Origin of the sequence: Pseudomonas sp. FeS53a (assembly GCF_000931385.1) — a bacterium.
In the GTDB taxonomy this organism is placed as follows: Bacteria; Pseudomonadota; Gammaproteobacteria; order Pseudomonadales; family Pseudomonadaceae; genus Metapseudomonas; species Metapseudomonas otitidis.
On record NZ_JYFT01000036.1, the window covers coordinates 908 to 56,123 of the forward strand.

Sequence of the window (55,216 nt, forward strand, 5' to 3'; positions counted from 1 at the left end):
CCGACGGAAGCTGACCAAGCAGGGCGATCCGGAAATCCGCCGGCTGCTCTATACGGCAGCAATGGCAGCCAGCCGCACCGTCGCCTGGAAAGACTGCTACCAGGGTTACCTGCAACGCGGCCTGAAGAGAACCGAAGCGCTGGTCATCCTGGCGCGCAAGCTGGCTAGGATCGCCTTTGCCGTGATGAGAAGTCAGAAGCCATATCGACCTCGCGTCGCTACGGCGGATTGACATGGAATCTCCCACAGAGGCGTGGTTCGTAGGATGGGTAGAGCGGAGCGAAACCCATGCGGTCCGGAGCACGCCGATGACGGGTTTCGTACCTCGCGGAACGCCGCCCGACCCAGCCTGCGTGGAGCACATTTCCCCACACGGGGCTGCCTCGTCCAGGATGAAAAAGCCCCGCGTTCGCGGGGCTTCGTTCATCCAGCGGTGGCTCAGCGCTTCTGCGGTGCCGGCTGCTGCTGGGTGATGCAGTGGATGTTGCCGCCGCCGAGGAGGATCTCGCGGCCGGGCACCATCACCACGTCGTGCTGCGGGAACAGGCGCTTGAGGATCGCTTCGGCCTCGGCGTCCTTCGGGTCGTCGAACTTCGGCGCGACGATGCCGCCGTTGACGATCAGGAAGTTGACGTAGGAGCCCGCCAGGCGGATCGACGGGTCGCGCTCCTGGGTGCCTTCCACCAGGTCGACGCCGGCGCACTCTTCCTCGGTGGCGTGGATCGGGCCGGGGATCGGCATCTTGTGCACCACCAGCTGGCGGCCCTTGGCGTCGCGGGCCTGCTCCAGCACCTTCATTGCGGCCTGGCAGCGCGGGTAGTTGGGGTTGGCCGGGTCGTCGGTCCAGGCCAGCAGCACTTCGCCCGGGCGCACGTAGCAGCAGAAGTTATCCACATGGCCGTCGGTCTCGTCGTTATAGAGGCCATCCGGCAGCCAGACGATGGTGTCCACCGCCAGGTGGTCGCGCAGCACCGCTTCGATCTCCTCGCGGTTCAGGTGCGGGTTGCGGTTGCGGTTGAGCAGGCATTCCTCGGTGGTGATCAGGGTGCCTTCGCCATCGACGTGGATGGAGCCGCCTTCCAGCACGAAGCCTTCGGTGCGGTAGCGGGCGCAGCCTTCGATCTCGAGAATCTTGCGGGCCACCTGGTCGTCACGCTGCCAGGGGAAGTAGAGGCCGCCGTCGAAGCCGCCCCAGGCGTTGAACGCCCAGTCCACGCCGCGCACTTCGCCCTGGTCGTCGATGACGAAGGTGGGGCCGGTGTCACGCACCCAGGCGTCGTCGGTGGTGATCTCCACCACGCGGATGTTGGCGTCGTCCAGGCGCGCGCGTGCGTTCTCGTACTGGGCGGCGGAGGCGCACACGGTCACCGGCTCGAAGCGGGCGATGGCCTTGGCCACGGCGGTGAAGGCGGCCTGGGCGGGCTTGCCGCCGAGGCGCCAGTTGTCCGGGCGCTCGGGCCAGACCATCCAGGTGCGGGTGTGGGGCGCCCACTCGGCGGGCATGTGGAAGCCATCGGCGCGGGGCGTGCGGATCGGGGTGCTCATGGGGCGGTCCTTGGTGGAGGGCGCAGGCCGTTGATGAGGCCGGCCTGCGGCGCCGGGTCGGTCATTCGGAGAGGGTTTCGCCGTCGAGGGTCGCGATCGGCCAGTACAGGTTAGGACGGCGGTCGCGGAACACGCCCCAGGCGGTGCGTACCTTCTCCAGTTCGTCGAGGTCGAAGCGGTGGATAAGGATACCTTCTTCGACCTCGTCGAGTTCAGCCACCTTGCGGCCGAACTGATCGGCAATGAAGGAGGAGCCGTAGAAGGTGATGTCGTAGCCGTCCTGCTCTTCGCGGCCGATGCGATTGGAGGCGATCAGCGGCATGACGTTGGCGCCGGCATGGCCCTGCTGCACGCGCTGCCAGTGGTCGCGGGAGGTGATGGTGGCGTCGTGGGGTTCGCTGCCGATGGCGGTGGGGTAGAACAGCAGCTCCGCGCCCATCAGCGCCATGCTGCGGGCGCATTCGGGGAACCACTGGTCCCAGCAGATGCCGACGCCGATGCGGGCGTAGGCGGTGTCCCAGACCTTGAAGCCGGTGTCGCCGGGGTTGAAGTAGTACTTCTCGTGGTAGCCGGGGCCGTCCGGGATGTGGCTCTTGCGGTAGACGCCGAGGTTGCTGCCGTCGGCGTCGAGGATGGCGATGCTGTTGAAGCGGGCACGGCCGGCGCGTTCGAAGAAGCTGATGGGCAGCACCACCTTGAGTTCGGCGGCGAGCCGGCTGAAGTGGGCGATGGCGGCGTTCTCCTCCACCGGGGTGGCCAGCTGGGCGTAGTCGGCGTTGGGCTTCTGGCAGAAGTAGGGCGTCTCGAACAGTTCCTGGATCAGGATGATCTGCGCGCCCTGGGCGGCGGCCTGGCGCACCAGCTTCTCGGCATTGGCGATATTCGCGGCACGATCCCAGGAGCAGGCCATCTGGGTGGCGGCGACGGTAACGATGCGGGACATGGAACACCTCGTCGAACGGTTGCGGACCGGTGCCGGATATTCATCGGCATTCCGGGGGATTCCGTGCGATCGGTCGCGGTCCAGTCGCGCGGATGGCACCGTTATATTCGATAAAAATCCGTTTTGAAAGGGATTTTTAGCGTTCGCTCAGCGTGAAGAGGCTTCTAGCTCGATAACTATCGGCTTTTCAGGCGTCCTGGATGGCGTCGCGCTTGGGCAGGCAGTGCGGCAGGTAGAGCCCCAGGTAGGCGTCGAACACGCGCATGCCTTCCTCGGCCAGGCGTGGGGTGATGTGGCCGTGCTGCTGCACGGAACGCGCGTAGACGCGGTCGCCCAGCTCCATGGCCAGGGAGAAGACGTTCAGGTCCTCGGGCAGGGCGGGCAGCGGGAAGTGGCGTTCGAACACGGCGTGCATCAGGTGGCCCAGCTCGATGTCCAGCTGGCGGTCGGCCTGGGTCACTTCGGTGAGCCCGTGCTGGGCGAGGATCAGCTGGCGGGCGGCGGCGTCGGCGTCGTAGATCGCCAGCATGCGCTCCTCGACGATCCGCGACAGGTCGCGCCAGCTGCGCAGCGCGGCGTGGTCCACCGGTTGCTGCAGGCTGGCGCGGAAGGCGGCGTGGACGTCGGCGGTCAGCGCTTCGAGGATCGCCGGGACGCTGGAGAAGAAGTGGTAGACGGAGGAGGGCGGCATCTCCGCCCGCTCGGCGACGCTGTAGATCGACAGGTTTGCCACGCCCTGTTCGGCGAGCAGGCCCCGGGCGGCGTCGAGGATGGCGGCGATGCGCAACTGGCTGCTGGCGCGGGGCTTGCGGGCGGTGGCAGGGCGGGACATCGGCGGCTCCTCGGCGGTGAGGCGCTATTGGACGCCAGCCGCCGGGGCCGGGGCAAGGGGCTCAGTCCGCCGGGGCGGGCTCGACCTTCAGCAGCACGCCATCCTGGCCGACCACGCGGACGTGGCTGCCGGCCGGCAGGTCCGGGCCGACCACCAGCCACACCGAGTCGCCGGCGCGGATCTTGCCGCGCCCGCCCTCGATGGCCTGCAACAGGGTGAACTGCCGGCCCAGCAGCTCCTGGCCGCGGCGGTTCAGGCCCGGCTGGTCGGAGGCGCGCACGGCCACCTGCTGGCGCCGCCACCAGTAGGCGGCGGTGGCCACGGCGAGCAGGCCGAAGAGCACGAACTGTGCCTGCCAGGGCAGGTCCGGCACGAAGAACACCAGGGCACCGACCCCGGCGGCGGCCAGGCCGATCCACAGCAGGTAGCCGCCGGCGCCGAAGACTTCGAGGATCAGCAGCAGGGTGCCGAGGGCCAGCCAGTCCCAGAAGGCGAGGTTCTGCAGGTACGCCAGCATGCTCAGCCCTTCTTGTCGCCGAAGGTGGCCTTGACGATCTCGCCGATGCCGCCGACCGAGCCGATCACCTGGCTGGCTTCCAGCGGCATGAGGATCACCTTGCTGTTGTTGGCGCTGGCCAGGTTGCCGAGGGCTTCGACGTACTTCTGGGCGACGAAGTAGTTCACCGCCTGGACGTTGCCGGTGGCGATGGCGTTGGACACCACGCGGGTGGCCTCGGCTTCGGCGGCGGCGGCCCGTTCGCGGGCTTCGGCTTCGAGGAAGGCGGCGGCGCGCTGGCCTTCGGCGCGGAGGATCTCGGCCTGCTTCTGGCCTTCGGCGGTGAGGATGGCAGCGGAGCGGGAACCTTCCGCTTCGAGGATCTGCGCGCGCTTCAGGCGCTCGGCCTTCATCTGGCTGGCCATGGCTTCCACCAGGTCGTTGGGCGGGCTGATGTCCTTGATCTCGATGCGGGTGACCTTCACGCCCCAGGGGGCGGTGGCTTCATCCACGGTGTGCAGCAGGCGTTCGTTGATGGCGTCGCGCTGGCTGAGCATGGCGTCCAGCTCCATGGAGCCGAGCACGGTGCGGATGTTGGTCATCACCAGATTGCGGATGGCGTGTTCGAGGTTGTTCACCTCATAGGCGGCCTGGGCGGTGTTGACCACCTGGAAGAAGCACACGGCGTCGATCTGCACCATGGCGTTGTCGGCGCTGATGGCTTCCTGCGGGGGGATGTCCAGCACGCTTTCCATGACGTTGACCCGGCGGCCGATGCGGTCCACCACCGGGACGATGATGTTCAGGCCGGGCTTGAGGGTGGTGGTGTAGCGGCCGAAGCGCTCGACGGTCCACTCGAAGCCCTGGGGCACGATCTTGAACCCCATGAAGACGATGGCCACCGCGAGGGCGACGAAGAGGATGACGACGGTACTGATGCCCATGCTGTACTCCTTGGCAGTGCGTCGGGCGGGGCGTTGCGCCCCGTGGTCCAGGTCGGTTGGCCCGGCACCTTTGCACAGCTCAGTGTGGCCTGCAAATACGCGGGGCGCCGCCGAGTCCCGTGGTTATTTCTGTTCGCTCTGGGGGGTGACGCGCAGCACTTCCTCCACCGTGGTCTGGCCGGCGGCGATCTTCTGCGCGCCGGACAGGCGCAGGCTGCGCATGCCGTCCTTGAAGGCTTGGCGGCGCAGGGCGACGAGGTCGGTGTCGGCGGTGATCAGGCTTTTCACGCCGTCGCTCAGCAGCATGATCTCGTAGACCCCGGCACGGCCGCGGTAGCCGGTGTCGCGGCATTCCAGACAGCCCACGGCGCGGTGCGCGCCGGTGGGCAGCGGGGCGCTCCAGGGGCGGGTGAGGTTCTGCCAGTCCTCTTCCTCCAGCTCCATGGGTGCCTTGCAGTGTGGGCACAGGGTGCGCACCAGGCGCTGGGCCATGACCCCGAGCAGGGTGGCGCGCAGCAGGTAGTAGGGCACGCCCAGTTCCAGCAGGCGGGTGATGGCACTGGGGGCGTCGTTGGTGTGCAGGGTGGAGAGCACCAGGTGGCCGGTGAGGGCGGCCTGGATGGCCATCTCGGCGGTCTCCAGGTCGCGGATCTCGCCGACCATGATGATGTCCGGGTCCTGGCGCATCAGCGCGCGCACGCCGCTGGCGAAGCTGAGGTCGATGTTGTGCTGCACCTGCATCTGGTTGAAGGCGCCTTCGATCATCTCGATGGGGTCTTCGATGGTGCAGACGTTCACCTCGCTGGTGGCCAGCTGCTTGAGCGTGGTGTAGAGCGTGGTGGTCTTGCCCGAACCGGTGGGGCCGGTGACCAGGATGATGCCGTTGGGCTGGTGGGTCATGCTCTGCCAGCGCTTCAGGTCGTCCTGGGAGAAGCCCAGCTGGTCGAAGCTCTTGAGCAGCACCTCGGGGTCGAAGATCCGCATCACCATCTTCTCGCCGAAGGCGGTGGGCAGGGTCGACAGGCGCAGCTCCACCTCGCCGCCGTCCGGGGTCTTGGTCTTGACCCGGCCGTCCTGGGGCTTGCGCTTCTCGGCCACGTTCATCCGCCCGAGGCTCTTCAGGCGGCTGACGATGGCCATCGTGACCTGGGGCGGGAACTGGTAGACGTTGTGCAGCACGCCGTCGATGCGGAAGCGCACGGTACCCTGCTCGCGGCGCGGCTCGATGTGGATGTCGCTGGCGCGCTGCTGGTAGGCGTACTGGAACAGCCAGTCGACGATGTTGACGATGTGGGCGTCGTTGGCGTCCGGCTCCTGGTCGCTGGCGCCGAGCTTGAGCAGCTGCTCGAAGTTGCCCACGCCGCTGATCTTCTGGTCCACGGCGGTGGCGCCGCTGACCGATTTGGCCAGGCGGTAGAACTCGGTGGTGAAGCGTTGCAGGTCGGCGGGGTTGGCCACCACGCGCCGGATGGGGCGCTTGAGCACGTGGGTGAGGTTGCTCTCCCAGCTGTGCACGAAGGGCTGGGCGCTGGCGATGGTGACGCTCTCGCTGTCCACCGCCACGGCGAGGATCTTGTGGCGCTGGGCGAAGGCGTAGGACATCAGCGGGGTGACGGCGGCGACGTCGATCTTCAGCGGGTCGATGCGCAGGTAGGGCTGGCCGCAATAGTCGGCCAGCCACTGGGTGAGGGTCTCCAGCTCCAGCTTGCGGCCGGGGCGCTTGAGGTCGTCCACCTGCTGGCTGGCGAGGAACTCCAGCGGGTGCTGCTGGTTGTTCACCGCGCTGCGGCGGATGGCCAGGCATTGCTCGGCGGTGTCCTGGGCGATCCGGCCCTGGTTCACCAGCTCCCGGAGCAGGTCATTGAGATCCAGCCAGCGATCCTGGGCGGCCGATGCGAAAGCCGACATGCGTTCTCCTTGGTCGTGCAGTCCCGACGGGAAAGCGTAGTCAATGCGCCTTCCCCGCAGGGTGCCAAGGATGCCCGAAACCACCCTCCCAGGGCCAAGCTGTTTGCGTGACCCGGTCGGCAGCCTGACCGATCAGCCAGTAACCTGCAGCTCCACGCCGAGGATGCCGACCTGGCTGCGCAGGCGCCGGGCGATGACCTCGGCGCGGTGCAGCGGCAGGTCGGTGAGGACCACGTCGATGCGCAGGTCGTCGTCCAGGTGGCGGGCCTCTACCCGCAGCGGCAGCACCTGCAACTGGGCGAAATGACCGAGCAGGCGCAGCAGCAGGTCCGGCTCGGCGGCGGCGTGCACGGCGAAGCGCAGCGGGCGAGGGGCCTCGTCGGGCTTCCAGGGGTCGCTGCGCGTCCCTTCGGTGGACGGGGTTGCGGGCAGCGGCTGGCAGGCGGCGGATTCGCGTTCGAACATGGCGGGGGCTCCGGTTGGGATGGGCACAGTTTCCCAGCCGAAGCGGCAAAATATCTGCCTATCTCGCGGGCTTATCCGGCTTTTTGCACATAGAATTTCCCCGTATTGCCTGATGAGGGGAAAAACATGCCTTTGGAGCTGGACGCCTACGACCGCCGCATCCTCGACCTGTTGCAGGAAGACGCCGGGCTTTCCACCGCCGAGATCGCCGAGCGCGTCGGGTTGTCCCAGTCGCCGTGCTGGCGACGCATCCAGCGGCTCAAGGAGGAGGGGGTGATCCGTCGCCAGGTCACCCTGCTGGACCGGCGCAAGATCGGCCTCAACGCGCAGATCTTCGCCCAGGTGAAGCTCAACGCCCACGGCCGCTCCAACCTCACCGAATTCGCCGAGGCCATGCGCGGCTTCCCGGAAGTGCTGGAGTGCCATGTGCTGATGGGGGCGGTGGATTTCATGCTGCGCATCGTCACCCGGGACATCGAGGCCTATGAGCGCTTCTTCTTCGAGAAGCTGTCCATGGTGCCGGGCATCCAGGAGGTGAACTCCATCGTCGCCCTGTCGGAGATCAAGTCCACCACCTGCTTGCCGGTGGAGGGGTAGTGCTGGAACCTTCATGGGCACCCTTGTAGGGGCGACTTCAGTCGCCAAGCGGGCCGTAGGTCCGCCCCTTGAGGTCACGACGGGACCGCTGCGCGGCCCTTTCGCGAATGAATTCGCTCCTACCGGGCGGGCCCACGGTGCTCGACGGGACGGGACTGCTGCGCAGTCCTTGGGCGAATGAATTCGCCCCTACGGGAGCCGCCCATGAGCCGGCGTGCGTAGGGCGGACCGCGCTTCATCGGTCCACCTGGCGTGTAGCCCGGGCTTCAGCCCGGGAGCGGGGCGGACCATCCCCGGGCTGAAGCCCGGGCTACTGGATGTAAACCCCGCAGGCACAAAAAAGGCCGGCAGAGGCCGGCCTTTCTCGTTGTGCAGCGGGTCAGGCGTTGAGGCCGGTGGCCTCGTCGGCGCCGATGTGCACGTTCATGCACTGCACGGCGGCGCCGGCGGCGCCCTTGCCGAGGTTGTCCAGGCGGGCGACCAGGTTCAGGCGGTCGGCGGAGCCGAAGACGAAGAGGTCGACGCGGTTGGTGTCGTTGCAGCCCTGGACGTCGAAGAAGCCGCCGTCGAGGTTGCCTTCGTCACCGGCTGGCATCACCCGCACGAACTGCTCGCCGGCGTAGTGCTGGCGGTAGATCTCGGCGATCTCGGCGGCGCTGGCCTTGCGTGCCAGGCGCTCGGTGTAGAGCGGCACGGTCACGGCCAGGCCCTTGAGGAAGGGGCCGACGATGGGGTTGAACACCGGTGCCTGGGCCAGGCGAGCCTGGACGCGCATTTCCGGCAGGTGCTTGTGCTCCAGGCCCAGGGCGTAGGGGCGCGGGCTCATCAGCTTGGCGTCATTGCCGGCTTCGTACTGGGCGATCATGCCCTTGCCGCCGCCACTGTAGCCGGTGAGGGAGAAGGCCGAGAGCGGGTAGTCGGCGGGCAGCAGGCCGGCGTCGATCAGCGGGCGCACGGCGAGGATGAAGGCGCTGGCGTGGCAGCCGGGGACGGCGATGCGCTTGCTGGTGCGGATCTTCTCGCGCTGGCCGGCGGCCAGTTCCGGCAGGCCGTAGGCCCAGCTGTCGTCGGTACGGAAGGCGGTGCTGGCGTCGATGATGCAGGTGTTCGGGTTGGTCACCAGGGACACCGCCTCGCGGGAGGCGACGTCGGGCAGGCAGAGGAAGGCGACGTCGGCGGCGTTGAGGAAGCGCGCACGTTCGGCCGGGTCCTTGCGCTTGTCATCGGCGATGCGCAGCAGCTCCACGTCGGAACGGCCGGACAGGTAGTCGAGCAACCGGAGGCCGGTGGTGCCTTCCTGACCATCTACGAACACTTTGAAAACCATGGCGGACTCACTCGGTAAAGACGAAGGAACCCCAGCCGGGGCTGATGGGGCGTGCATTGTAACCAGGCCCGCAGGTCACGGCGATGGGCGTTCCTCGGCGGCCTTGCGGGCGGCGCCCGGGGGCGTCAGGCCCATGGAGACATAGACGCTGGTGAGGGCGTCGACGCCCATGTCGGCGGGACGCACCCAGTCCACCGGGACGTAGAGCAGCCCGCCGCCCACCGGGATCGGCGCGGTGGGCACGAGGATGGCGCAGTAGGCGCGGCCTTCCAGCTCGATGGGCTCGGAGCTGGGCTGCAGTGCCAGCACGGCGGCGCCGTCGCCGCCGAAGAAGCACCACACCGGCTGCATGGTGGTGATGTCGGCGTTCTTGTCCTTGTCGAGCATGCCGACGAAGCGGTCGGCGACGTTGTAGACGTTGCCGATCAGCGGGGTGCGGCGCAGGGTCTGGTCGAACAGCCAGGCCAGCGGCCGGCGCAGGCCCAGCTGCACGGCGAGGCCCAGGGGGTAGAGGCTGCCCAGCAGCACCAGGGTGCCGACGAACCAGGCCAGGACCGGATTGCTGGCGAACGGCTGGCCGAGGGCGGCGAGCAGTTGGCCGATGAGGGTGGAGGGGCCCACCAGGCGGTTCAGCAGGCTGACGATCCAGGCCAGCAGCGCCAGGGTCAGGACCAGCGGCAGCAAGGCCAGCAGGCCGGTGAACCAGGTGGTGATCAGGGAGCGGAGGCTGTGCTTGAACATGCGGGGGCTCCAGGCCCGCCACCCGGGGTGGCGGGCCGGCGTGTCACTTCAGCAGGTGTTTCCAGCCCTTCAGGGTCAGCAGGTGCTGGGCTTGGGCGCTGCGGGCTTCACGGCTGGCGTCGTCCAGGGGCTGGGCGGCCAGTTCGGCGAGCTTGCTCAGTTCGCCGAAGCAGCGGTCCACCTCGGGTACTTCCACCAGCACGCCACGGGCCAGGCGCAGCCAGACCAGCAGGCGCTCGATGCGCGGCAGCTGCTCGGCCAGGTCTTCCGGCTGGCGGCGGTAGCGGTCCAGTTGCAGGGCGACGGCTTCCTCGGCCAGCAGGCGCGGCAGCCAGCGGCCGATGGCTGCCTGGCCCTGGCGCTCGCCGCGGGCGTTGCGGCCCTGGGTCCAGCTGCGGCCCAGCAGCCAGCGCGAGGCTTTCAGGGAGAACAGGCCCCAGCGGGTGCCGGCCAGTTCCTCGGCGAATCGCGCCGGGGCGGCCTGGCGCACGCTTTCGTCGTCCTGGCCGGCGTTGACCACCGGGCGCCAGTCGCCGATCAGCGCATCCAGCGCCTGGCGCAGCTCATGGCTGGTGGGGCGCGGAGCGGCCTGGCCGAGGCTGCCCAGCAGGGCGCGCAGGTCGACCAGTTGCTGCAGCCAGTCGGCCAGCAGCTTCCAGTGGCCGTTGAAGCGGTACTGCTCGGCCAGGCGCTGGCTGTTGCCCAGCAGGGTCCAGCCGAGGGCGGGGATGGTGTCGTCCAGCGGCTGTTCGAAGGTGAGTTCGGGGGCGGGCAGGCTGACGCTGTAGCTCTGGGCGTCATACAGGCGGTAGCCGCGCTCGGCCTTGCTGATGTCGCAGGGCATCAGCGGCAGGTCGGCGGCCAGGGCCTCGGCCAGCTCCAGCAGGGCCTCGGGCTCGCCCTGGCGCAGCTCCAGTTCCAGCTCGCAGATTTCTTCCGCCTGGTCGCCGGCGATGACCTTGCCCAGGTCCAGGGCGGCTTCGATCACCACCTTGGCCTTGCCACGGCCCCAGGCCACTTCGGCGCGCTGGCGCACGAAGTCGGTGGTGAACAGCGGGGCCAGGGTCTTCTTGTCCAGCTCGGCAAGGCTGGCGGGCCAGCACTCGTCGCTGAGCTTCTTGGTGTCCAGCTTGGCCTTGGGCAGGTACCAGTCCCACTCGTTGCGCTCGGACAGCCCGGCCACGCTCTGGCCACGGGTCTTCAGGGTCTGGATGAACTGGTCGCCGTCGCGGCGCATGCGCAGCGCCACGCGGGCCTGGGCCAGGTCGCGGGCGGGGGTGTCGTAGTACTGGTTGAACAGTTCGCGGGTCTCCCAGCCACCCTTGATGCGCTTCTTCAGCAGCGGGTGGTCGCGGAGGGCGTCGAGGGTCTCGCGGCTGGCGCGGAGCTTGATTTCGGTTTCTTTCTGCATGGCCGGACTTTCTGGTGCAGCGCGGGATGGCTGTCGAGGGCGTGAAGTCTACAGCAGCGCGGCGGGGCCTGCCGGGTGGTTTCGCCAGCGGTGACGCCTGCCTATGATGGGCGCTCGTCGGTGGAGAACCCCCATGCGCCTTCCAGACCTGAAGACCCAGTTCGCTGCGTTGATCGCCGCGCCCTCGGTCAGTTGCACCCAGCCCCATTGGGACCAGTCCAACCTGCCGGTCATCGAGCTGCTGGCCGCCTGGCTGGGCGAGCTGGGCTTCACCTGCGAGATCCAGACCGTGGCGCCGGGCAAGGCCAACCTGCTGGCCACCCTGGGCAGCGGCCCCGGCGGACTGGTGCTGGCCGGGCACAGCGACACCGTGCCCTTCGACGCGGCGCTGTGGCAGACCGACCCGCTCGCCCTCACCGAGGTGGGCGATCGCTGGTACGGCCTGGGCAGCTGCGACATGAAGGGCTTCTTCCCGCTGGTGATCGAAGCGGTGCGCGGGCTGGATGGGCAGGTGCCACGCCAGCCGCTGATCGTTCTCGCCACCTGCGACGAGGAAAGCTCCATGTCCGGCGCCCGCGCCCTGGCAGCGGCCGGTCGGCCCCTGGCGCGGGCGGCGGTGATCGGCGAGCCCACCGGGTTGAAGCCGATCCGCCTGCACAAGGGCGTGATGATGGAGCGCATCGACATCCTCGGGCAGAGCGGCCACTCTTCCGACCCGGCGTTGGGCCGCAACGCCCTGGAGGCCATGCACGAGGGCATCGGCGAGCTGCTGGCGCTGCGCCGCGAATGGCAGGCGCGCTTCCACAACCCGCTGTTCAACGTGGCGGGGCCGACCCTCAACCTGGGCTGCATCCACGGCGGCGACAACCCCAATCGCATCTGCGGCCAGTGCAGCCTGGAGTTCGACCTGCGGCCCTTGCCGGGCATGGAGCCCGAGGTGCTGCGCGAGGCCATCGGCCAGCGCCTGCGCCCGGTGGCCGAGCGCCACGGCGTGTCCCTGGACTACCGGCCGCTCTACCCGGCGGTGCCGCCGTTCGAGGAGCCGGCCGACAGCGAGCTGGTGCAACTCGCCGAACGTCTAACCGGGCATGCCGCAGAAGCGGTGGCCTTTGGCACCGAAGCACCGTATCTTCAGCACCTCGGCTGCCAGACCCTGGTGCTGGGCCCTGGCGACATCGCCTGCGCACACCAGCCCGACGAGCACCTCGAACTGTCACGGATCGCACCTACGGTGGCGCTGTTGCGTCAGTTGATCCGTCATTACTGCATCACCCCAACCCAACCAGGGCACCTCTGAAAACGTAGGCGAGGCCGTCAGCGCAAGGCAAAAACAGGCGAAAAAGCGCAGTTTACGTACGGTAAATGAGCATTTTGAGCCGGTTTTTAACGCCGCGATGACAACGCAGGTAGTTTTCAGAGGTGCCCGCCAGATGACTCCCCAGGAGGGCTTCCGCTGATGTTGCTGCGACGACGATAAACGCAACGCCACCTGCTCCGTTTCCGGAGTAGCACCGTTCATTTCGCCCCCGTCACAGGCATTCGGAATCCCATGCACGACTACGTCAACTGGCTGCGCCATGCTTCGCCCTACATCAATGCCCACCGGGACTGCACCTTCGTGGTGATGCTGCCCGGCGAGGGGGTTGCCCACCCGAATTTCGGCAACATCGTCCACGACCTGGTGCTGTTGCACAGCCTGGGCGTGCGCCTGGTGCTGGTGCACGGTTCGCGCCCGCAGATCGAGGCGCGCCTGGCCGCGCGCGGGCTGACCCCGCACTTCCACCGCGACCTGCGCATCACCGACGGCCCCACCCTGGAATGCGTGATCGACGCCGTGGGCCAGCTGCGCATCGCCATCGAGGCGCGGCTGTCCATGGACATCGCCGCCTCGCCGATGCAGGGCTCGCGGCTGCGGGTCACCGGCGGCAACTTCGTCACCGCGCGGCCCATCGGCGTCGTCGACGGGGTCGACTACCACCACACCGGCGAGGTGCGCCGGGTCGACCGCAAGGGCATCGGCCGCCAGCTGGACGAGCGCTCCATCGTGCTGCTCTCGCCGCTGGGCTATTCCCCCACCGGGGAGATCTTCAACCTGGCCTGCGAGGACGTGGCGACCCGTGCCGCCATCGACCTGGGCGCGGACAAGCTGGTGCTGTTCGGCGCCGAACGCGGGCTGATCGACGAACACGGCCGGCTGGTGCGTGAGCTGCGCCCGCAGCAGGTACCGCAGCACCTGGCGCGGCTGGGCAACGGCTACCAGGCCGAGTTGCTGGACGCGGCCGCCCAGGCCTGCCGCAGCGGGGTCAAGCGCAGCCACCTGGTGAGCTACGCCGAGGACGGTTCGCTGCTCACCGAGCTGTTCACCCGTGACGGTGGCGGCACCCTGGTGGACCAGGAGCAGTTCGAGTCCCTGCGCGAGGCCACCATCGACGACGTGGGCGGGCTGATCGAGCTGATCACTCCGCTGGAGGAGCAGGGCATCCTGGTGCGTCGCTCGCGAGAAGTGCTGGAGCGGGAGATCGGCCAGTTCAGCATCGTCGAGCGCGACGGCCACATCATCGCCTGCGCGGCGCTCTACCCGATCGCCGAGTCCGAGGCGGGGGAGCTGGCGTGCCTGGCGGTGAACCCGGAGTACCGCCATGGCGGTCGCGGGGACGAGCTGCTGGAGCGCATCGAGGAACGGGCCCGGGCCCTGGGCCTGAAGACCCTGTTCGTCCTCACCACCCGTACCGCCCACTGGTTCCGCGAGCGCGGCTTCCAGCCCAGCGGCGTGGAGCGCCTGCCGGCGGCGCGGGCCTCGCTGTACAACTACCAGCGCAACTCCAAGATCTTCGAGAAGGCGCTGTAACGACACGGACTGCGCATCTGGGGTGCGCAGCCCGGTGTGGGGCGGGGATCAGAAACGGTCGCGGATCACGGCTTCGTCGAAGGCCAGCTTGCCGATGCGCGGCTTGGCTTCGACGGCTTGCTTGCCGACGGCGACCATCAGGCCGATGACGTGGTTCTCCGGCAGGTTGATCAGCTTGGCCACGGCGTCGAAGTCGAAACCGTCCATGGGGCAGCTGTCCAGGCCACGGCCGCGCGCGGCCAGCATCAGGGTCTGGGCCACCAGGCCGCAGCTGCGCATGGTTTCGTCACGCTGCACCTGGGGCTTGCCGCGGTAGTAGTTGTCGATGGCGCCGGCCATGAATTCCTGCACCGGTTGCGGCGCGTCGGCCCAGACGCGGGCGGCGTCCTGTTCCCAGGCGTCGAGGCGGGCGCAGATCACCACCAGCATCGAGGCTTCGGTCACCTGGGCCTGGTTCCACGCTACTTCGCGGATCTGCTGGCGCAGGGCGGGGTCGCTGACTTCCACCAGGCGCACGTGCTGCAGGTTGAAGGCGGTGGGGGCGAGCAGGGCCAGCTTCAGCAGTTCGTCCTTCTCTTCGCGGCTCAGGCTGTGCTGGGTGTCGTAGCCCTTGATGGCGCGGCGGGTACGGATGGCTTCGTCGATGTGCATGGTCGGCTCCTGGTCAGGCGCAACGGTGGAAAGGGTGCGCCATCCTAAGCAGGCCGGTGAACGCCGACCAGTGAGGAATGGCGATAAAACACATCGAATTCATCACCTCCGGGTATCGGCCAGTTGCTGGCGCACCTCGGCGTAGGGGTAGGCCTCCAGGGCGCCGAAGGCGGGCAGGCTGCGGGCCTTGAGGCGGGTGAACACCGGGGTGGCGATGCCGCAGAGCAGGCGGGTCAGGCAGTCGACGCTGGGGGCGCGGCCTTTGGCCTCGCGGTAGCGCTCGATGAAGGCCTGGCAGCGGCCTTCCAGATCCTGCCCGGCGAGGGGCGCCAGCGGTGCCGGCGGCGGCAGCACCGCCACCCGGCCGGCGCACACGGAGCAGTGGCCGCAGGCGGCCGGGGCGGCCTGGTCGCCGAAGTAGCGGGCCAGCCGGGCGCTGAGGCAGGTGTCGCTGGCGAACAGCGCGAGCATGGCCTGGATGCGGGCGATCTCGCTGTCCTCCTGCTGGCGGAAGTAGCGGTGGAGCTCATCGGCCAGGGCCTCGGCGTCGAAGTCGGGCTGGCGCAGGGCGTAGACCTCGGTCATCTGCTTGCTCTCCAGCTCGATCCAGCCGCGCTCCTGGAAGAAGTCCAGGGCCTTCACGACCCGCGCACGCTCGGCGGCGTGCTCGCGGTAGAGCCGGTCGAAGTCCACGGTGCACCAGGTGCGCGCGCGGGTGGAGGTGTCCACCAGGGCCTGGACGAACTGCCGGCGCTCGCCCTCGAAGTGCGCCAGCAGCGCCTCGGGCTCGATCAGGTACTTGAAGCGGTATTCGGCGAAGTAGGCGAACAGCGGGGCGATCAGGCCGCGCAGCTCCAGCTGCACCAGCAGGGTCTTCAGCGGCAGCGGGCGGATGTTGCTCTGCTCGGAGAGGGCGCCGGCCATCAGCTCCCAGCGCCCGTCGGGGCCGGTGGCGCTGTGCAGTTCCTGCAGCACCTCGGCGATGCCGTCGCGCTCGGGGGTGTCGCCGTAGACGAAGTTCTCCAGCACGTTGAGGCCGTCGCGGTTGGCCAGCACCAGGCATTCCGAGGGTTGGCCGTCGCGGCCGGCGCGGCCGATCTCCTGGCTGTAGTTCTCCACCGACTTGGGCAGGTCGTAGTGCACCACCAGGCGGATGTCGGCCTTGTCGATGCCCATGCCGAAGGCGATGGTGGCGACCATCAGGTTCACCTCGCCGTTCATGAAGCGCCGCTGCAGGCCTTCGCGCACGCTGTGGTCGAGGCCGGCGTGGTAGGCGCAGGCGTCGATGCCCTGGCGGGTGAGGTGGGTGGCCAGCTCTTCGGCGCTCTTCTGCTGGGTGACGTAGACAATGCCGGGCTTGCCGGGCCGGGCCCGCAGCCAGTCCACCAGGTAGCGGCGGCGCTGCTCGCCGGCCACGGGCTCCACCTGCAGGTGCAGGTTGGGCCGGTAGAAGCCGGTGGTGACCACGTCGGCGGAGTCGATGGCGAACTTGCGCTGCATGTCGGCGATCACCGCCGGGGTGGCCGTGGCGGTGAGCAGCAGCACCTGGGGGATGCCGAACTCGCGCTGGTAGTCCGGCAGTTTGAGGTAGTCGGGGCGGAAGTTGTGGCCCCACTCGGAGATGCAGTGGGCCTCGTCCACCACCAGCAGGGAGATCGGCACCTGCTGGATGAAGTGGCGGAAGCGTTCGTTCTTCAGCCGCTCCACCGAGATCATCAGGATCTTCAGTTCGCCGCTGCGGGCGCGGGCCATGACCTCGGCAGCCTCTTCGCGGCTCTGGGCCGAGTCGATGCTGGCGGCGGCGATGCCGTGGGCGTGGAGGAAGGCCAACTGGTCCTGCATCAGCGCCAGCAGCGGCGACACCACCAGGGTCAGGTGCGGCAGGTGCAGCGCGGGCAGTTGGTAGCAGAGGGACTTGCCGGAGCCGGTGGGGAAGATCGCCGCGGCCGAGCGGCCGGCCAGCACGGCGCTGACGGCGGCTTCCTGGCCGGGGCGGAAGCGGTCGTAGCCGAAGACGCGGGCGAGGGTGGCGAGGGGCATGGCGTCACTCCGTGAGAGGGCTGGGGATGATGGACTATCTGTGGGGGGGCGTTGGGCCGAGGGGGCAACCCGCTGGTACCCGCCCTGTGGCCACGGCCAGGCTGGTTATCGCGTTTTGCGGATGTCTTCTGTTTCGCCCCGCCGGGCGAGTCACTTTTCTCAATCGTCGGAATGCCGCCCACAGAAAAGTAACCAAAAGGGCTCGTCCCTGCATCCGGGTCCCGCTTCGCGGGACTTCCCTCGCTACGTCGCCGCTACGGGGGCCGGCGCGATGGGCCATCCCTGGCCTGGCGCGCCTCTCGCGGCATCCATGCCGCTCGTCCCCCTGCGTAACGACTGCGCTCGGCCTCCTGAAGGGGCAGGTTCCCCGCGCCACCATCCTGGTCAGGTTTGGCTCCGGAGCGCGCTTCTATGCTGTGTAGATCGGGCAAGTCTATAGGGACACGAAAAATGAAAAAGCCGCCCGTAGGCGGCTTCTTCGTACAACGGGTCCCTTACAGCTTGGGACCGGCGTTGCGGATGGCGTCGGAGACGTCGAACTTCTTGAAGTTCTCGACGAATTTCTCGGCCAGGGCCTTGGCGGCTGCGTCGTAGGCGGCTTTGTCAGCCCAGGTGTTGCGCGGGTTGAGCAGCTCGGTCTCGACGCCTGGAACGGCCTTCGGCACGTCCAGGTTGATGATGTCCAGGTGCTCGGTCTCGGCACCGACCAGCGCGCCGCTCTGGATGGCTGCGATCACGCCACGGGTGGTGGGGATGCTGAAGCGCTTGCCGACGCCGTAGCCACCGCCGGTCCAGCCGGTGTTGACCAGGTACACCTTGGAACCGAAGCCCTGGATGCGCTTGATCAGCAGTTCGGCGTACTCACCGGCCGGGCGCGGGAAGAAGGGGGCGCCGAAGCAGGTGGAGAAGGTGGACTTGATGCCGCCGCCGGAACCCATTTCGGTGGAGCCGACCAGGGCGGTGTAGCCGGACAGGAAGTGGTAGGCCGCCTGTTCGTTGTTGAGGATGGAGACGGGCGGCAGTACGCCGGTCAGGTCGCAGGTCAGGAAGATGACCGCGTTCGGCTCGCCGGCACGGTTGGCTTCGACGCGCTTCTCCACCAGGTGCAGCGGGTAGGCGGCACGGGTGTTCTGGGTCAGGCTGTCGTCGCTGTAGTCGGGCAGGCGGGTTTCCGGGTTGAGCACGACGTTTTCCAGCACGGCGCCGAACTGGATGGCTTTCCAGATCACCGGCTCGTTCTTCTCGGACAGGTCGATGCACTTGGCGTAGCAGCCGCCTTCGACGTTGAACACGGTGCCCACGCCCCAGCCGTGCTCGTCGTCACCGATCAGGTAACGGCTCGGGTCGGCGGAGAGGGTGGTCTTGCCGGTGCCGGACAGGCCGAAGAACAGGGTGGTGTCGCCGTCTTCGCCGACGTTGGCGGCGCAGTGCATCGGCAGCACGTCTTTCTCCGGCAGCAGGAAGTTCTGCACGGAGAACATGGCTTTCTTCATCTCACCGGCGTAGCGCATGCCGGCGATCAGGACTTTCTGCTGGGCGAAGTTGAGGATCACGCAACCGTCGGAGTTGGTGCCGTCACGCTCGGGCTCGCAGACGAAGTTCGGGGCGTTGATGATCTGCCATTCCTGGCGGCCCTGCGGGTTGTACTGCTCGGGGTTGATGAACAGGCAGCGGCCGAACAGGTTGTGCCAGGCGGTCTCGGTGGTCATCTTGACGGCCAGGTAGTGCGCGGGGTCGGCACCGACGTGCACGTGGGAGACGAAACGCTCGCGTTCGGTCACATAGGCTTCGACACGGGCCCACAGTGCATCGAACTTGTCCGCCGGGAAGGGACGGTTGATGGCGCCCCAGGCGATCTTGGCGTCGGTGCTCGGCTCCTGAACGATGAAGCGGTCAGCCGGAGAACGGCCGGTGCGATGGCCGGTCTGCACGACCAGCGAACCGTTGGCGGCCAGTTCACCTTCGCCACGGCGGATGGCTTCTTCGACCAGTTGCGCGGCGCTGATGTCGGTGTACACGGCTTTATTGGCTTGCGTCATGTGGTTCCCCGTCGGCCAGAGGCCGAGTCCTCCAATGCGAAATGTAGTGAGCCTTGCGACCCGCTACAGCGAAAAAAGTGCGCCGGATTATGCCAGAGGAAACCGGGCGATTGCGAGATGACTGGATGTAAGGCACGTCCTGCCTGGGTTCCAGGCGAAATCAGGGGGTGCTGGAGGGGTTCTCCGTGACCACTCATCGGGGGCCGAAAGGCCGCTACAAGACTTGAATCGCACCCGCCGGTCACGTTCCGGACCGCAGCCGCTGAAGCGACGATGCAGCGGGGGCCCCGGCGACATATCCACAGGGGCGCCCTCGCTACAAATGGGTAGCAGCCTTACGAATTCCGCCGAACGGTACTCAGTGGCGGGTTTCCGACGGTGCGCGGCTGCCCCCACCGGCGAACAGCTGGGCCACGTCGGCGGCGTCGAAGCGGTAGCGCTGGTTGCAGAACTGGCAGTCGATCACCACGGCGCCGCCCTGTTCCTCCACCAGGGCCTCGGCGTCGGCCTGGCCGAGGCTGACCAGGGCATTGGCCGAGCGCTCCCGCGAGCAGCTGCAGTGGAAGCGCAGCGGGCGGGGGTCGAACAGGCGCACGGTCTCTTCGTGGAACAGGCGGTGCAGCACGGTTTCGTTGTCCAGGCCCAGCAGTTCCTCGGCGGTGAGGGTGTCGGCCAGGGTGGTCAGGTGCTGCCAGCTGGCGGCACGGGCTTCCGGGTCCTTCAGGCGGTCGGCGGGCAGGGCCTGCAGCAGCAGGCCACGGGCGTTGCGGCCGTCGGCGTTGAGCCAGAAGCGGGTCGGCAGCTGTTCGGAGTTGGCGAAGTAGGTGGACAGGCACTCGGCCAGGTTGGCGCCTTCGAGGGTGACGATGCCCTGGTAGCGCTGGCCCTGACGGGGGTCGACGGTGAGGGTCAGCACGCCTTCGGGCATCAGCTGCCGCAGGTCGGCGTCGGCGCCGATCTGCTCGGCGTGGTAGCGGGCGATGCCGCGGATCTCGCGCTCGCTGGAGCACTCCACCATCAGCAGCGGTACGGCCCCGCTGGAGCGCGCCTGCAGCACCAGCAGGCCGTCGAACTTCAGGGTGCCCACCAGCAGCGCGGCGGCGGCGAGCATCTCGCCCAGCAGCTGGGCCACCGGTTCCGGGTAGGGGTGCTTAGCCAGGACGTGGGTGTAGCTCTCGCCCAGGGAGACCATTTCACCGCGTACGTCGGTGTCGTCGAAGATAAAACGCTGGGAATTGTCGGAAATAGGCATGGGGGCAACCACAAGAGGGTGACAGATCGGTGACAGCGCACTATAAAGCGCGCCATTCCGCTGCCCGCGATAGATGAGGATGGGAATTTTATGGAGAAACCAATGCGCGTCCAAGCCTCCTGGCGATGGCCGGCCCTGCTCGGGCTGCACCTGCTGGCGGCCCTGGTACTGGCCAGCTGGCTGTGGCCGACCACCCGTGAACTCTGGGACCTGGCCGACGATGCCGCCTACCGGGCGCTGAACGGCTCCCTCGAAGGCCGTCCGGTATGGATGGCGCTCTGGGCCTTCGCCAGCACCCGCCTGTTCGACATCCTCGCTGGCGGCCTGATGCTGGCGCTGCTGATCCGCCAGGACTGGACCTTCCGTCGCCACGAGCTGCGCCCGGCGCTGTTCACCTTCATCGCCCTGCTGGCCATGCTGCTGGTGGTGCGCTCGCTGTTCACCAAGATCGGCGTGCACTTCGGCTGGCAGCACGCGAGCCCTTCGGTGGTGCTCGGTGGTATCCAGCTGAGCGACCAGTTCCCGCTGCTGGAAAGCGTGTTCGAGGTGAAGGACCGTTCCAGCCGCAGCTTCCCGGGGGACCACGCTTCGGTGCTGATGCTCTGGGGCCTGTTCATGGCGATCTTCGCCCGTGGCTGGAAGCGCGTGACCGTGCTGGCCATCGCCACGGTGTTGATGCTGCCGCGTCTGGTGGCGGGTGCTCACTGGCTGACGGACGATGTGGTCGGTGGCCTGGTGATCACCCTGGTGGTCATCGCCTGGGGCTTCTGCACCCCGGCCGGCAGCCACCTGGCGCACCTGCTGCAGTGGCTGGCCAGCCCGGCGCTGCGCCTGGGCGGCTACATCCCGCTGGTGAACCGCCTGGCGCTGCTGGATACCAAGCGCCTGCGCTGACCTACTCGGCGGCGCCGCGCAGGGAATGGATCTGCCGGCGCTGCTTCTTGGTGGGCCGTCCGTCGGTCTGCACCCCCAGGGCCCCGGCCTTGCGCAGGGCGGCCGCTTCTTCACGGCGGGCGATGCTGTCCGCCGTCTCTTCGTACAGCGCCTGGGCCTCGGGCGCGCCCCGGCGCACCACCGACAGAGCACGAACCACCACGGTACGTTCGTCGAAGCCGGTGCGGATCACGTACTCATCGCCGACCCGTGGCTCCTTGCCCGGCTTGCAGCGCTCGCCCCGGTGATGGACCTTGCCGCCCTCGATGGCCTCCTTGGCCAGGGCGCGGGTCTTGTAGAAGCGTGCGGCCCAGAGCCACTTGTCCAGGCGCACCTTGTCGTCGTCTTTCTCGCGCATCGTTGCTTTCCCTCCGGGGCACCCTGCGGGCGCCCGCACATCGTCGGCCGGTGGCGGATGCAGTTGTCACACGGCCCATCTAGAATGCCGGCAACTCTACCGGAATCCCCGCCGTGAAGACCTTCGATCACCTCTCCGTGGTCGGCCTGCGTGAATGGATCGCCCTGCCGGAGCTCGGCATGGTCGGTCTGCGAGCGAAGGTCGACACCGGCGCGAGCACCTCCAGCCTGCACGCCAGCGACATCGTGCCCTTCGAGCGCGATGGCGAGCGCTGGGTGCGCTTCACCGCGCACCTGGGCACCCTGGTGCAGCGGCGCCACCGCTGCGAGGCGCGGCTGGTCTCGGTGCGCACGATCAAGAGTTCCAACGGCCAGGCCCAGAGCCGCTACGTCATCAGCACCACCGTGGTGCTGGGCGATCGCGCCTGGCCCATCGAGTTCACCCTCGCCTGCCGCAAGGCCATGCGCTACCGCGTGCTCATCGGCTCCAAGGCCCTGGTGGACGGGCAACTGGTGGTCAACCCCGCCCTCAGCTACGTACAGGACAAGCCGACCCTGCCGGCGTTCGATTCTCTCCCAGGTGCCCAATGAAGATTGCCGTGCTGTCGCGCAACCCGCGTCTGTATTCGACCCGTCGTCTGGTGGAGGCCGGCCAGCAGCGCGGTCACGAGATGGTGGTCATCGACACCCTGCGGGCCTACATGAACATCGCCAGCCACAAGCCGCAGATCCACTACCGCGGCCGTGCCCTGGAGGGCTTCGACGCGGTGATCCCGCGCATCGGCGCCTCGGTCACCTTCTACGGCTGCGCGGTGTTGCGCCAGTTCGAGATGATGGGGGTCTACCCGCTCAACGAGTCCGTCGCCATCTCCCGCTCGCGGGACAAGCTGCGCTCCCTGCAACTGCTCTCGCGCAAGGGCATCGGCCTGCCGGTGACCGGCTTCGCCCACTCGCCGGACGACATCCCCGACCTGATCCGCATGGTCAACGGCGCCCCGCTGGTGATCAAGGTGCTGGAAGGCACCCAGGGCATCGGCGTGGTGCTGTGCGAGACGGAGAAGGCCGCCGAGTCGGTGATCGAGGCCTTCATGGGGTTGAAGCAGAACATCATGGTGCAGGAGTACATCCGCGAAGCCGGCGGCGCCGACATCCGCTGCTTCGTGGTGGGCGACAAGGTGATCGCCGCGATGATGCGCCAGGCCAAGCCCGGCGAGTTCCGCTCCAACCTGCACCGGGGCGGCACCGCCAGCCTGATCAAGATCACCCCCGAGGAACGCATGACCGCGATCCGCGCGGCCAAGGTCATGGGCCTGTCGGTGGCCGGGGTGGACATCCTGCGCTCCAACCACGGCCCGCTGGTGATGGAGGTGAACTCCTCGCCGGGCCTGGAGGGCATCGAGACCACCACCGGCAAGGACGTCGCCGGCATCATCATCGAGCACCTGGAAAAGCACGCCGGCCCCAACCTCACCCGTACCAAGGGCAAGGGCTGAGGCCCGTCCAGCCGTTCCTCAGGCCGAGTCGGCCAGGGCGCGCTCGCGGCGCTGCAGCCAGGCCAGGAAGGCCGGCCCGTCCAGCGGCTCGCTGATATGGAAGCCCTGGCCCAGGGCACAGCCCAGCCGGCGCAGGGACTGGTACTGGGCGTCCGCCTCGATGCCTTCGGCCACGCATTCCAGGCCCAGGTTGCGGCCGATGGCGAGGATGGTCTCCACCAGTGCCGCGTCGCTGCCCTCTTGCTCCAGCCCCTCGACGAAGCTGCGGTCGATCTTCAGCCGGTCCAGCGGCAGGCGCTTGAGGTAGATCAGCGAGGAGTAGCCGGTGCCGAAGTCGTCGATGGCGAAGCGCACCCCCAGCTGCTTCAGCTCCAGCATGGCGGCGATGCAGCGTTCCACGTCCTCCATCAGGCTGCCCTCGGTGATCTCCAGCTCCAGCGCATGGGCCGGTACGCCGTGACGTTGCAGGCAGTCGCGGACCCGCTCGACGAAGTCCGGCTGGCGCAGGTCGCGGGGGCTGATGTTGATCGCCAGCACCAGGGCGGGCCGGTGCGGCAGCCACTGGGCGAGGTTGGCGCAGGCCTGGTCCAGCACCCAGTTGCCCAGTTCGAGGATCAGCCCGGTCTCTTCCGCCAGGGGGATGAACTGCGCCGGTGATACCACGCCGCGGCTGGGCGTGCGCCAGCGCAGCAGCGCCTCGGCGCCCACCACCTGGCCGCCGGCCAGCTCCAGCTGCGGCTGGAATTCAAGGAACAGCTGGCCCCGCGCCAGGGCCTGGCGCAGGTCGCTCTGCAGTTGCAGGCGCTGGTCGATGGCGGCCTGCATGGCCGGGGCGAAGAAGTGCAGCGCATTGCGCCCGCCCTGCTTGGCCCGGTACATGGCGGTGTCGGCCTGCTTGAGCACGTCGGCGGCGCCCTGGCCGTCGAAGGGATGCAGGGCGATGCCGATGCTGGCGCTGACCGCCAGCTCGTGCTCGCCGACGCGGTAGCTGCCACGCAGGCTCTGCAGCAGCTTGGCGCCCACTTCGGCGGCGTGGTCGGCCGCCCCGTCGGCCTCCGGTGCCAGGGCCTCCAGCAGCACCACGAACTCGTCGCCGCCCAGCCGCGCCAGGGTGTCCTCGGCGCGCAGGCATCCGGCCAGGCGAGCGGTGACCTCCCGCAGCAGGGCGTCGCCCACCGGGTGGCCTAGGCTGTCGTTGACGGTCTTGAAGTGGTCCAGGTCGATGAACAGCAACGCACCGAAGCGGCCGTCGCGGACCTCGCGGGCCATGGCGTGCTGCAGACGGTCCAGCAGCAGGCGGCGGTTGGGCAGGCCGGTGAGTTCGTCGCTGTAGGCCAGGCGCTCGATCTCGCGCTGGTAGCGCTGGCGCTCGGAGATGTCGGTGATGCTCAGGCGGATCAGCTGCCGGTCGCGGCCCGGCAGGCGCACCAGACGCACCTCGCAGGGGCGCACGCGCCCGGCGAAGTCGCGCATCAGCCACTCGAACAGCGGCGTCTCGCCGGCCAGGGCGGCGCGGGCGTGGGCGCGGCCGACCTCCTGGGAGCTGCGCCCGTCGGCCTGGTAGGGCGGGCTGAAGCTGTCGGGCATGCGCCCGAGCAACTGCTCGCGGGGCAGGCCGTAGAGCCGCGCGGCGTTCTCGTTGGCATCGGTGATGCCGCGTTCCAGGTCGAACACCAGGATGGCCTCGGGGGCGTGTTCCACCAGCACGCGGTAGCGGTCCTCGGCCTCGCGCCGGGCGCTGACGTCCTCCACCAGGATCAGCAGGGCGTACAGCCGGCCCTCGGCATCGCGCACGCCACGGACGTTGACGCGGGTGTCCACCGCGCTGCCGTCCGGGCGCAGGAAGCGCTTGTCCAGTTCGTAGCCGTCGCGCAGGCCCTGGCGCAGCTCCACCAGCAGCTCGCTTTCCTGGGGGCGGTCGTCCGGGTGGGTGATGCTCATCCAGTCGTGGCCCTGCAGCTGCTCGCGGGAGCGCCCGAGGATGCTGCACAGCTTGAAGTTCACTTCCTGCCAGCCCTGTTCCGGCGAGCACAGGGCCATGCCCATCAGCGGGGCTTCGAAGAACAGGTGCAGGTGCTCGTCGCGCTCGCGCTGGCGGCGTTCGGTGCGCTTCTGCTCGGTGAGGTCCTGCACCGCACCGTAGATGCGCATCACCTGGTCGCCGTCGCTCTCGGCCAGGCCCTTGAAGCGCAGGGTGCGCGGGATGCCCTTGGCGCTGGTGATGCGCAGCTCCAGGTCGAAGGGGGTGCCGGTCTCCTGCACCCGCTGCAGGGTGGCTTCGGCCTGCTGGCGGCTGGCGGCGTCGAAGAACTCCAGCACCCGTTCGAAGCTGGGGGCGCCGTCGGCGGGGTCGAGGTCGAAGATGCGGAAGGTGCCCTCGCTCCAGAACAGCGTGCGTGCCGGCAGCTGCAGCACCCAGCCGCCGAGGTCGGCGATGGCTTCGGTCTGGCTCAGCAGGTGGGTCTGGCGCAGCAGTTCCTCGCGGCGCATGGCCAGCTCTTCGGACAGCAGCTCGCGGGTGCTGACGTCGTGCTGCAGGGCGACGAAGTGGCTGATGCCCTCGCCGTCGCGCATCGGTGCCAGGGTCACCTCGTTCCAGAACAGGCTGCCGTCCTTGCGGTAGTTGCGCAGGATCACCTGGGTCGGCTCGCCTTTCTCGATGGCGGCGCGCAGGTGCCGCAGGGCGGGCTGGTTGCGGTCGTGCCCGACGAGGAAGCGGCAGTTGCGGCCGAGGGCGTCCTCGCGGCGGTAGCCGGTGATGCGCTCGAAGGCGCTGTTGCAGTAGATCAGCGGGAAGTCGGGGTCACGGGCATCGGCGATGGTGACGCCCAGCGGAGTCGCCTCCATGGCCAGGTTGGTCATGGCCAGCTCGCGCTGCATCTCGGCGCGGCGCCGCAGGTTCAGGCGCAGGTCGCTGAGGCTGCGGCCCACCAGCAGGGCGGAGACCATCAGCAGCAACACGCTGAACTGCAGCTCGATGCGCCGCGTTTCCAGCCACTGGCTGGCGTCGCCGAGCTCGCGCAGGGCCGGCAGCGCCAGCACGCTGATGGTCGTGACCACCGCGCCCCAGAGTGCGCCGCTGAAGCCCCAGCCGAGGGCCAGGCCGAGGATCGCCAGGCCGATCACCGGCAGGGTCATGGGCAGCGGCATAACCGCCATCAGCAGCGGCAATGCCACCGCCGGCAGCAGCAGGACGGGCCAGGGCGGCAGGCGGCGGATGGCCTCCGGCAGCGGCTCGTAGACGCCGAGCGCCCAGCCGTTGCGGCGCAGCCAGGGGGTGCCGTAGACCAGCAGCGGCAGGCTCAGCACCAGGGTGGTGAGGCTGTCGCCCATCCACATCTGCAGGCTGGCCAGCAGCCAGGCCTGGCGGGTGATGACGCCGGTGGCCAGCAGGCTGGCCTGGACGCCGAGGCTGACCAGGGTCACCGGCACCAGCACGCCCAGCAGCATGAAGCGCAGCAGGCTGGCGAAGTCCGGCAGGCCGGCCTCGGCCTGGTGCCGGCGCAACAGCAGCCAGGCGACGCCGATGGAGAGGGTTTCGGGCAGGGCGTAAAACGGTGCCAGGTGCCAGTCCAGCCCCCACAGCGGGATGCTCGCCACGGCGTTGAGGTAGACGCTGGCCAGTACCCGGGGGCCCCACCAGAGGGTCAGCACCAGGCCGAGGGCGAATGGCAGGTACCAGAGCGCGACACCGCCCGAAATCTGGGTGCCCAGCGACATCCAGGTGGCCAGGTGCAGCAGGGGCAAGGGCACCCACCAGGTCCATCGGGGCGCAAGGGCGTGGGCGTCGGGCATGGGGGCCTCTTGTCGACGCAGGGCTGGGCAGGGTTCAGGGCGCCTAGAGTACGTGGATCAGGGCAAAGTGACACTATCGAAATGAGCGCCGTTGCGGCGCGTCGACAGAAGGCAGGAGGGCCCCGGGCCGGCCAGGCGACCCGGGGTTTGCAGGCGCGATGGACTCAGGCCGCGTCGCGCGGCAGCAGCAGCCCCAGGGGCAGGCAGACGCGGGCTTCCAGGCCGCCGCCGGAGCGGTTGCGCAGCTCAACGCTGCCGCCGTGCTGGGCGGCGATGCGCTTGACGATGGCCAACCCCAGGCCGGTGCCCTTGCCACCCCGGGCGCGGTCGCCGCGGATGAAGGGGTTGAAGATGTCGCCCAGCTCGGCCGGGTCGATGCCCTGGCCGCGGTCCAGCACGCTCAGCACCACGTAGGGCGCGGCGTGGTCGCCGGCCACGTAGGCCGCCACTTCCACACCGTTGTTGCCGTAGCGCAGGGCGTTCTCGATGAGGTTGGCGAGCAGGCGCTTCATCGACACCCGGCGCAGCGGCACCGGCGGCACCGGCTCCAGGCACAGGCGCACCTGTTCCTCCTGCTGGTTGTAGGGCGCCACCACCTCGCGCACCAGTTCGCCCAGGTCCATTTCCTCCACGCGTTCGTCGCGGCCATCGCGGATGAAGGCGAGGAACTGGTCGAGGATGGCGTCCATGTCCTCGATGTCGCGGACCATGTCCTCGGTCAGCTCCGAGTCGGCGCTCATCAGCTCCAGGGACAGCCGCAGGCGGGTCAGCGGCGTGCGCAGGTCATGGGAGACGCCGGCCAGCATCAGCTCGCGCTCGCGGGCGGCCTGCTCGACGTCTTCGGCCATCTGGTTGAAGGCGCGGTACACCTCGGTCATCTCGCTGGGCGTGTCGCTCACCGGCAGGCGCACGCTGCGGCCCTGGCCGAGGTGGCGGGCGGCGAACACCAGGCGCTTGAGCGGGGCGTTGAGCTGGCGCACGAAGATCCAGGCGGCGGCGGTGGACAGCAGGCCGATGCCGAGGAACCAGCCGAGCACGCTCCAGATGCGCTGGCCGCGCAGCGGGTGCGGGTAGAGCGGGATGCGCACCCAGTCCGGGCCGAGGCTGGGAGCATGGACCCAGAGCGCCGGCGGGCTCTTGGCGCGCAGGCGGACTTCGGTCTGCGGGCCCAGTTCGGTCTGCATCTGCCGTTCGAAGATCTCGCTGTAGGGCCAGTGCTGTTCCGTCTGTGGCACGTCCTCCTGGCTCACCCGGGCCAGGCCGGCGGCGCGGGCCAGCTGGTCGCGCTCGCCCTCGCTGGCGGCCCAGTAGGCGCGCAGGGTCAGCGCCGCGCCGTGGCTGTACTGGCGGTCCACCAGCACGTCCTCGTTCATCATCAGGTACACCAGGGTCAGCGCCTTGGAGAACAGCACGACGATGAGCACCAGCCAGAGGGTGCGGGAGAAGAAGCTCTGCGGGAACCAGTAGGGCGCTTTCATGGGCGGGCGGGTGCCGGGGGCGGACGTGCCGCGCGGAGGGCGCGCGGCGGGAAGGTTCACTTGTTGCCGTCCGGCACGAAGACGTAGCCGACGCCCCAGACGGTCTGGATGTAGCGCGGCTTGGACGGGTCGGGTTCGATCAGCCGGCGCAGGCGCGAGATCTGCACGTCGATGGAGCGCTCCAGGGCGTCCCACTCGCGGCCACGGGCCAGGTTCATCAGCTTGTCGCGGGTCAGCGGTTCGCGGGCGTGCTGGACCAGGGCCTTGAGCACGGCGAATTCGCCGGTGGTGAGCATGTGCACGTCATCGCCGCGCTTGAGCTCGCGGGTGGCCAGGGACAGCTCGTACTCGCCGAAGCTGACCACCTCGTCCTCGCTGGACGGCGCGCCCGGCACCTGGGGCGCCTGGCGGCGCAGCACGGCCTTGACCCGGGCCAGCAGCTCGCGCGGGTTGAAGGGCTTGGCCAGGTAGTCGTCGGCGCCCAGCTCCAGGCCCTGGATGCGGCTGGATTCGTCGCCTTTGGCGGTGAGCATGATGATCGGCACCTGGTTGTTCGAGGCGCGCAGGCGGCGGCAGGCGGAGAGGCCGTCCTCGCCGGGCAGCATCAGGTCCAGCACCAGCAGGTGGAAGAGCTCGCGGGCCAGCAGGCGGTCCATCTGCTCGACGTTTTCCACCGCGCGCACGCGGTAGCCCTGTTCCTCGAAGAAGCGTTCGAGCAGACGGCGCAGGCGCGCGTCGTCGTCGACGATCAGGATCTTTTCACCCTCGGCGTTGGGGATGCTGCTCATGGTCACTCCAGATTCTTCGGCGCGGCATTATCGCTCAGGCCACCGGTGCGGCGGCCCGTCCATTGTTAGCAGATTTTTCCCCCAACGGTTCCCTGGCCGGCGCGGGCCGGTGTTTATAATGCGCCGCTCTTTTGCCCGGCCGGGCCCTTGCCGGCCGGTTCTTCCGTTGCTTACAGGTGTGTTTTTTCTCAATGGACAGCATCAACAACCGTATCGCTGAAGAGCTGGGTGTACGCCCGCAGCAAGTCGCCGCCGCCGTTGCCCTGCTAGACGAGGGCTCCACCGTGCCCTTCATCGCCCGTTACCGGAAGGAAGTCACCGGCAGCCTGGACGACACCCAGCTGCGCACCCTGGAAGAGCGCCTGCGCTACCTGCGCGAGATGGAGGACCGCCGTGGCGCGATCCTCGCCAGCATCGAGGAGCAGGGCAAGCTGACTCCGGAACTGGCCCGCGAGATCAAGCTGGCCGACACCAAGACCCGCCTCGAAGACCTCTACCTCCCCTACAAGCAGAAGCGCCGCACCAAGGGCCAGATCGCCCTGGAAGCCGGCCTGGGCGAGCTGGCCGATGCGCTGTTCGCCGACCCGAGCCTGGCCCCGGAGGCCGAAGCCGCGCGCTTCATCGATGCCGAGAAGGGCTTCGCCGACACCAAGGCCGTGCTGGAAGGCGCCAAGTACATCCTCATGGAGCGCTTCGCCGAGGACGCCACCCTGCTGGCCAGCCTGCGCAGCTACCTCAAGGACAACGCCACCCTGTCCGCCCGCCTGGTGGCCGGCAAGGAGCAGGAAGGCGCCAAGTTCAGCGACTACTTCGAGCACGACGAAGCCCTCAAGGGCGTGCCGTCCCACCGTGCCCTGGCGATCTTCCGCGGGCGCAACGAGGGCGTGCTGAGCATCGCCCTGAAGGTGGGCGAGGAACTGCCGGGCACCCTGCACCCCTGCGAGGTGATGATCGGCGAGCGCTTCGGCGTGAAGGACCAGGGCCGCGCCGCCGACAAGTGGCTGGGCGAGGTGGTGCGCTGGACCTGGAAGGTCAAGCTCTACACCCACCTGGAGACCGACCTGCTGGGCGAGCTGCGCGAAGCCGCCGAGACCGAGGCGATCAACGTCTTCGCCCGCAACCTGCATGACCTGCTGCTGGCCGCCCCGGCCGGGCCGCGCTGCACCCTGGGCCTGGACCCGGGCCTGCGCACCGGCTGCAAGGTGGCCGTGGTGGATGCCACTGGCAAGCTGCTGGACACCGCCACCGTCTACCCCCACGTGCCCCACAACAAGTGGGACGAGACCCTGGCCACCCTCGGCAAGCTCTGCGCCAAGCACGGCGTCGAGCTGATCGCCATCGGCAACGGCACCGCCAGCCGCGAGACCGACAAGCTGGCCGGCGAGCTGGTGCGCAAGCTGCCGGGCCTGAAGCTCACCAAGATCATGGTCAGCGAGGCCGGCGCCTCGGTGTACTCCGCCTCGGAACTGGCGGCCAAGGAATTCCCCGAGCTGGACGTGTCCCTGCGTGGCGCCGTCTCCATCGCCCGCCGCCTGCAGGACCCGCTGGCCGAGCTGGTGAAGATCGACCCGAAATCCATCGGCGTCGGCCAGTACCAGCACGACGTCTCCCAGCTGCAGCTGGCGCGCAGCCTGGACGCCGTGGTCGAGGACTGCGTGAACGCCGTCGGCGTGGACGTGAACACCGCTTCCGCCGCCCTGCTGGCGCGCATCTCCGGCCTCAACAGCACCCTGGCGCAGAACATCGTCACCTACCGCGATGCCAACGGCGCGTTCAAGACCCGCGACGAACTGAAGAAGGTCAGCCGCCTCGGCGAGAAGACCTTCGAGCAGGCCGCCGGCTTCCTCCGCGTGATGAACGGCGACAACCCGCTGGACGCCTCGGGCGTGCACCCGGAGACCTACCCGCTGGTGCAGCGCATCGCCGCCGATACCGGCCGCGACATCCGCACCCTGATCGGCGACTCGGGCTTCCTCAAGCGCCTGGACCCGGCCAAGTTCACCGACGAGACCTTCGGCCTGCCCACCGTCACCGACATCCTCAAGGAACTGGACAAGCCCGGCCGCGACCCGCGTCCCGAGTTCAAGACCGCCGAGTTCCAGGACGGCGTCGAGAGCCTCAAGGACCTCAAGCCCGGCATGGTGCTGGAAGGCGTGGTGACCAACGTCACCAACTTCGGTGCCTTCGTCGACATCGGCGTCCACCAGGACGGCCTGGTGCACATCTCCGCGCTGTCGGAGAAGTTCGTCAAGGACCCGTACGAGGTGGTCAAGGCCGGCGACATCGTCAAGGTCAAGGTCATGGAGGTGGACATCCCGCGCAACCGCGTCGGCCTGTCCATGCGCATGAGCGACACCCCCGGCGAGAAGGTCGAGGGCCCGCGCGGCGGCGGTCGTCCGCAGGGCGGCCAGCGCCCTGATCGCGGTGCCCCGCGCCAGCAGCAGGCGGCCCCGGCGAACAACGCCATGGCCTCGCTGTTCGCCAACGCCAAGCAGATCAAGAAGAAGTAAGGCCATGGCACTCGATGACCCGCAGACCGCCAGCGCCTTCAGCCGGCTGCTCGGCATCGAAGCGGTGAGCCTCGGCGACGGTGTCGCCGAGGCCCGCCTGCCCATGGGCGAGCACCTGCGCAACCGGGGCCAGGTGATGCACGGCGGGGCGATCTTCACCCTGCTGGACATCGCCATGGGCCTGGCCTGCACCAGCGTCCACGGCTTCGACCGACGCAGCGCCACCATCGAATGCAAGATCAACTACATCCGCCCCGTGGCCGACGGCGAGATCACCTGCCGGGCCCGCGTGCTGCACGCCGGCTCGCGCACCCTGGTGGTCGAGGCCGACGTGCTCCAGGGCGACAAGCTGGTCGCCAAGGGACAAGGCACCTTCGCCCAGCTGTAAGCGCCAGGACGGCGACGCTCTATTCTGGACGAAGCGACAACGCAGTCATGTCCGCCCCTTGTAGACCGATCAGTCCACCCTCATATTGGGGCGACTGTCCACTGGGACCCACAGGATTCCAAATTGAGCGACCTTCTCTCCCGCCGCCTGGCGCTGCTTGGCGAGCGAGCCAACCTGTCCCTGCTGACCCAGTGCCTGCACGGCATCGAGCGTGAATGCCTGCGCGTCGACCCGCGTGGCCAGCTGGCCCTGACCGACCACCCGGTGGCCCTGGGTTCGGCCCTGACCCACGGGCAGATCACCACCGACTACTCCGAGTCGCTGCTCGAATTCATCACCCCCACCGAGCACGACCCCGCCGCCACCCTCGACGACCTCGACCGCATCCACCGCTTCACCTACCAGAAGCTGGACGGCGAATACCTGTGGAGCGCCTCCATGCCCGGCCGCCTGCCGAGCGAGGAGGCCATCCCCATCGCCCACTACGGCACCTCGCCCATCGGCCGGCTGAAGTACGTCTACCGGCGTGGCCTGGCCGTGCGCTATGGCAAGACCATGCAGTGCATCGCCGGCATCCACTACAACTTCTCCCTGCCCGAGGCGTTGTGGCCGCTGCTCAAGGCGGCCGAGGGCGATACCCAGAGCGAGCGCGACTACCAGTCGGCGCGCTACATCGCCATGATCCGCAACTTCCGCCGCTACAGCTGGCTGCTGATGTACCTGTTCGGCGCCGCCCCGGCGCTGGACGAGAACTTCCTGCGCGGCCGTCCCCACGACCTCGACCGCCTCGATGCCGACACCCTCTACCTGCCCTGGGCCACCAGCCTGCGCATGAGCGACCTGGGCTACCAGAACAACGCCCAGGCCGGCCTGACGCCCTGCTACAACAGCCTCGACAGCTACCTGTCGAGCCTGCGCCAGGCCGTTTCCACGCCGTACCCGCCCTATGCCGAGATCGGCACCAAGCAGAACGGCGAGTGGGTGCAGCTGAACACCAACGTCATCCAGATCGAGAACGAGTACTACTCCTCGATCCGCCCCAAGCGCGTCACCTACACCGGCGAACGCCCGATCCAGGCCCTGATGGCCCGTGGCGTGCAGTACGTCGAAGTGCGCTGCCTGGACATCAACCCCTTCCTGCCGCTGGGCATCGACCTCACCGAGTCGCGCTTCCTCGACGCCTTCCTGCTCTACTGCGCCCTGGCCGACAGCCCGCCGATGGCCGGCGACGAGTGCCGCGCCTGCACCGACAACTTCCAGCGGGTGGTCAAGGAAGGCCGCCGTCCGGGCCTGCGCCTGCAGCGCCCTGACGGCGAGATCGGCCTGGTGGAGTGGGCCGGCGAACTGCTGGACCGCATCGCCCAGACCGCCGCGCTGCTGGACCGCGCCCAGGGCGGCGAAGCCCACGCCCAGGCCCTGGCCGAACAGCGTCGCAAGGTCGAGGACCCGTCCCTGACGCCGTCGGCCCAGGTGCTGGCGGAGCTGCGCGAACGGGGTGAGAGCTTCAGCCAGTTCGCCCTGCGCCAGAGCGAGGCCCATGCCCGCGCGTTCCGCGAGCGCCCGCTGGACGCTGCCGACGTGGAGCGCTTCGAAGCCATGGCCCGCTCGTCGCTGGAGGAGCAGGCACGCCTGGAAGCCGAGCCCGAGGGGGACTTCGACACCTTCGTCGCCGCCTACCAGGCCAGCATCCTCGGGCTGCTGAGCAACTGAGGCAAACGGAGCGAGCGCCGCGTCACAAAACCGACAAGCTGGGGCTCCAGGTGGGACAAGTGGCCATCCATGCCGGAAAGCCGACGGCTAGCATGGTGCCTGAACCCTTCTGCGAGCCTGCGTCATGGCGCCGCCCGATCACGATCAAGAGCCCGCTCCGCCGCTGTGGAGCCTGGAAGACCTGAACAAGGCCTACCAGCAGGGCTACATGGCCGGTCTCACCGGCCAGCCCATCGACCCGCAACCCTACGCGGCGGACGTCCTCGCAGCGGCCTGGGAGGCCGGCTGGGACGACGGCCATGACCAGTACGAACTGCAGCGCCCGCCGCGCATCGCCTGAGTCACTCCTCGAACGCCGCGTCCAGCGGCACCCGGTAGCCGATGGCCAGCCGGTTGGTCTCGTTGGCCATCGCCACCACCGCCTGCAGCTCGCCGAACATCGCCTCGCTCATGCCCGCCTTGCGCGCCGCCGCCGTGTGCGAGCCCACGCAGTAGCCGCAGTTGTTGGTCACGCTCACCGCGATGTAGATCAGTTCCTTGGTCAGCGGGTCCAGCTCGCCGTCCGCCACCATCACCTCCTTCAGGCTTTCCCAGGTACGGCGCAGGGTCTGCGGGTGACGGGCGAGGGCCTTCCAGAAGTTGTTCACCTGGTCCACCTGGCGGGTGGCCATGATGTCGTCGTAGACCGCACGGACTTCAGGCGAGGCATTTGCATATTCGATCAAGTGCTTAGACGACATGGTGTTTCTCCTTTTAGGTTATTAGGCAGCGCAGTATAGGCAGCCGCCCGTACCGTCATACCACCCAGGAGCATGGTCATGTCGAAACACCGTCTGGGCCGTCTGGCCCTCACCCTTCCCCTGTTGCTGCCGTTGCTGGCCCAGGCCGCCCAACCCGGGCTCTGGGACACCTACGCCACGCTGAAGAGCAAGACCTGGGTCGACCTGACCCACCCCTACGACGAACAGGTCCCGCACTGGAAGGGCTTCGACAACGCCCAGCGCAAGACCCTCTACACCGTCGACAAGGACGGCTTCCAGGTGGACCTCTACACCCACGTCGGCCAATGGGGCACCCACGTCGACCCGCCCGTGCACTTCCACAAGGGCCTGCGCAGCATCGACCAGATCGACGTGAAGGAGCAGTTGCTGCCCCTGGTGGTGCTGGACATCCACCAGCAGGCGGCGAAGAACCCCGACTACGTGCTGACCCTGGCCGACGTGAAGGCCTGGGAGGCCAAGCACGGCCCGGTGCCCGAAGGCGCCTTCGTCGCCCTGCGCAGCGACTGGTCCAAGCGCTGGCCGAGCCAGGAGAAGATCCAGAACGCCGACGCCCAGGGCGTGGCCCACTACCCCGGCTGGAGCAAGGAGGCCCTGGTGTACCTCTACGAGACCCGCAAGATCACCGCCTCCGGCCACGAGACCACCGACACCGACCCGGGCATCGCCACCAGCAAGGACGACTACTCCCTGGAGTCCTACATCCTCGGCAAGGACCACTACCAGATCGAGCTGCTCGCCAACCTCGACCAGGTGCCCGAGGCCGGCGCCCTGGCCGTGGTCAGCTTCCCGAAGATAGCCCGTGGCACCGGCTTCCCCGCCCGCGTCTTCGCCATCCTGCCCTGACCTGCATCCCACCCGGCCCGGCCGCTCAGGCCTGGCCGACCCCCATCAACTGCTCCACCAGCCAGCCCAGCGCCGCGTCGGAGTCGCGCTGGGCCAGGCTCACCAGGTCCAGGTGGAACGGCCCCAGGGCGAAGGGCAGGGGGTGCACGGCGAGCGGCAGCAACCGCGCGAAGTGCGCCGCCAGCCGCGCCGGCAGCACCACCGTGAGGTCGGTGCCGGCCACGATGTGGGCCGCCTGCAGGTAGTTCGGCGTGGTGTAGACGATGTCCCGCGCCAGGCCCTGTTCCCCCAGCCACTGGTCCACCATGCCTTTGGTCTGGCCCCCATGCACCCACAGGTGGCGTAGCCTCAGGAAGGTCGCCAGGTCCGGCGCCTGTTGCAGCTGCGGGTGATCGCGGCGGGCCACGAGGCGCAGGCTCTCGCTCATCCAGCGCCGTGCCCGGAAGCGCGCCGGGATGCGCTCGAAGCGCCCCAGCACCAGGTCCAGCTCGCCCTGGTCCAGCGCCTCGGCCGGCAGGCTCGGGGTCAGGTGGCGGATGGCGATGCGTAGCCCCGGCGCCTCCAGGGCCAGCTGCTGCAGCAGCCGGGGCATGGCGATCAGCTCCACGTAGTCGGTTACCGCGATGGTGAAGCGCTGCTGGCTGCGTGCCGGGTCGAAGCCCTCGCCGGTCACCAGGCTCTGCTCGATCTGGCGCAGCGCCGCGCGGATCGGCATCTCCAGCGCCAGGGCCCGTGCCGTGGGCTGCATGCCCCGGCCCACGCGGGTCAGCAGCGGGTCGCCGAGCAGCTCCCGCAGGCGGTTCAGGGCGTTGCTCACCGCCGGCTGGCTCAGCGCCAGGCGCTCCGCCGCGCGGGACACGCTGCGTTCGCGCAGCAGGGCATCGAGCACCCGCAGCAGGTTCAGGTCGAAGTTGGAAATATTCACGACGGGAATGCGGCCTATCACAAGACTAAATTTCAAAAATAGTACCGGCTTCCTTACTGTGTTCCACGGCTTTCACGCTCCCCACCCCCAGAACAACAAGAGGACGAGGCAATGACCCGCACCCCCTACGACATCCAGCACGCCGCCGTGATCGGCGCCGGCACCATGGGCCGCGGCATCGTCATGAGCCTGGCCAGCGCCGGCATTCCCGTGTGCTGGCTGGACAGCAACCCGCAGATGCTCGAACAGGGATTGGGCGTGGTGGCCGACACCTACGCCCACAACGTGCGCCAGGGCCGCATCGACGAAGCCGAGGCCGCCGCCCGCCGCGCGCGCATCCAGCCGGTGCAGGGCTATGCCGACCTGGCCGAGGTGGACCTGGTGATCGAAGCGGTCTACGAGAACCTCGACCTCAAGCAGCAGATCTTCCGCGAGCTGGATGCCCGGCTGAAACCCTCGGCCATCCTCGCCAGCAACACCTCGGCGCTGGACATCGATGCCATCGCCGCCGTCACCGCCCGTCCCGAGCAGGTCCTCGGCCTGCACTTCTTCAGCCCGGCGCACATCATGAAGCTGCTGGAGATCGTGCGCGGCGCCAGGACCGCCCAGCCGGTGCTGGACGCTGCCCTGGACCTGGGCAAGCGCATGGGCAAGGTCAGCGTCGTCGCCGGCAACTGCGACGGCTTCATCGGCAACCGCATGCTCCACACCTACGTCCGCGAGGCGCGGATGATGCTGCTGGAAGGTGCCTTCCCCCACCAGGTGGACGCCGCCCTGCAGGCCTTCGGCTTCGCCATGGGCCCGTTCCGCATGTACGACGTGGTCGGCATCGACCTCGAATGGCGCGCCCGCGAGCTGTCCGGCAAGGGCCAGGACGACCCGGCGGTGCAGGTGGACAACCGCCTCTGCGCCCTTGGCCGCTTCGGCCAGAAGTCGCGCATGGGCTACTACCGCTACGCCGAAGGCAGCCGCCAGGCCGAGCATGACCCGGAAGTGGACGCCCTGGTGCTGGCCGTCTCCGAGCAGCTCGGCTTCCAGCGCCGGGCCATCGGGCAGGAGGAAATCCTCGAGCGCTGCCTGCTGGCCCTGGTCAACGAAGGCGCGAAGATCCTCGAAGAGGGCATCGCCGCCTCCAGCGCCGACATCGACACCGTCTACCTCAACGGCTACGGCTTCCCTGCCGACAAGGGCGGCCCCATGAGCTGGGCCGACGGCCAGGGCCTGGAGGCCCTGCGCGAGCGCCTGGAATACCTCGCCGGCCGCCACGGCCTGCACTGGCAACCCGCCGCCCTGATCCAGCGCCTGGCCGCCGAAGGCCGGGGCTTCGCCGACTACCGCCTGGAGGCCTGAAATGAGCTACACCGCCCCCCTGCGCGACATGCGCTTCGTGCTCCATGAACTGTTCGACGCCGCCGGCCACTGCGAACGGCTGGGCAATGGCCTGGACCGCGAGCTGATCGACGGCGTGCTGGAAGAAGGCGCGCGCTACACCGGCGAAGTCATCGCCCCGCTCAACCGCGCCAGCGACGAAGAGGGCGTGACCCTCGAAGGCGGCGTCGTCACCACCCCCACGGGCTTCCGCGAGGCCTACCAGCAGTACTGCGACAACGGCTGGGCCAGCATGACCGGCCCGGTGGAGCACGGCGGCCAGGGCTTCCCGCAGCTGGTGGCCGCCAGCTTCCACGAGATGCTGATGGCCGCCAGCCTGTCCTTCCGCGTCTATTCCGGCCTTACCGAAGGCGCGGTGCTGGCGCTGCACACACACGGCAGCGAGGCCCTCAAGCGCGACTACCTGGGCAAGATGGTCAGCGGCGTGTGGACCGGCACCATGTGCCTCACCGAGCCCCAGGCCGGCACCGACCTGGCCCTGCTGCGCACCCGCGCCGAGCCCCGGGCCGACGGCAGCTACGCGGTCAGCGGCAGCAAGATCTTCATCAGCGGTGGCGAGCAGGACTTCTCCGAGAACATCGTCCACCTGGTGCTGGCGCGCCTGCCCGATGCCCCCGCCGGGGTGAAGGGCATCTCGCTGCTGCTGGTGCCCAAGTTCATCGCCAACCCCGACGGTACCCCGGGGGCGCGCAACGCCCTGTCCTGCGGGGCCATCGAGCACAAGATGGGCATCAAGGGCGCCGCCACCTGCGTGATGAACTTCGACGGCGCCACCGGCTGGCTGGTGGGCGAGGCCAACCAGGGCCTGGCCTGCATGTTCACCATGATGAACGACGCCCGTTTCCAGGTCGGCCTGCAGGGCCTGGGCATCGCCGAACGCGCCTTCCAGGGCGCGCTGGCCTATGCCCGCGAGCGCCTGCAATCCCGCGCGCTGACCGGCCCGGCCGAGCCGGGCAAGGCGGCCGACCCGATCATCGTGCACCCCGATGTGCGGCGCATGTTGCTGACCCAGAAGACCCTCACCGAAGGCAGCCGCATGCTGGCCGCCTACTGCGCACGCCAGCTGGACCTGGAACACGCCGCCCCGGACGCCGACGTGCGCCGCGCCGCCAGCCGTCGTGCTGCGCTGCTGATCCCCATCGTCAAGGCCTTCCTCACCGACATGGGCCAGGAGGTCGCCAGCCTCGGCGTGCAGGTCTACGGCGGCCACGGCTACATCCGCGAGTGGGGCATGGAGCAGCTGATGCGTGACAGCCGCATCACCCAGATCTACGAAGGCACCAACGGCATCCAGGCCCTCGACCTGATCCGCCGCAAGCTGATGGGCGACGGCGGCGCCGAACTGTTCGCACTGGTGGACGAACTCACCGCCCAGGCCGACGCCCTGCTGGGCGATACCGAGCTGGCCGAAGCGGCGGGCGCCGTGCTGGCGCGCCTGCACGAATGGCGCGACCTCACCGCCACGGTGCTCGACCGCGCCCGGCACGACCCCCAGGAGATCGGCGCCTGCTCGGTGGACTACCTTCAGTACGCCGCCTACGTGCTGCTCGCCGCGCTCTGGCTGCAGGCCGCCGGCCGTGCCCGCCAGGCCCTGGCCAGCGGCACCGGCGAAGCCGACTTCTACCAGGCCAAGCTGCACAGCGCGCGCTTCTACCTGCGCCGCGTGCTGCCACGGGCCAGCGGCCACCGCGAGGCGCTGCTCGGCGGCGCCGACTGCCTGATGGCGTTGCCGGAGGCGCACTTCGCCTTCTGAGCCCGGGCCACACAACAACAAGAGGACGCCCCATGCAGCCCTTCAGCTTTGCCACCACTGCGCAGATCCTCTGCGAATCCGGCTCCGCCACCCGCCTCGCCGAACTGTGCCGCGAACGCGAGGCCCGGCGCGTACTGGTCATCACCGACCCGGGCATCACCCGCCTGGGCATGCTCGACCCGATCCTCCCGGGCTTCGCCGCCGCCGGCCTGGCGGTGGAGGTGTTCGACCAGGTGCAGGCGGACCCGCCGGAGGCGGTGGTGCTGCAGGCGGTGGACCAGGCGAAGGCCCTGCGCGCCGAACTGGTGATCGGCTTCGGTGGTGGCAGCTCCATGGACGTGGCCAAGCTGGTGGCGCTGCTGGCCCACCCGGCGTGCGGGCAGGGGCTCCAGGACCTCTACGGCGTCGGCAACGCCCGGGGCCGGCGCCTGCCGCTGATCCAGGTGCCGACCACCGCCGGCACCGGCTCGGAAGTCACCCCCATCGCCATCGTCACTACCGGCGAGACCACCAAGCTGGGCGTGGTGTCGCCGCTGCTGCTGCCCGACCTGGCGCTGCTGGACGCCGACCTCACCCTCGGCCTGCCCGCTGCCGTCACCGCCGCCACCGGCATCGACGCCATGGTCCACGCCATCGAGGCCTACACCAGCCGGCACAAGAAGAACCCGCTGTCCGACCTGCTCGCCCGCGAGGCCCTGCGCCTGCTCTGCGCCCACCTCGACGAGGCGGTGCACAACGGCCGCAACCGCGAGGCGCGCCAGGCCATGCTGTTGGGCGCCTGCCTGGCCGGGCAGGCCTTCGCCAATGCCCCGGTGGCGGCGGTGCACGCCCTGGCCTATCCCCTGGGCGGGCACTACCACATCCCCCACGGGCTCTCGAATGCGCTGGTGCTGCCCCACGTGCTGGGCTTCAACGCCGAGGTGGCCGCGCCGCTCTATGCCGAACTGGCGCCGCTGGTGCTGGGCCGCAAGCTGCAACCGGGCAGCGCGCTGCACCTCACCGAGCAACTCATCGTCGAACTGGCCGATTGCAGCGAGCGCAGCGGCCTGCCCACGCGCCTGCGCGATGCCGGCGTGGCCGAGGCGATGCTGCCGCAGCTGGCGAAGGACGCCATGTTGCAACAGCGCCTGCTGGTGAATAATCCGCGCGATGTCAGCGAGCGCGATGCGCTGGCGATCTACCAAGCCGCCTATTGAGACGAAGCGTCATGAACCAACCCCAGCACCTGCGCAGCGACTACCGCCACTTCCAGCCGATCACCACCCGCTGGCACGACAACGACGTGTATGGCCACGTGAACAACGTCGTCTACTACGGCTTCTTCGACACGGCGGTGAACACCTACCTGATCGAAGCGGGCGGGCTGGACATCCACGACGGCGACGTCGTCGGCTTCGTGGTCAGCTCCGCCTGCGACTACTTCGCCTCCATCGCCTTCCCCGAGCGCATCGAGGTGGGCCTGCGGGTCGGCAAGCTGGGCAACAGCTCGGTGCAGTACGAACTGGCCATCTTCAAGGCCGGTGAAGACGACGCCTGCGCCGCCGGCCGCTTCGTCCACGTCTTCGTTGATCGCGCCAGCAACCGCCCGGTGCCGATCCCCGAGCGCCTGCGCGCGGCCCTGGCGGAGCTGGTGGTGGCGGGCTGATCGTGGTGCCGGCAGGCCCCTTTCCGGGCTGACGCCCGGGCTACGGCTCTTGCCTTTGCCGGCGGGTTTTTCACCAGATCGACCCTAAACAGCCGGAATGGCGACATCCTGCGGGGTGCGCCGACCGGTCGCTCTACCCTAAAGCGCCGCAAGCACGCAGAATGCGCAGCCAAATCCGCTGCGCTTCCAGACTGCAGGGCGACAAGACCCTGCGGCCCGTGGGATTTTTTCCCGTGAAGGCCGGGGGAGCGCAGGGGGGTCCATTGGTACGGTCGCTGCGGCGGCCCCTGTCTGTGAACCTGCCATGTCCCAAGCCAACCGCTCCATCCTCCAGCGCCTGAAGGGCACCAGCCTGGTCACGCGCATCCTCGTCGGGCTGGTGGCCGGCGTTCTCCTGGCGGTGCTCAAGCCCGAGGCGGCTGCGGCCGTCGGCCTGCTCGGCACCCTGTTCGTCACCGCCCTGAAGGCCGTTGCGCCGGTGCTGGTGTTCGTCCTGGTGATCGCCGCCATCGGCAACCACAAGCCCGGTGAGCGCACCCACATCCGCCCGATCCTGTTCCTCTATCTGATCGGCACCTTCTCCGCCGCCGTGGTGGCAGTGCTGGCCTCCAGCCTGTTCCCCTCGACCCTGCACCTGAGCGCCGCCGCCAACGAGCTGGCACCGCCCGGGAACATCTCCGAGGTGCTGCTGAGCCTGCTCTCCAGCGCGGTGGCCAACCCGGTCAAGGCACTGATGGAGGCCAACTTCATCGGCATCCTGGTCTGGGCCGTCGGCCTGGGCATCGCCATCCGCCAGGGCAGCGAGACCACCCGCGCGGTGTTCAGCGACCTGTCCCACGGCGTGTCGCTGATCGTTCGCGTGGTGATCGCCTTCGCTCCGCTGGGCATCTTCGGCCTGGTGGCCTCGACCCTGGCGACCAACGGCCTGAAGGTGCTGGCGGACTACGCCCACCTGCTGGCGGTGCTGATCGGCTGCATGCTGTTCGTGGCCTTCGTGGTGAACCCGCTGATCGTCTACTGGAAGATCCGCCGCAACCCCTTCCCGCTGGTGCTGACCTGCCTGCGCGAGAGCGGCATCACCGCCTTCTTCACCCGCAGCTCGGCGGCCAACATCCCGGTGAACCTGCAGCTGTCGGAGAAGCTCGGCCTGCATGAGGACACCTACTCGGTATCGATCCCGCTGGGTGCGACCATCAACATGGCCGGCGCGGCCATCACCATCACCGTGCTGACCCTGGCGGCGGTGAAGACCCTGGGCATCGCCGTGGACATCCCCACCGCCATCCTGCTCAGCGTGGTGGCCTCCGTCTGCGCCTGCGGCGCCTCGGGCGTGGCCGGTGGTTCGCTGCTGCTGATCCCGCTGGCGTGCAGCCTGTTCGGCATCCCCAGCGAAGTGGCGATGCAGGTGGTGGCGGTGGGCTTCATCATCGGCATCCTGCAGGACGCCGCCGAGACCGCGCTGAACTCCTCCACCGACGTGCTGTTCACCGCCGCGGCCTGCATGGCCAACGGTGACGTGCGCGATCCGGCCCAGGTCGGCAACGCCGGCTGATCCCCTCCGGCACGCTCGCCTCAGGGCGTGCCGTCTTTCCCGTCCGCCGTCGGCGGGTCCAGCCAGAGGCTGGCATCCGTCGCCGGCAGGCCGCTGTCCAGTTCGATGATCCGCCGCTCGCCGAGCCGTGCCAGGTCACCCAGGTGTCCGTAATGGCGCAGGAACAGCGCGCGGAAGCTGCCGTCCTCACGCACCTGTTCGAAGCCCTCGGCAAAGCGCCGGGCCAGCTCGGCATCGCCCCGGTTGAAGGCGAAGTACACCGGCATGGCGTAGCGCAGGGCCAGGTGCGGCTCGACCATCAGGTCCGGGTGCCCCTGCACCTCCATCCAGGCCTCGCTCAGGGCGCGGTGGAAGTAGTCGAAGCGGCGCTGTTCCAGCATCGGCAGCAGGTTGCCGGGGTTGGCCATGCCCAGCACCGGCAGGTGGTTGCGCTCGAAGATCGGGAAGTCGCTCCACTGGCTGCCGAAGCCGCCGATGCGCCGGCGCAGGCCTTCCACGTCCTGGACCTGGGCGAAGTCGGCCTGGCGGTCGCGGCGGATGATCAGCACCCGGTAGCCGAGCATGCCGGCGTGCATGTCCACCGGCAGCATGTTCAGGGTGCCCAGGCGCTCGGCATTGGGCGGTACGTAGGCGAGGTCTACCTGGCCGTCGCGCAGCAGCGCCAGGCAGCGGTCCTGGGACGGATCGGGGCGCTCATCCCCGGGGGCGATGCGGGCGGCACCGTAGCGGTCGGCGGTGCGCGCGAGGATCAGGTTGGCCAGCTCGATGCGGTAGGCGTAGTTCGCCCCGTGGTATTGGCAGACGCGCAGCAGGCGTTCCGCTCGGGCGGGCAGGGCAGGCAGCAGCAACAGGCAGCACAGCAGGATCAGGGTGTGGCGGACAGGACCCATGACGGTTCCACGGCAGTCGGCGAACAGGCACCAGCACAATAAGGGTGCAAGGTTACAGGCTTCCCGGCGTTTCACCCAAACGGGGTTGAGCCACTCGTCACCCAGCGCTATGCTCGCCCGCGGTCGGCAGTTCACCCAGGCGTCACCGGTGCCCATTCGGGCAGCTAAACCTGCCACGAGCCTCAGGCTCATCCTCGACCGACACTCGTCCTGTGCCGCGTCGGAAGCCGGTGACCCCCGACATCCTCCCAGCGAGGACTTGGCACACACGAGGAACGCATTGTGTCCAAGACGCTCATTCCCTTCTCCACCCCCGACCTTTCCGCCCTGGCCCGATCGCTGGTCCGCCAGCTTGGCGAGCGCGAGGGGCCGCCCAGCCATGTGGACATGCTCAACCTGCTGGCCCGTGCCCGTGGTTTTCGCAGTTACCAGGCCCTGCGCGCGAGCCAGGCCGCCGAGCGCCAACTGGCCGAACCCGCCCGCGCCGAGGCGGTGGACTATGTGCTGGTGCGCCGGTTGCTGCGCTATTTCGACGAGCAGGGCCGCCTGCGTAGCTGGCCGGGCAAGCACAGCCACCGGCGACCCTGCCTGTGGGCGGTCTGGATGGCCTTGCCGCCGCGCACGCGGATGAGCGAGCGCGAGGTGGACGCTCATATCCGCACTGCCGCGAGCCTGGGCGATCACGTGCTGCTGAGGCGCGAACTGGTGGATGCGGGCTGGCTGGTGCGGACCCCCGACGGGCGCGAGTACCGCCGTGTCGAGCAGCGGCCGGACGCCGTGGCGATGGCCCTGCGGGCGCAGCTGGGCCGGCGTACCGGCTAGGGCGACGGGGTGCCGCTCCTGGGGTCGGCGTGCCATGCGCCGGCCCTTGGCAGGTCTTCTACCTGCAACCGTGGCCACTGGCGCAGCCAGCCTTTTGCCTGCACGCGCTCGGCGAAGGTGTGCGGGTGGCGATGCTGCAGGTTGGGGGTCAACCGCAACGCAAACAGGCCGGTCTGGACGAAGGGCGTGGCGATCTCGATGCCGCCGCCGGGGCGCAGGCGCACGCCGATGGCGGTTTCCACTTCGGGCCAGCGGGCCATGGCGTCGCAGCTGTCGCGGTAGGGGGTGTCGCCGTTGCGCAGGTGCATGCGTGCCTGGTTCTTCACCGACCAGCGCAGGTGCCCGGCCTGCTGGCACAAGTGCGCCTCGATGCGGGCGTCGGCTTCGGCGTCGGGCTGGTCGGGGTCGAAGTGGATCAGGTCGATGTCGTTGAGCGGGGTGGGATGGCGGTAGCCGTGCAACTGGTCCCAGGCGAGGTTGCGGACGAAGCCGGCAGCCAGCCAGGCGTCCTTCAGGCCGAGGCTGGCCAGGCAGCGCAGGGCCAGCAGGCGCTGGGCGTCGGCCCGTATCCAGCGCTGCAGGTGCAGGTAGGGGCCGGCCCGGGTCAGGGCCGGCGGTTGCGGTCGATCATCCGTGGTCAATGGTGGTGCCTGTGCTTGCGCGGGCCCCAGCCACGGCCGGGGTGGTGGCGCTCGCCGCGATGGCGGCCGTCGCGCCAGCCTTCGTCCTGGCGGCTTTCATTGCCCATGTAGTTGCCCAGCGCACCGCCGGCACCACCGCCTGCTGCGGCCCCCACCACCGAGCCGGTGTCGCCGCCGACCTGGCGGCCGAGCACGTTGCCGCCGGCAGCGCCCAGGGCGCCGCCGATGGCGGCTTCGGTACGGTTGCGGCGGTCAGCCCCCACCACGCTGCCGGCCGCGCCGCCGACGCCGGCGCCAATGGCCGAGCCGGTGTTGCCGCCGATGGACTGGCCGACGACCGAGCCCAGTGCCCCGCCCAGTGCACCCCCGACGCCCGCCTCCAGAGTGCCGCCGGCGAAGGCGCCGCCACTGGCGAGGCAGAGGGAGAGGAGAAGGACCGAGGATTGCTTCATGGAGGTGACGCCTCTGTAGGGAACGTGGGGCGATATGTGCCACGGCGAAGCGGCATGCGGAAGCCCTTGCCGACGAGTTGCGCGGCTTTTTTCACATTCCCTAAGTATTTGTTTTTGCGGGAGAACTTGCGGTGTCTGGCGCTGTCTGAGGCTTATTCCGACATACCGTTTCCGGTGCATCCATGCTGGCACCGCGACAGCGCCGCCGTGGTTTCCGGCGACGCCGTCGGCGCCTCACAGGATGCGGTTGCCTTCCCGGCTCGGTTGCAGGCGGATGGCCACGAACTTGGAGGTGGGGGTGTGGCTGCCCACGCCGTGGCTGTCCAGCGGCACCAGCGGGTTGGTCTCCGGGTAGTAGGCGGCGGCCTGCCCGGCGGGGATGTCGAAGGCCAGCAGGGTAAAGCCTTCCACCTTGCGCTCCACGCCGTCGTCCCACAGCGACACCATGTCCACTTTCTGCCCCGGCTGGTAACCCAGGCGGTCGATGTCGGTTGCGTTGGCGAACACCACGTGGCGCTGGCCGCGCACGCCCCGGTAGCGGTCGTCGAGGCCGTAGATGGTGGTGTTGTACTGGTCGTGGGAACGCAGGGTCTGGAGGATCAGGTCCGGCTGCTGGCCGGTGGCGCGCACGCGCTCGTGCAGCAGGGTGGCCGGCAGGGCGTGGGCCTTGAAGTTGGCCTTGCCGGTGGCGGTCTTCCAGGTGCGGTCCGCCGCGGAGTTGCCGAGGTGGAAGCCGCCCGGGTGCTTCACCCGCTGGTTGAAGTCGTGGAAGCCGGGGATGGTTTCGGCGATCAGGTCGCGGATACGGTCGTAGTTGGCCACCAGTGCGTCCCACTCCACCGGGTGGTCGCCCAGGGTGGCCTTGGCGATGCCGGCGACGATGGACGGCTCCGAGCGCATCTGCTTCGACAGCGGGGCCAGTTGGCCGTAGGAGGCGTGGATCATGCTGAAGGAGTCCTCCACCGTCACCGCCTGCGGGCCGTGGGCCTGCTCGTCGATGTCGGTGCGGCCCAGGCACGGCAGGATCAGCGCGTCGCGGCCGGTGGTGAGGTGGCTGCGGTTGAGCTTGGTGCTGATCTGCACGGTGAGGTCGCAGTTCATCAGCGCCTGGTGGGTACGCGGGCTGTCCGGGGTGGCCTGGGCGAAGTTGCCGCCGAGGCCGATGAAGACCTTGGCACGGCCTTCGAGCATGGCGTTGATGGCTTCCACGGTGTTGTGGCCGTTCTCCCGCGGGACCTTGAAGCGGAAGCGCTGCTCGATGGCGTCCAGCAGGGCCACCGGCGGACGGTCGTTGATGCCCATGGTGCGGTCGCCCTGCACGTTGCTGTGGCCGCGCACCGGGCACAGGCCGGCGCCGGGACGGCCGATGTTGCCGCGCAGCAGTTGCAGGTTGACCAGTTCCTGCAGGGTCGGCACCGAGTGGTGATGCTGGGTGAGGCCCATGGCCCAGCAGACGATGACGCGGTCGGCGCGGCGGTACATCAGCGCCGCCTGCTCGATCTCGGCCTTGGCGAGGCCGGACTGCGCCTCGATGTGGGCCCAGTCGGTGGCATCCAGCTCGGCCAGGTAGGCGTCGAGGCCGTCGGTGTGCTCGGCGATGAAGGCGTGGTCGAACACCGCCGGCTCGCCCTTGGCCTGGGCTTCGCGCTCCCACTGCAGGAGGAACTTGGCGATGCCGCGGATGGCGGCCATGTCGCCGCCCAGGGCCGGGCGGAAGAAGGCGGTGTTCAGCGGGGCGGAGCCGTTGGTGAGCATCTCCAGGGCATGCTGGGGATGCTGGAAGCGTTCCAGGCCGCGTTCCTTGAGCGGGTTGAAGCAGACCACCTGGGCACCGCGCTTCACCGCTTCGCGCAGCGGTTCGAGCATGCGCGGGTGGTTGGTGCCGGGGTTCTGGCCGAACACGAAGATGGCGTCGGCATGCTCGAAGTCACCGAAGGTCACGGTGCCCTTGCCGATGCCGACGCTCTGGCCGAGGGCGACGCCGCTGGCCTCGTGGCACATGTTCGAGCAGTCGGGGAAGTTGTTGGTGCCGTAGGCGCGGACGAACAGCTGGTAGAGGAACGCCGCTTCGTTGCTGGCCCGGCCGGATGTGTAGAACTCGGCCTGGTTCGGGTCGGGCAGGCGCTTGAGGTGGCTGGCGACGAGGGCGAAGGCGGCGTCCCAGTCGATGGGCACGTAGTGGTCGCTGTCGCGGTCGTAGCGCATCGGCTCGGTGAGGCGGCCCTGGTATTCGAGCCAGTAGTCGCTCTGCTCGCGCAGCTGGCTGACGCTGTAGCGGGCGAAGAAGGCGCGGTCCACGCGGCGCTTGGTGGCTTCCCAGTTCACGGCCTTGGCGCCGTTCTCGCAGAACTTCACGCGGCCGTCTTCGGGGGAGTCGCCCCAGGCGCAGCCGGGGCAGTCGAAGCCGCCGTTCTGGTTGGTCTTGAGCAGGGCGCGCAGGTTCTTGAAAGGCTGTTTGCTGTCCAGCCAGAAGCGCGTGACGCTCTTCAGCGCGCCCCAGCCGGCGGCGGCGCCACGGTAGGGTTTGTAGCGGGGTTGCACGGGTTGCAGGCTCATTGCGGGGTGTCGTTCTCGTGGCGCGGCGCCGGGCTGTAGACCCGGGGTGCGCTGTGGTGGGGCAGGTGGATGAGGTTGAGGCGGTGGCGGCGGGCCCATTGCACGGTCAGTGCGGTGGGCGCGGACAGGCTGACCAGGGTGGACAGCCCGGCGCGCACGGCCTTGTGGATCAGTTCCAGGCTGCAGCGGCTGGTGACCACGGCGAAGCCGGCACGTGGGTCCTGCTCGCTTTGCAGCAGGGCGCCGATCAGCTTGTCGAGGGCGTTGTGGCGGCCGATGTCTTCACGGCAGAGGGCCAGGGTGCCGTTGCTGTCGACGAACAGGGCGGCGTGCAGGGCGCCGCTGCGCCGGGCCAGGTCCTGCTGGTCGGCGATGCGCTGGCGCAGGCCGGCGAGGTGTTCCAGGGGCGGCAGCGGGCTGCGGGCGAGCACGTCGAGGTTGGGCAGCGCCTGCTCCAGGGCCTCGACGCCGCACAGGCCGCAGCCGGTGTTGCCGGCCAGTTGGCGGCGCTGGTCCTTGAGTGCCCAGAAGGCGCGGCTGGCGATCTCCACCTCGGCGCGCAGGGCTTCGCCGGCGCCGCTGACCTGGATGTCGTAGAGGTCGTCGAGGCTGCCGATGATGCCGGCGCTGAGGCTGAAGCCGACGACGAAGTCCTCGATGTTGCGCGGCGAGACCATCATCACGGCGTGGCTGATGCCGTTGTAGGCGATGGCCAGGGCACTTTCCTCGGCCAGGGCGGCCTCGCCGGGCTGCGTGCTGCCACCCAGTTCGACGTACTGGTAATCGGTGGGCGGTGGCGGTGGCTCGACGGCGCTGAACGGGCGGCGGGAGGCGCGACGGGGCATGGCGGGGTCTCCCCTGCGGCGGATTGACTCAGGCAGCCTAGGCCGGTCGGGGGGCGCCGTCTAATCGCTTTGCCCGATGCTGTGATCGATGTCGTCTATCGGTCAGGTTTGCGCGCCTCTGGCTCGGGCTCAGGCGCTTGCCAGAAGGCCCCGGGCTTCGCTGAAGCAGGTGTCGGCGAGGGTGGAGCGGGGCAAACCACGGCGCTGGATGAGCCCGAACGGGGCAAGGGTATTGGCCTGCTCGATGGGTGTCAGCGCCAGGTGCTCGGCGAGGGCGTCGAGGCCGCTGGCCAACGGCATGATGGCGCAGCACAGGCCGGCGCTGACGGCCTGCAGCAGCTGGTGCACGGCGTCCGTCTCCAGGCGCGGGCGGGGCGTCAGGCCCCGGCTGCGGAAGCCGTGGTCGATGGACTGGCGGAAATGCATGCTGCCGGAGAGCAGGCCCAGGGGCAGCGTGGCCAGCTGTTCCCAGGTCAGGGCGGCGTCGCTGAAGGGGAAGTGGCGACGGTCGTGCAGCAGGCCCATGCGGGTGTCGGCGATCTCCAGGTACTCGAAGTGCTCGCGGTCGAGGCGGTCCAGGTAGCACAGGCCGAGGTCGAGCTGGTTGCTCGCCAGGCGTTCGAGGATCTGCTCGGAGCTGAGGGCGAAGAGCTGGAAGCGCAGGTTGGGGTGGCGTTCGGCGAAGGCGCGGATCAGCCCCATGGGGTCGTAGCCGGCCAGGGGCACCAGCCCCAGGCGCAGGGTGCCGACCAGTTGCCCGCGGCAGGCGGCGGCCTCGGCCTGCAGGCCGTCGTGGGCGGCGAGCAGGGTGCGGGCCCAGGCGAGCACGCGCTGGCCGGCCTCGGTGAAGCCTTCGAAGCGCTGGCCACGCTGGACCAGCTCCAGGCCCAGTTCCTCCTCCAGTTTGCGCAGGCGCATGGACAGGGTCGGCTGGGTGATGTGGCAGCGTGCGGCGGCCTGGCCGAAGTGGCGCGTCTCATCCAGGGCGACGAGGAACTTGAGCTGCTTGATGTCCATGCCTGCGGTCCTCAGAGGCCGGTGCAGAGCTGGCGGTAGTCGTCCACCGCGTCGAATTCCTCGGTGTCCTTGTCGGCGCCCTGGCTGTCGGGGCGGCGCACGGCCAGCAGGTGGGCGACGCCATGGGCGCCGGCGGCGCGCAGGATCGGCAGGCTGTCGTCGATGAATAGCGCGCGGGCCGGGGCGAACGGGCAGTCGGCCTGCAGGGCCTGCCAGAACTGTGGGTCTTCCTTGGGGTAGCCGTAGTCGTGGGAGCTGATCATGCGGTCGAACCAGGGCGCCAGCTCGACCCGCTCCATCTTCAGCGAGAGGGAGTCGCGGTGTGCGTTGGTGATCAGCACCACGCGCTTGCCGGCGCGGCGCAGGGTGGCGAGGAACAGGTCGGCGTCCGGGCGCAGGGCGATCAGGTGCGCCACTTCGCGCTTGAGGTCGCGGATCGACAGGCCCAGCTCGCGGCTCCAGAAGTCGGTGCAGTACCAGTTCAGCTGCCCGGCGTGCTGGCGGAACAGTGGCACCAGTTCGGCGTCCGCCAGTGCGCGGCTGATGCCGTGGTGCTCGGCGTAGCGCTGGGGCAGGTAGTCGAGCCAGAAGTGGTTGTCGAAGTGCAGGTCGAGCAGCGTGCCGTCCATGTCCAGCAGCACGGTGTCGATGGCGGGCCAGTTGAGGGTGGGCATGGGTGTCCGGGCTGGGTCGAGGGGTGGTGGCCGTGGGTGCGCCCTGCACGGTCGTCAGGGTGCAATCTCCGACACGGACAATCGGAAAAGCCGGGGTATGATAACCCGCCGGTCCCAACCAGGAGTTCGTCATGCGTCAGAAGCCCACCGTGCTGGCCCGCGAGATCGTTGCCAGCAGCCGCCTGTTCAGCGTCGAGGAGCTCCAGTTGCGCTTCGCCAACGGCGTGGAACGCACCTATGAACGCCTGGTGGGCAAGGGCTCCGGCTATGGCGCGGTGATGGTGGTGGCGCTGCCCGATCCGGAGCACGTGCTGCTGGTGGAGGAGTACTGCGCCGGCACCGACGACTACCAGCTGTCCCTGCCCAAGGGCCTGGTGGAGCCCGGCGAGGACGTGCTGGAAGCCGCCAACCGCGAGCTGAAGGAAGAGGCGGGCTTCGGCGCCCGCCGCCTGGAGCTGCTCACCGAGCTGTCGCTGTCCCCCGGCTACATGAGCCAGAAGATCCAGGTGGTGCTGGCCCGCGACCTCTACGAGGAGCGCCTGCCGGGCGACGAGCCCGAGCCGCTGCGGGTGGAGCAGGCCAGCCTGCATGACCTCATCACCCTCAACGAACACCCGCAATTCAGCGAGGGGCGCGCCCTGGCGGCGCTGTACCTTGCCCGAGACCTGTTGACCCGCCGTGGAGAATTCCCTGCATGAGCCACCCTTTGCTGCCCGCTGTCCTCGATCTGGTGGACCGCGCCGGTCACGCCATCCTGCCGTTCTGGCGTGCCGAACTGGCCGTTGAGGAAAAGGCCGATGCCTCCCCCGTCACCGCCGCCGACCTGGCCGCCCACCGCGTGCTGGTGGAGGGCCTGACGGCGCTGGCGCCGGAGATCCCGGTGCTCTCTGAAGAAGCAGCCGACATCCCCTTGGAAACCCGCGCGGAGTGGCAGCGCTGGTGGTTGGTGGACCCGCTGGACGGCACCAAGGAGTTCATCGCCGGGTCCGACGAATTCACCGTCAACGTCGCGCTGATCGAACAGGGTCGCGTGGTGTTCGGCGTGGTCGGCATCCCGGCCAGCGGCCGTCGCTATTACGGTGGCGCCGGCCTCGGGGCCTGGCAGCAGGATGTCGGCGGTGTGGCCCAGGCCATCCGTGTGCGCCCGCAGCCGGCCGAGGCCTTCACCCTGGTGGCCAGCAAACGCCACTCCAGCCCGGCCCAGGAGCGCCTGCTGGCGGGGCTCGGCGAGCGTTTCGGCGAACTCTCGCTGGCCAACATCGGCAGCTCCCTGAAGTTCTGCCTGCTGGCCGAGGGGGCGGCGGATTGCTACCCGCGCCTGGCGCCGACGTCCCAGTGGGACACGGCAGCGGCCCAGGGCGTGCTGGAGGGGGCCGGTGGCGAGGTGCTGGACCTGGCGGGTGCGCCGCTGGGCTACGGGGCGCGGGAATCCTTCCTCAATCCCTCCTTCCTGGCCCTGCCGGCGCAGGCCGCATGGCGCGGCGAACTGCTGGCGCTGGCCCGCGAGCTGGCGTGAGCCAGCTCCCTGAACCGGGTGGGCCGGGTGGTGTTCCGCCAAAGCCCACCAGGCTCAGTTCAGTCAGTCAGGATCAGTCGAGCATGTCGCTGAAGCGTTCGTCGCGGGCGTAGAGCAGCGGGCGGGCGAAGCCGGGGACCTTCACGCCTTCGGTGGAGACTTCCAGCTCGCGGTCGTCGATCAGGTCGTTGCCGAAGTTGTAGATGATGTCCAGCTCGCCCATCAGGGCGCGGGCGTCGTAGTCGCGGGCGGCGGCGCGGGTGGCCTCGCGCTTGTCCAGGTAGGCGGCGAAGGCGTCGGCGCCGTGGCGCTTGTGCAGCATGCGCTCGGCCAGGCGCGGGCTGATCACCACACCGGTGGCGTTGTTGCCGCCGAAGCCCTTGGAGTTGATGAAGCAGATGTCCAGGTTCGCCCGGTCGCGCTGGTCGGCCAGGGGAATGGCCAGGCGCTGCTGGTGGACGTCGTCGGCGACCCGGTCGATGGTCTTGATGCCCGGCAGGATGCCGTAGCGGAAGGTGCCGAGGGCGGAGATCAGCTGGTCGCCGCTGGCGGCGGCGAGGGAGTGGCCGACGAAGGCCTTCACGGCGGTCAGCGGCCAGTTGTCGATGCCGAAGGCGCCGGCCACGCGGTCCAGCAGCTCGGATTCGGTGACGCGGTTGGCCGGGGTGCTGGAGCCGTGGGCGTGGACGAAGCTGCGCTGGCGCACGGCGTCGCTGCCGAACAGCTGGGTGGCGCTGGCCACGGCCTTGGCCAGGGTCAGGTAGTTGCCCGGGCCGGGTGCGGAAATGGACTTCTTGAAGCCGTCGGCGTTGATGAACACGTCGGTGACGGCGCCGTGGATGTCGGCGCCCAGCTGCAGGGCCAGTTCGTCATCCATCAGCACCACGTACTGGCTGGACTCGGCCAGGGTGAAGCCGCAGTTCTCGCCGAACGGGCGGCTGGCGCGGCGGAAGTCCACGTCGTCGCGGCCGCCGACCTGGCGCAGGCCGTCTTCGGTGGCCAGGGCGCCCATGGCGCCGTAGCCGTCGATGCATTCCTGGTTGATCGGTGCTTCGGCGTTGCCCACCAGGGCGACGCGGGCGCGGCCGCTGGTGATCTGCTCGATGGCCTTCTGCAGGTTGTAGAGGAAGGTGGCGCAGGCGCCGGTGACGCTGCCGGTGGTGCCGACGCTGCCCAGCACGTAGGCGTTGATGAAGTCGGCGGGCATGGTGTTCAGGCCCAGGGGCAACTGCTTGGCGGTGACGCGGCCGCCCTTGAGGCGCGACTGCATGAGGCCGCCGAAGCCGTTCTCGTCGAGCTGGCTCATGATGCTGCCGGAGAACACGGCGATCTCGTCGGGCTGCACCTGATCGACGATCTGCTGCCAGGGCAGACCGATGGAGCGGATGGCGTCGGTGGCGGCCACCACCGACAGCTGCAGGCCGCGGGGGTGGAAGCGGGAGTTGTACAGCTCGCCGGGCTCGAAGCCGCTGGGCAGCTGGCCGGCGGATTTCACCGGCAGCGCGCGGAAGCTCTCGACCTTGAATTCGCTGGTGCCACCGAGGGTGACGCGCACCTCGCCGCTGTCCAGGGTTTCCACGCTCCAGCTGGCCGGTAGGGGCTCGGGCAGCTGCTTGCGCGAGGTGATGAAGGTGATGTGGGCGCCGTCCTCGGGGGTCACGCCGATGCTTTTCTGCCAGGGCGCGGCGTCCACGTCGAGGAAGCTCTTCTCGATACGGCGCACCAGGGTGGAGGCCAGCACGCGCTCGCCGTAGCGGGCTTCGATGGCGGGCAGGTCCAGGGGCTTGCCGTCGGCGTCCAGGTACTGGCCGTCGACCACGGTCACCAGCTTGGTCATCACGGCGAGGCCGGCCAGGGTTTCCTGGCGGGTGGCGGCATCGAGGCTCTCGATCACGGTGCGGCGGAATCCGTGGTGGAAGGAACTGCGTCCTGCCGCGTTGTAGCCGCCAAAACCAACGATGACCGGAAGTCGGGACATGACTGGAACACTCCTCAAATGACCATGGCGTGGCAGGGCCCGGTGACGACGCGGTGAAGACGGGCCAAGGAGACCGCAGGGGCGGCTGGCCAGGGGTGCGAGGTCGGGGCCCGGTCACGGACCGGGTGGCAGCTCGTACGAACCGAATGCCATACCTGACGCGGCCTATGACCGTCGAGTCACTTGGGGAGCGGCCGGTGCTGCCGGCCGAGAAGGCGCCCGGCGGCCCGCGAGGGCGCGCCGGGCCTGGGCTTCAGCGGTAGCTGAGACCGGGGGTGGCGGTGCTGACGCGGGTGCCGGCCTGGCCCCGGGCGATGGCTTCGATGTCCTTCAGGGCACCGATCACCGCAGGACGGCCGGTCTCGCGGGCGAACTCGCAGGCGGCCTGGACCTTGGGCCCCATGGAGCCGGCGGCGAAACCGAGGCGCTCCAGTTCGTCGGGGTGGGCCTGGGCGATGGCTTTCTGGGTGGGCTTGCCCCAGTCGACGTAGGCGGCGTCCACGTCGGTGGCGATCACCAGCAGGTCGCTCTCCAGCTGGCGGGCCAGCAGGGCGGAGCAGAGGTCCTTGTCTATGACCGCCTCGACGCCCTTGAGCTTGCCGTTCTCGTACATCGTGGGGATGCCGCCGCCGCCGGCGCAGATGACCACCGAGCCTTTCTCCAGCAGCCATTTGATCGGGCGGATCTCGAAGATCTGCTTGGGCCTGGGGCTGGCGACCACGCGGCGGAACTTGTCGCCGTCAGGAGCGATGGCCCAGCCTTTCTCGGCGGCCAGGCGCTCGGCGTCCTCGCGGGGGTAGACCGGGCCGATGGGTTTGCTGGGGTGCTGGAAGGCGGGGTCGGCCGGGTCCACTTCCACCTGGGTGAGCAGGGTGGCGAAGGGCACTTCGACGGGGAGCAGGTTGCCCAGCTCCTGTTCGATCATGTAGCCGATCATGCCCTCGGTCTCGGCCCCGAGCACGTCCAGCGGGTAGGGGTTGGCGGCGTCGTAGGCGGCGCCCTGGAGGGCCAGCAGGCCCACTTGCGGGCCGTTGCCGTGGGCGATCACCAGCTCGTTGCCGGGGGCGACCTTGGCGATCTGCTCGCAGGCGACGCGGACGTTGTCCCGCTGGTTGTCGGCGGTCATGGCTTCGCCTCGGCGCAGCAGGGCGTTGCCGCCCAACGCGATGACTATTCGCATGATTGTTCTCCTGTTGCAGGGGAGAGGGAGCGGTTTTCCGCTCCGTCTCCTGATCACTCGGATTCCAGGAAGCCACAGGGGATGATGGCGCGAAGGCAAGCGAGCAGCGACGACCCGTACCCCGGTACGGTGAGGAGCCGCGCAGTGCGGCCGACAAAGCCAGCGCCCCTGTGGCGAACTGGAATCAGATGTCGGCGAGGGTCGAGACCAGAATCGCCTTGATGGTGTGCATGCGGTTTTCCGCCTGCTCAAAGGCGATGTTGTA

The 55,216-nt window shown here is 69.0% G+C and carries 50 protein-coding genes (1 of these 50 only partly in view); 20 read left to right on the plus strand and 30 right to left on the minus strand.

The annotated features are described in order from the left end of the window. Positions 1 to 232: transposase (locus SZ55_RS27990; RefSeq protein ID WP_152644471.1), on the plus strand; the 232-nt coding region annotated here is incomplete at its 5' end. A 206-nt stretch (positions 233 to 438) separates the two neighbouring features. Here the strand turns inward: SZ55_RS27990 and aguA are convergent. The 7 genes from aguA to SZ55_RS10340 form a co-directional block, all read right to left on the minus strand. Further along, on the minus strand, positions 439 to 1,545 hold the full coding sequence (gene aguA, locus SZ55_RS10310) for an agmatine deiminase (protein WP_044405248.1): 1,107 nt from the start codon (positions 1,543 to 1,545) through the stop codon (positions 439 to 441). A gap of 61 nt (positions 1,546 to 1,606) precedes the next feature. Beyond that, positions 1,607 to 2,488, minus strand: coding sequence for an N-carbamoylputrescine amidase (gene aguB / locus SZ55_RS10315; protein ID WP_044405251.1), 882 nt, complete (start codon positions 2,486 to 2,488; stop codon positions 1,607 to 1,609). 187 nt (positions 2,489 to 2,675) lie between these two features. Then, the gene (locus tag SZ55_RS10320) at positions 2,676 to 3,320 is read right to left on the minus strand and encodes a TetR/AcrR family transcriptional regulator (RefSeq protein WP_044405254.1); all 645 of its coding nucleotides are present in this window, start codon (positions 3,318 to 3,320) and stop codon (positions 2,676 to 2,678) included. A gap of 61 nt (positions 3,321 to 3,381) precedes the next feature. Beyond that, the gene (locus SZ55_RS10325) at positions 3,382 to 3,837 is read right to left on the minus strand and encodes an NfeD family protein (protein ID WP_044405257.1); all 456 of its coding nucleotides are present in this window, start codon (positions 3,835 to 3,837) and stop codon (positions 3,382 to 3,384) included. 2 nt (positions 3,838 to 3,839) lie between these two features. Beyond that, complete coding sequence (locus tag SZ55_RS10330; protein WP_044405260.1) at positions 3,840 to 4,760, minus strand: SPFH domain-containing protein; 921 nt, start codon at positions 4,758 to 4,760, stop codon at positions 3,840 to 3,842. A gap of 123 nt (positions 4,761 to 4,883) precedes the next feature. After that, on the minus strand, positions 4,884 to 6,668 hold the full coding sequence (locus tag SZ55_RS10335; RefSeq protein ID WP_044405263.1) for a GspE/PulE family protein: 1,785 nt from the start codon (positions 6,666 to 6,668) through the stop codon (positions 4,884 to 4,886). 132 nt (positions 6,669 to 6,800) lie between these two features. Beyond that, positions 6,801 to 7,133 (minus strand): hypothetical protein, encoded by a 333-nt coding sequence (locus SZ55_RS10340; RefSeq protein ID WP_052807576.1) that lies wholly within the window; start codon positions 7,131 to 7,133, stop codon positions 6,801 to 6,803. 126 nt (positions 7,134 to 7,259) lie between these two features. On the opposite strand from SZ55_RS10340, the gene SZ55_RS10345 reads away from it, so the two are divergent. Continuing rightward, positions 7,260 to 7,730 (plus strand): Lrp/AsnC family transcriptional regulator, encoded by a 471-nt coding sequence (locus SZ55_RS10345; RefSeq protein ID WP_044405265.1) that lies wholly within the window; start codon positions 7,260 to 7,262, stop codon positions 7,728 to 7,730. Positions 7,731 to 8,109: 379 nt separating this feature from the next. On the opposite strand, the gene argC is transcribed toward SZ55_RS10345, so the two are convergent. From argC to SZ55_RS10360, 3 genes are all read right to left on the minus strand, one after another. After that, positions 8,110 to 9,057 carry an N-acetyl-gamma-glutamyl-phosphate reductase gene (gene argC, locus SZ55_RS10350; protein ID WP_044405268.1) on the minus strand — a complete coding sequence of 316 codons (948 nt, stop codon included), beginning with the start codon at positions 9,055 to 9,057 and terminating at the stop codon, positions 8,110 to 8,112. Positions 9,058 to 9,132: 75 nt separating this feature from the next. Next, complete coding sequence (locus tag SZ55_RS10355) at positions 9,133 to 9,798, minus strand: DUF502 domain-containing protein (protein ID WP_044405272.1); 666 nt, start codon at positions 9,796 to 9,798, stop codon at positions 9,133 to 9,135. Between the two features lie 43 nt (positions 9,799 to 9,841). Then, on the minus strand, positions 9,842 to 11,209 hold the full coding sequence (locus SZ55_RS10360) for a CYTH domain-containing protein (protein ID WP_044405274.1): 1,368 nt from the start codon (positions 11,207 to 11,209) through the stop codon (positions 9,842 to 9,844). 133 nt (positions 11,210 to 11,342) lie between these two features. On the opposite strand from SZ55_RS10360, the gene argE reads away from it, so the two are divergent. Together argE and argA are read left to right on the plus strand one after the other, a co-directional pair. Further along, on the plus strand, positions 11,343 to 12,506 hold the full coding sequence (gene argE, locus SZ55_RS10365; RefSeq protein ID WP_044405277.1) for an acetylornithine deacetylase: 1,164 nt from the start codon (positions 11,343 to 11,345) through the stop codon (positions 12,504 to 12,506). A 252-nt stretch (positions 12,507 to 12,758) separates the two neighbouring features. Further along, positions 12,759 to 14,057 (plus strand): amino-acid N-acetyltransferase, encoded by a 1,299-nt coding sequence (gene argA / locus SZ55_RS10370; RefSeq protein ID WP_044405279.1) that lies wholly within the window; start codon positions 12,759 to 12,761, stop codon positions 14,055 to 14,057. Between the two features lie 48 nt (positions 14,058 to 14,105). Here the strand turns inward: argA and SZ55_RS10375 are convergent, their stop codons facing one another. The 4 genes from SZ55_RS10375 to hslO all read right to left on the minus strand — a co-directional run bounded on the left by SZ55_RS10375 (position 14,106) and on the right by hslO (position 20,039). Next, positions 14,106 to 14,708 (minus strand): nitroreductase family protein, encoded by a 603-nt coding sequence (locus tag SZ55_RS10375; RefSeq protein WP_044405281.1) that lies wholly within the window; start codon positions 14,706 to 14,708, stop codon positions 14,106 to 14,108. 102 nt (positions 14,709 to 14,810) lie between these two features. Next, the gene (locus SZ55_RS10380; RefSeq protein WP_044405283.1) at positions 14,811 to 16,748 is read right to left on the minus strand and encodes a RecQ family ATP-dependent DNA helicase; all 1,938 of its coding nucleotides are present in this window, start codon (positions 16,746 to 16,748) and stop codon (positions 14,811 to 14,813) included. Positions 16,749 to 17,242: 494 nt separating this feature from the next. Beyond that, the gene (locus SZ55_RS10385; RefSeq protein ID WP_044405286.1) at positions 17,243 to 18,787 is read right to left on the minus strand and encodes a phosphoenolpyruvate carboxykinase; all 1,545 of its coding nucleotides are present in this window, start codon (positions 18,785 to 18,787) and stop codon (positions 17,243 to 17,245) included. A gap of 358 nt (positions 18,788 to 19,145) precedes the next feature. Continuing rightward, complete coding sequence (hslO, locus tag SZ55_RS10390) at positions 19,146 to 20,039, minus strand: Hsp33 family molecular chaperone HslO (protein WP_044405288.1); 894 nt, start codon at positions 20,037 to 20,039, stop codon at positions 19,146 to 19,148. A 102-nt stretch (positions 20,040 to 20,141) separates the two neighbouring features. Here hslO and SZ55_RS10395 point away from each other — a divergent pair, with 102 nt between their 5' ends. Further along, positions 20,142 to 20,933, plus strand: a complete 792-nt coding sequence (locus SZ55_RS10395; RefSeq protein WP_082078204.1) for a phosphatase PAP2 family protein — start codon at positions 20,142 to 20,144, stop codon at positions 20,931 to 20,933. A gap of 1 nt (position 20,934) precedes the next feature. Here the strand turns inward: SZ55_RS10395 and SZ55_RS10400 are convergent, their stop codons facing one another. After that, complete coding sequence (locus SZ55_RS10400) at positions 20,935 to 21,330, minus strand: RNA-binding S4 domain-containing protein (RefSeq protein ID WP_044405297.1); 396 nt, start codon at positions 21,328 to 21,330, stop codon at positions 20,935 to 20,937. A gap of 113 nt (positions 21,331 to 21,443) precedes the next feature. On the opposite strand from SZ55_RS10400, the gene rimB reads away from it, so the two are divergent. Together rimB and rimK are read left to right on the plus strand one after the other, a co-directional pair. Then, positions 21,444 to 21,920, plus strand: a complete 477-nt coding sequence (gene rimB / locus SZ55_RS10405; protein WP_044405299.1) for a retropepsin-like aspartic endopeptidase RimB — start codon at positions 21,444 to 21,446, stop codon at positions 21,918 to 21,920. Beyond that, the gene (gene rimK / locus SZ55_RS10410; RefSeq protein ID WP_044405301.1) at positions 21,917 to 22,822 is read left to right on the plus strand and encodes a 30S ribosomal protein S6--L-glutamate ligase; all 906 of its coding nucleotides are present in this window, start codon (positions 21,917 to 21,919) and stop codon (positions 22,820 to 22,822) included. The genes rimB and rimK overlap by 4 nt, the downstream gene beginning before the upstream one ends. 18 nt (positions 22,823 to 22,840) lie before the next feature. Here the strand turns inward: rimK and SZ55_RS10415 are convergent, their stop codons facing one another. The 3 genes from SZ55_RS10415 to ompR all read right to left on the minus strand — a co-directional run bounded on the left by SZ55_RS10415 (position 22,841) and on the right by ompR (position 28,883). Beyond that, positions 22,841 to 26,617, minus strand: a complete 3,777-nt coding sequence (locus tag SZ55_RS10415; RefSeq protein WP_044405303.1) for a bifunctional diguanylate cyclase/phosphodiesterase — start codon at positions 26,615 to 26,617, stop codon at positions 22,841 to 22,843. Between the two features lie 164 nt (positions 26,618 to 26,781). Then, positions 26,782 to 28,095 (minus strand): ATP-binding protein, encoded by a 1,314-nt coding sequence (locus tag SZ55_RS10420; RefSeq protein ID WP_044405305.1) that lies wholly within the window; start codon positions 28,093 to 28,095, stop codon positions 26,782 to 26,784. 56 nt (positions 28,096 to 28,151) lie between these two features. Continuing rightward, positions 28,152 to 28,883: an osmolarity response regulator transcription factor OmpR gene (gene ompR / locus SZ55_RS10425; protein ID WP_044405307.1), complete on the minus strand. Its 732-nt coding sequence runs from the start codon at positions 28,881 to 28,883 to the stop codon at positions 28,152 to 28,154. A gap of 191 nt (positions 28,884 to 29,074) precedes the next feature. Between ompR and SZ55_RS10430 the strand changes: the two genes are divergently transcribed. The 4 genes from SZ55_RS10430 to rmf all read left to right on the plus strand — a co-directional run bounded on the left by SZ55_RS10430 (position 29,075) and on the right by rmf (position 33,831). Beyond that, positions 29,075 to 31,393, plus strand: coding sequence for a Tex family protein (locus SZ55_RS10430; protein WP_044405309.1), 2,319 nt, complete (start codon positions 29,075 to 29,077; stop codon positions 31,391 to 31,393). Positions 31,394 to 31,397: 4 nt separating this feature from the next. Continuing rightward, on the plus strand, positions 31,398 to 31,781 hold the full coding sequence (locus tag SZ55_RS10435; protein WP_044405311.1) for a PaaI family thioesterase: 384 nt from the start codon (positions 31,398 to 31,400) through the stop codon (positions 31,779 to 31,781). A 123-nt stretch (positions 31,782 to 31,904) separates the two neighbouring features. Then, positions 31,905 to 33,491, plus strand: a complete 1,587-nt coding sequence (gene gshA, locus SZ55_RS10440; RefSeq protein WP_044405312.1) for a glutamate--cysteine ligase — start codon at positions 31,905 to 31,907, stop codon at positions 33,489 to 33,491. A gap of 124 nt (positions 33,492 to 33,615) precedes the next feature. Continuing rightward, complete coding sequence (rmf, locus tag SZ55_RS10445) at positions 33,616 to 33,831, plus strand: ribosome modulation factor (protein WP_044405314.1); 216 nt, start codon at positions 33,616 to 33,618, stop codon at positions 33,829 to 33,831. Position 33,832: 1 nt separating this feature from the next. On the opposite strand, the gene SZ55_RS10450 is transcribed toward rmf, so the two are convergent. Next, entirely contained in the window at positions 33,833 to 34,231 is a 399-nt protein-coding gene (locus SZ55_RS10450; protein WP_044405316.1) for a carboxymuconolactone decarboxylase family protein, read from the minus strand. Positions 34,232 to 34,309: 78 nt separating this feature from the next. On the opposite strand from SZ55_RS10450, the gene SZ55_RS10455 reads away from it, so the two are divergent. Further along, on the plus strand, positions 34,310 to 35,116 hold the full coding sequence (locus SZ55_RS10455; protein WP_052807577.1) for a cyclase family protein: 807 nt from the start codon (positions 34,310 to 34,312) through the stop codon (positions 35,114 to 35,116). A gap of 25 nt (positions 35,117 to 35,141) precedes the next feature. On the opposite strand, the gene SZ55_RS10460 is transcribed toward SZ55_RS10455, so the two are convergent. Then, positions 35,142 to 36,041: a LysR family transcriptional regulator gene (locus SZ55_RS10460; RefSeq protein ID WP_044405501.1), complete on the minus strand. Its 900-nt coding sequence runs from the start codon at positions 36,039 to 36,041 to the stop codon at positions 35,142 to 35,144. A 111-nt stretch (positions 36,042 to 36,152) separates the two neighbouring features. Between SZ55_RS10460 and SZ55_RS10465 the strand changes: the two genes are divergently transcribed. From SZ55_RS10465 to sstT, 5 genes are all read left to right on the plus strand, one after another. Beyond that, positions 36,153 to 37,391: a 3-hydroxyacyl-CoA dehydrogenase gene (locus SZ55_RS10465; RefSeq protein ID WP_044405318.1), complete on the plus strand. Its 1,239-nt coding sequence runs from the start codon at positions 36,153 to 36,155 to the stop codon at positions 37,389 to 37,391. Between the two features lies 1 nt (position 37,392). Next, positions 37,393 to 39,183 (plus strand): acyl-CoA dehydrogenase C-terminal domain-containing protein, encoded by a 1,791-nt coding sequence (locus tag SZ55_RS10470; RefSeq protein WP_044405320.1) that lies wholly within the window; start codon positions 37,393 to 37,395, stop codon positions 39,181 to 39,183. 32 nt (positions 39,184 to 39,215) lie between these two features. Continuing rightward, a complete protein-coding gene (locus SZ55_RS10475; protein WP_044405322.1) occupies positions 39,216 to 40,379 on the plus strand; it encodes an iron-containing alcohol dehydrogenase in 1,164 nt (387 codons plus the stop codon). 11 nt (positions 40,380 to 40,390) lie between these two features. After that, entirely contained in the window at positions 40,391 to 40,828 is a 438-nt protein-coding gene (locus SZ55_RS10480; protein ID WP_044405323.1) for an acyl-CoA thioesterase, read from the plus strand. Between the two features lie 304 nt (positions 40,829 to 41,132). Beyond that, positions 41,133 to 42,380, plus strand: a complete 1,248-nt coding sequence (gene sstT, locus SZ55_RS10485; protein ID WP_044405325.1) for a serine/threonine transporter SstT — start codon at positions 41,133 to 41,135, stop codon at positions 42,378 to 42,380. 20 nt (positions 42,381 to 42,400) lie between these two features. On the opposite strand, the gene SZ55_RS27090 is transcribed toward sstT, so the two are convergent. Next, entirely contained in the window at positions 42,401 to 43,270 is an 870-nt protein-coding gene (locus SZ55_RS27090) for a substrate-binding periplasmic protein (protein ID WP_052807578.1), read from the minus strand. A gap of 282 nt (positions 43,271 to 43,552) precedes the next feature. On the opposite strand from SZ55_RS27090, the gene SZ55_RS10495 reads away from it, so the two are divergent. Continuing rightward, on the plus strand, positions 43,553 to 44,092 hold the full coding sequence (locus SZ55_RS10495) for a DUF2087 domain-containing protein (protein WP_044405327.1): 540 nt from the start codon (positions 43,553 to 43,555) through the stop codon (positions 44,090 to 44,092). Here SZ55_RS10495 and SZ55_RS10500 read toward each other — a convergent pair. The 6 genes from SZ55_RS10500 to yrfG form a co-directional block, all read right to left on the minus strand. Beyond that, the gene (locus SZ55_RS10500) at positions 44,089 to 44,733 is read right to left on the minus strand and encodes a nucleotidyltransferase family protein (RefSeq protein ID WP_236692405.1); all 645 of its coding nucleotides are present in this window, start codon (positions 44,731 to 44,733) and stop codon (positions 44,089 to 44,091) included. The genes SZ55_RS10495 and SZ55_RS10500 overlap by 4 nt on opposite strands. Next, entirely contained in the window at positions 44,730 to 45,185 is a 456-nt protein-coding gene (locus SZ55_RS10505; protein WP_044405328.1) for a glycine zipper domain-containing protein, read from the minus strand. Before SZ55_RS10505 ends, SZ55_RS10500 begins: the two co-directional genes overlap by 4 nt. Before the next feature lie 234 nt (positions 45,186 to 45,419). Beyond that, positions 45,420 to 47,741 carry an FdhF/YdeP family oxidoreductase gene (locus tag SZ55_RS10510; protein WP_044405330.1) on the minus strand — a complete coding sequence of 774 codons (2,322 nt, stop codon included), beginning with the start codon at positions 47,739 to 47,741 and terminating at the stop codon, positions 45,420 to 45,422. Continuing rightward, entirely contained in the window at positions 47,738 to 48,586 is an 849-nt protein-coding gene (gene fdhD, locus SZ55_RS10515; RefSeq protein ID WP_044405331.1) for a formate dehydrogenase accessory sulfurtransferase FdhD, read from the minus strand. The genes SZ55_RS10510 and fdhD overlap by 4 nt, the downstream gene beginning before the upstream one ends. 129 nt (positions 48,587 to 48,715) lie before the next feature. Continuing rightward, positions 48,716 to 49,603 (minus strand): LysR family transcriptional regulator, encoded by an 888-nt coding sequence (locus SZ55_RS10520; protein WP_044405333.1) that lies wholly within the window; start codon positions 49,601 to 49,603, stop codon positions 48,716 to 48,718. Positions 49,604 to 49,614: 11 nt separating this feature from the next. Beyond that, positions 49,615 to 50,277: a GMP/IMP nucleotidase gene (gene yrfG / locus SZ55_RS10525; RefSeq protein ID WP_044405335.1), complete on the minus strand. Its 663-nt coding sequence runs from the start codon at positions 50,275 to 50,277 to the stop codon at positions 49,615 to 49,617. Positions 50,278 to 50,408: 131 nt separating this feature from the next. Between yrfG and nudE the strand changes: the two genes are divergently transcribed. Both nudE and cysQ read left to right on the plus strand, forming a co-directional pair. After that, complete coding sequence (gene nudE / locus SZ55_RS10530) at positions 50,409 to 50,975, plus strand: ADP compounds hydrolase NudE (RefSeq protein WP_044405337.1); 567 nt, start codon at positions 50,409 to 50,411, stop codon at positions 50,973 to 50,975. Further along, a complete protein-coding gene (gene cysQ / locus SZ55_RS10535) occupies positions 50,972 to 51,793 on the plus strand; it encodes a 3'(2'),5'-bisphosphate nucleotidase CysQ (RefSeq protein ID WP_044405339.1) in 822 nt (273 codons plus the stop codon). The genes nudE and cysQ overlap by 4 nt, the downstream gene beginning before the upstream one ends. 73 nt (positions 51,794 to 51,866) lie before the next feature. Here the strand turns inward: cysQ and SZ55_RS10540 are convergent, their stop codons facing one another. The 3 genes from SZ55_RS10540 to SZ55_RS10550 all read right to left on the minus strand — a co-directional run. Further along, on the minus strand, positions 51,867 to 53,771 hold the full coding sequence (locus SZ55_RS10540; RefSeq protein WP_044405341.1) for a beta-ketoacyl synthase: 1,905 nt from the start codon (positions 53,769 to 53,771) through the stop codon (positions 51,867 to 51,869). A gap of 253 nt (positions 53,772 to 54,024) precedes the next feature. Continuing rightward, the gene (gene arcC / locus SZ55_RS10545) at positions 54,025 to 54,951 is read right to left on the minus strand and encodes a carbamate kinase (protein ID WP_044405343.1); all 927 of its coding nucleotides are present in this window, start codon (positions 54,949 to 54,951) and stop codon (positions 54,025 to 54,027) included. A gap of 184 nt (positions 54,952 to 55,135) precedes the next feature. Further along, positions 55,136 to 55,216, minus strand: the 3' portion of a protein-coding gene (locus SZ55_RS10550; RefSeq protein WP_044405345.1) for an ornithine carbamoyltransferase. The gene runs 930 nt beyond the window's last position; the window shows 81 of its 1,011 coding nt (coding positions 931–1,011); its start codon lies beyond the right edge, outside the window; it ends in the stop codon at positions 55,136 to 55,138.

What these genes read in the sequence shown, in the direction of transcription:
- argA (WP_044405279.1), top strand. Translation starts at nt 12,759, where the DNA reads ATGCACGACTACGTCAACTGGCTGCGCCATGCTTCGCCCTACATCAAT.
- SZ55_RS10360 (WP_044405274.1), bottom strand. Translation starts at nt 11,209, where the DNA reads ATGCAGAAAGAAACCGAAATCAAGCTCCGCGCCAGCCGCGAGACCCTC.
- SZ55_RS10375 (WP_044405281.1), bottom strand. Translation starts at nt 14,708, where the DNA reads ATGCACATCGACGAAGCCATCCGTACCCGCCGCGCCATCAAGGGCTAC.
- SZ55_RS10385 (WP_044405286.1), bottom strand. Translation starts at nt 18,787, where the DNA reads ATGACGCAAGCCAATAAAGCCGTGTACACCGACATCAGCGCCGCGCAA.
- SZ55_RS10325 (WP_044405257.1), bottom strand. Translation starts at nt 3,837, where the DNA reads ATGCTGGCGTACCTGCAGAACCTCGCCTTCTGGGACTGGCTGGCCCTC.
- SZ55_RS10380 (WP_044405283.1), bottom strand. Translation starts at nt 16,748, where the DNA reads ATGCCCCTCGCCACCCTCGCCCGCGTCTTCGGCTACGACCGCTTCCGC.
- SZ55_RS10355 (WP_044405272.1), bottom strand. Translation starts at nt 9,798, where the DNA reads ATGTTCAAGCACAGCCTCCGCTCCCTGATCACCACCTGGTTCACCGGC.
- sstT (WP_044405325.1), top strand. Translation starts at nt 41,133, where the DNA reads ATGTCCCAAGCCAACCGCTCCATCCTCCAGCGCCTGAAGGGCACCAGC.
- SZ55_RS10505 (WP_044405328.1), bottom strand. Translation starts at nt 45,185, where the DNA reads ATGAAGCAATCCTCGGTCCTTCTCCTCTCCCTCTGCCTCGCCAGTGGC.
- aguB (WP_044405251.1), bottom strand. Translation starts at nt 2,488, where the DNA reads ATGTCCCGCATCGTTACCGTCGCCGCCACCCAGATGGCCTGCTCCTGG.
- rmf (WP_044405314.1), top strand. Translation starts at nt 33,616, where the DNA reads ATGGCGCCGCCCGATCACGATCAAGAGCCCGCTCCGCCGCTGTGGAGC.
- nudE (WP_044405337.1), top strand. Translation starts at nt 50,409, where the DNA reads ATGCGTCAGAAGCCCACCGTGCTGGCCCGCGAGATCGTTGCCAGCAGC.
- SZ55_RS10340 (WP_052807576.1), bottom strand. Translation starts at nt 7,133, where the DNA reads ATGTTCGAACGCGAATCCGCCGCCTGCCAGCCGCTGCCCGCAACCCCG.
- SZ55_RS27090 (WP_052807578.1), bottom strand. Translation starts at nt 43,270, where the DNA reads ATGGGTCCTGTCCGCCACACCCTGATCCTGCTGTGCTGCCTGTTGCTG.
- argC (WP_044405268.1), bottom strand. Translation starts at nt 9,057, where the DNA reads ATGGTTTTCAAAGTGTTCGTAGATGGTCAGGAAGGCACCACCGGCCTC.
- fdhD (WP_044405331.1), bottom strand. Translation starts at nt 48,586, where the DNA reads ATGCCCCGTCGCGCCTCCCGCCGCCCGTTCAGCGCCGTCGAGCCACCG.
- SZ55_RS10465 (WP_044405318.1), top strand. Translation starts at nt 36,153, where the DNA reads ATGACCCGCACCCCCTACGACATCCAGCACGCCGCCGTGATCGGCGCC.
- hslO (WP_044405288.1), bottom strand. Translation starts at nt 20,039, where the DNA reads ATGCCTATTTCCGACAATTCCCAGCGTTTTATCTTCGACGACACCGAC.
- SZ55_RS10475 (WP_044405322.1), top strand. Translation starts at nt 39,216, where the DNA reads ATGCAGCCCTTCAGCTTTGCCACCACTGCGCAGATCCTCTGCGAATCC.
- argE (WP_044405277.1), top strand. Translation starts at nt 11,343, where the DNA reads ATGCGCCTTCCAGACCTGAAGACCCAGTTCGCTGCGTTGATCGCCGCG.
- SZ55_RS10455 (WP_052807577.1), top strand. Translation starts at nt 34,310, where the DNA reads ATGTCGAAACACCGTCTGGGCCGTCTGGCCCTCACCCTTCCCCTGTTG.
- SZ55_RS10480 (WP_044405323.1), top strand. Translation starts at nt 40,391, where the DNA reads ATGAACCAACCCCAGCACCTGCGCAGCGACTACCGCCACTTCCAGCCG.
- ompR (WP_044405307.1), bottom strand. Translation starts at nt 28,883, where the DNA reads ATGAGCAGCATCCCCAACGCCGAGGGTGAAAAGATCCTGATCGTCGAC.
- SZ55_RS10330 (WP_044405260.1), bottom strand. Translation starts at nt 4,760, where the DNA reads ATGGGCATCAGTACCGTCGTCATCCTCTTCGTCGCCCTCGCGGTGGCC.
- SZ55_RS10520 (WP_044405333.1), bottom strand. Translation starts at nt 49,603, where the DNA reads ATGGACATCAAGCAGCTCAAGTTCCTCGTCGCCCTGGATGAGACGCGC.
- SZ55_RS10335 (WP_044405263.1), bottom strand. Translation starts at nt 6,668, where the DNA reads ATGTCGGCTTTCGCATCGGCCGCCCAGGATCGCTGGCTGGATCTCAAT.
- cysQ (WP_044405339.1), top strand. Translation starts at nt 50,972, where the DNA reads ATGAGCCACCCTTTGCTGCCCGCTGTCCTCGATCTGGTGGACCGCGCC.
- arcC (WP_044405343.1), bottom strand. Translation starts at nt 54,951, where the DNA reads ATGCGAATAGTCATCGCGTTGGGCGGCAACGCCCTGCTGCGCCGAGGC.
- SZ55_RS10540 (WP_044405341.1), bottom strand. Translation starts at nt 53,771, where the DNA reads ATGTCCCGACTTCCGGTCATCGTTGGTTTTGGCGGCTACAACGCGGCA.
- SZ55_RS10415 (WP_044405303.1), bottom strand. Translation starts at nt 26,617, where the DNA reads ATGCCCGACGCCCACGCCCTTGCGCCCCGATGGACCTGGTGGGTGCCC.
- aguA (WP_044405248.1), bottom strand. Translation starts at nt 1,545, where the DNA reads ATGAGCACCCCGATCCGCACGCCCCGCGCCGATGGCTTCCACATGCCC.
- SZ55_RS10435 (WP_044405311.1), top strand. Translation starts at nt 31,398, where the DNA reads ATGGCACTCGATGACCCGCAGACCGCCAGCGCCTTCAGCCGGCTGCTC.
- SZ55_RS10470 (WP_044405320.1), top strand. Translation starts at nt 37,393, where the DNA reads ATGAGCTACACCGCCCCCCTGCGCGACATGCGCTTCGTGCTCCATGAA.
- SZ55_RS10450 (WP_044405316.1), bottom strand. Translation starts at nt 34,231, where the DNA reads ATGTCGTCTAAGCACTTGATCGAATATGCAAATGCCTCGCCTGAAGTC.
- yrfG (WP_044405335.1), bottom strand. Translation starts at nt 50,277, where the DNA reads ATGCCCACCCTCAACTGGCCCGCCATCGACACCGTGCTGCTGGACATG.
- SZ55_RS10420 (WP_044405305.1), bottom strand. Translation starts at nt 28,095, where the DNA reads ATGAAAGCGCCCTACTGGTTCCCGCAGAGCTTCTTCTCCCGCACCCTC.
- SZ55_RS10400 (WP_044405297.1), bottom strand. Translation starts at nt 21,330, where the DNA reads ATGCGCGAGAAAGACGACGACAAGGTGCGCCTGGACAAGTGGCTCTGG.
- SZ55_RS10395 (WP_082078204.1), top strand. Translation starts at nt 20,142, where the DNA reads ATGCGCGTCCAAGCCTCCTGGCGATGGCCGGCCCTGCTCGGGCTGCAC.
- SZ55_RS10510 (WP_044405330.1), bottom strand. Translation starts at nt 47,741, where the DNA reads ATGAGCCTGCAACCCGTGCAACCCCGCTACAAACCCTACCGTGGCGCC.
- SZ55_RS10320 (WP_044405254.1), bottom strand. Translation starts at nt 3,320, where the DNA reads ATGTCCCGCCCTGCCACCGCCCGCAAGCCCCGCGCCAGCAGCCAGTTG.
- SZ55_RS10430 (WP_044405309.1), top strand. Translation starts at nt 29,075, where the DNA reads ATGGACAGCATCAACAACCGTATCGCTGAAGAGCTGGGTGTACGCCCG.
- SZ55_RS10345 (WP_044405265.1), top strand. Translation starts at nt 7,260, where the DNA reads ATGCCTTTGGAGCTGGACGCCTACGACCGCCGCATCCTCGACCTGTTG.
- rimK (WP_044405301.1), top strand. Translation starts at nt 21,917, where the DNA reads ATGAAGATTGCCGTGCTGTCGCGCAACCCGCGTCTGTATTCGACCCGT.